The 57671-nt window shown below is 71.3% G+C and carries 51 protein-coding genes (1 of these 51 running past the window's edge); 16 read left to right on the top strand and 35 right to left on the bottom strand.

Translation table 11 applies throughout. From position 1 onward, the window contains the following. The 5 genes from purH to sucC form a co-directional block, all read right to left on the bottom strand. A protein-coding gene (gene purH / locus ACWIE7_RS10480) for a bifunctional phosphoribosylaminoimidazolecarboxamide formyltransferase/IMP cyclohydrolase (protein ID WP_454058371.1) crosses the window boundary here: on the bottom strand, nucleotides 1-1350 show its 5' portion. Its footprint begins 231 nt before the window's first position; only the first 1350 of its 1581 coding nucleotides appear in the window; its start codon is at nucleotides 1348-1350; its stop codon lies beyond the left edge, outside the window. After that, the gene (purN, locus tag ACWIE7_RS10475; protein ID WP_452098663.1) at nucleotides 1347-1997 is read right to left on the bottom strand and encodes a phosphoribosylglycinamide formyltransferase; all 651 of its coding nucleotides are present in this window, start codon (nucleotides 1995-1997) and stop codon (nucleotides 1347-1349) included. The genes purH and purN overlap by 4 nt, the downstream gene beginning before the upstream one ends. A 36-nt stretch (nucleotides 1998-2033) precedes the next feature. Next, on the bottom strand, nucleotides 2034-3806 hold the full coding sequence (locus tag ACWIE7_RS10470) for a cell division protein PerM (RefSeq protein ID WP_454069227.1): 1773 nt from the start codon (nucleotides 3804-3806) through the stop codon (nucleotides 2034-2036). Between the two features lie 143 nt (nucleotides 3807-3949). Next, nucleotides 3950-4852 carry a succinate--CoA ligase subunit alpha gene (sucD, locus tag ACWIE7_RS10465; RefSeq protein ID WP_344988217.1) on the bottom strand — a complete coding sequence of 301 codons (903 nt, stop codon included), beginning with the start codon at nucleotides 4850-4852 and terminating at the stop codon, nucleotides 3950-3952. 21 nt (nucleotides 4853-4873) lie between these two features. Beyond that, complete coding sequence (sucC, locus tag ACWIE7_RS10460; RefSeq protein ID WP_452098660.1) at nucleotides 4874-6040, bottom strand: ADP-forming succinate--CoA ligase subunit beta; 1167 nt, start codon at nucleotides 6038-6040, stop codon at nucleotides 4874-4876. Nucleotides 6041-6467: 427 nt separating this feature from the next. Between sucC and ACWIE7_RS10455 the strand changes: the two genes are divergently transcribed. Then, complete coding sequence (locus tag ACWIE7_RS10455) at nucleotides 6468-7244, top strand: M23 family metallopeptidase (RefSeq protein ID WP_454058374.1); 777 nt, start codon at nucleotides 6468-6470, stop codon at nucleotides 7242-7244. Nucleotides 7245-7309: 65 nt separating this feature from the next. Here the strand turns inward: ACWIE7_RS10455 and ACWIE7_RS10450 are convergent, their stop codons facing one another. Both ACWIE7_RS10450 and ACWIE7_RS10445 read right to left on the bottom strand, forming a co-directional pair. Next, nucleotides 7310-9802 (bottom strand): UvrD-helicase domain-containing protein, encoded by a 2493-nt coding sequence (locus ACWIE7_RS10450; protein WP_454069226.1) that lies wholly within the window; start codon nucleotides 9800-9802, stop codon nucleotides 7310-7312. Between the two features lie 71 nt (nucleotides 9803-9873). Continuing rightward, nucleotides 9874-11298: an alanine/glycine:cation symporter family protein gene (locus tag ACWIE7_RS10445; protein WP_452098656.1), complete on the bottom strand. Its 1425-nt coding sequence runs from the start codon at nucleotides 11296-11298 to the stop codon at nucleotides 9874-9876. Between the two features lie 57 nt (nucleotides 11299-11355). Here ACWIE7_RS10445 and ACWIE7_RS10440 point away from each other — a divergent pair, with 57 nt between their 5' ends. After that, entirely contained in the window at nucleotides 11356-11637 is a 282-nt protein-coding gene (locus ACWIE7_RS10440) for a chorismate mutase (RefSeq protein WP_230931434.1), read from the top strand. 34 nt (nucleotides 11638-11671) lie between these two features. Here the strand turns inward: ACWIE7_RS10440 and ACWIE7_RS10435 are convergent, their stop codons facing one another. After that, a complete protein-coding gene (locus tag ACWIE7_RS10435) occupies nucleotides 11672-12289 on the bottom strand; it encodes a DUF5701 family protein (protein WP_454069225.1) in 618 nt (205 codons plus the stop codon). 126 nt (nucleotides 12290-12415) lie between these two features. Between ACWIE7_RS10435 and pgi the strand changes: the two genes are divergently transcribed. Next, nucleotides 12416-14074, top strand: coding sequence for a glucose-6-phosphate isomerase (pgi, locus tag ACWIE7_RS10430; protein ID WP_452098654.1), 1659 nt, complete (start codon nucleotides 12416-12418; stop codon nucleotides 14072-14074). Between the two features lie 72 nt (nucleotides 14075-14146). Here pgi and ACWIE7_RS10425 read toward each other — a convergent pair whose 3' ends face one another. The 4 genes from ACWIE7_RS10425 to ACWIE7_RS10410 form a co-directional block, all read right to left on the bottom strand. Continuing rightward, nucleotides 14147-14902: an SDR family oxidoreductase gene (locus ACWIE7_RS10425; RefSeq protein WP_454069224.1), complete on the bottom strand. Its 756-nt coding sequence runs from the start codon at nucleotides 14900-14902 to the stop codon at nucleotides 14147-14149. Next, nucleotides 14899-15774 carry a DNA-formamidopyrimidine glycosylase family protein gene (locus tag ACWIE7_RS10420; RefSeq protein ID WP_454069223.1) on the bottom strand — a complete coding sequence of 292 codons (876 nt, stop codon included), beginning with the start codon at nucleotides 15772-15774 and terminating at the stop codon, nucleotides 14899-14901. Before ACWIE7_RS10420 ends, ACWIE7_RS10425 begins: the two co-directional genes overlap by 4 nt. Before the next feature lie 3 nt (nucleotides 15775-15777). Then, nucleotides 15778-16683, bottom strand: coding sequence for a cation diffusion facilitator family transporter (locus ACWIE7_RS10415; protein WP_454069222.1), 906 nt, complete (start codon nucleotides 16681-16683; stop codon nucleotides 15778-15780). A 92-nt stretch (nucleotides 16684-16775) separates the two neighbouring features. Further along, nucleotides 16776-21533, bottom strand: coding sequence for an ATP-dependent helicase (locus ACWIE7_RS10410; RefSeq protein ID WP_452098644.1), 4758 nt, complete (start codon nucleotides 21531-21533; stop codon nucleotides 16776-16778). A gap of 65 nt (nucleotides 21534-21598) precedes the next feature. On the opposite strand from ACWIE7_RS10410, the gene ACWIE7_RS10405 reads away from it, so the two are divergent. From ACWIE7_RS10405 to ACWIE7_RS10395, 3 genes are all read left to right on the top strand, one after another. Then, nucleotides 21599-22339, top strand: a complete 741-nt coding sequence (locus ACWIE7_RS10405) for a 3'(2'),5'-bisphosphate nucleotidase CysQ (protein ID WP_452098643.1) — start codon at nucleotides 21599-21601, stop codon at nucleotides 22337-22339. Nucleotides 22340-22400: 61 nt separating this feature from the next. Continuing rightward, complete coding sequence (locus tag ACWIE7_RS10400; RefSeq protein WP_454069221.1) at nucleotides 22401-23201, top strand: thymidylate synthase; 801 nt, start codon at nucleotides 22401-22403, stop codon at nucleotides 23199-23201. 28 nt (nucleotides 23202-23229) lie between these two features. Next, nucleotides 23230-23772 (top strand): dihydrofolate reductase, encoded by a 543-nt coding sequence (locus ACWIE7_RS10395; RefSeq protein ID WP_452098641.1) that lies wholly within the window; start codon nucleotides 23230-23232, stop codon nucleotides 23770-23772. 12 nt (nucleotides 23773-23784) lie between these two features. Here ACWIE7_RS10395 and ACWIE7_RS10390 read toward each other — a convergent pair whose 3' ends face one another. The 13 genes from ACWIE7_RS10390 to mftA form a co-directional block, all read right to left on the bottom strand. Then, nucleotides 23785-24429, bottom strand: coding sequence for a DUF1707 SHOCT-like domain-containing protein (locus tag ACWIE7_RS10390; protein ID WP_454069220.1), 645 nt, complete (start codon nucleotides 24427-24429; stop codon nucleotides 23785-23787). Between the two features lie 67 nt (nucleotides 24430-24496). Next, entirely contained in the window at nucleotides 24497-24763 is a 267-nt protein-coding gene (locus ACWIE7_RS10385; RefSeq protein WP_230931445.1) for a metal-sensitive transcriptional regulator, read from the bottom strand. 175 nt (nucleotides 24764-24938) lie between these two features. Next, the gene (locus ACWIE7_RS10380; protein ID WP_230931446.1) at nucleotides 24939-26060 is read right to left on the bottom strand and encodes an NDMA-dependent alcohol dehydrogenase; all 1122 of its coding nucleotides are present in this window, start codon (nucleotides 26058-26060) and stop codon (nucleotides 24939-24941) included. 170 nt (nucleotides 26061-26230) lie between these two features. Continuing rightward, nucleotides 26231-26614: a thioredoxin gene (trxA, locus tag ACWIE7_RS10375; RefSeq protein WP_230931447.1), complete on the bottom strand. Its 384-nt coding sequence runs from the start codon at nucleotides 26612-26614 to the stop codon at nucleotides 26231-26233. A gap of 123 nt (nucleotides 26615-26737) precedes the next feature. Then, nucleotides 26738-27637: an alpha/beta fold hydrolase gene (locus ACWIE7_RS10370; RefSeq protein ID WP_452098638.1), complete on the bottom strand. Its 900-nt coding sequence runs from the start codon at nucleotides 27635-27637 to the stop codon at nucleotides 26738-26740. A gap of 59 nt (nucleotides 27638-27696) precedes the next feature. Beyond that, nucleotides 27697-29040 (bottom strand): mycofactocin system GMC family oxidoreductase MftG, encoded by a 1344-nt coding sequence (gene mftG / locus ACWIE7_RS10365; RefSeq protein ID WP_452098637.1) that lies wholly within the window; start codon nucleotides 29038-29040, stop codon nucleotides 27697-27699. Beyond that, complete coding sequence (gene mftF / locus ACWIE7_RS10360) at nucleotides 29037-30593, bottom strand: mycofactocin biosynthesis glycosyltransferase MftF (protein WP_454069219.1); 1557 nt, start codon at nucleotides 30591-30593, stop codon at nucleotides 29037-29039. The genes mftG and mftF overlap by 4 nt, the downstream gene beginning before the upstream one ends. After that, nucleotides 30590-31333, bottom strand: a complete 744-nt coding sequence (mftE, locus tag ACWIE7_RS10355; RefSeq protein WP_454069218.1) for a mycofactocin biosynthesis peptidyl-dipeptidase MftE — start codon at nucleotides 31331-31333, stop codon at nucleotides 30590-30592. The genes mftF and mftE overlap by 4 nt, the downstream gene beginning before the upstream one ends. Before the next feature lie 6 nt (nucleotides 31334-31339). Then, nucleotides 31340-32155 carry a mycofactocin-coupled SDR family oxidoreductase gene (locus ACWIE7_RS10350; RefSeq protein ID WP_230928187.1) on the bottom strand — a complete coding sequence of 272 codons (816 nt, stop codon included), beginning with the start codon at nucleotides 32153-32155 and terminating at the stop codon, nucleotides 31340-31342. A gap of 57 nt (nucleotides 32156-32212) precedes the next feature. After that, entirely contained in the window at nucleotides 32213-33436 is a 1224-nt protein-coding gene (gene mftD, locus ACWIE7_RS10345) for a pre-mycofactocin synthase MftD (protein WP_454058390.1), read from the bottom strand. Between the two features lie 115 nt (nucleotides 33437-33551). After that, nucleotides 33552-34784, bottom strand: a complete 1233-nt coding sequence (mftC, locus tag ACWIE7_RS10340) for a mycofactocin radical SAM maturase (protein ID WP_452098633.1) — start codon at nucleotides 34782-34784, stop codon at nucleotides 33552-33554. Then, nucleotides 34781-35107 carry a mycofactocin biosynthesis chaperone MftB gene (gene mftB / locus ACWIE7_RS10335; protein ID WP_452098632.1) on the bottom strand — a complete coding sequence of 109 codons (327 nt, stop codon included), beginning with the start codon at nucleotides 35105-35107 and terminating at the stop codon, nucleotides 34781-34783. Before mftB ends, mftC begins: the two co-directional genes overlap by 4 nt. A gap of 1 nt (nucleotide 35108) precedes the next feature. Then, nucleotides 35109-35195, bottom strand: a complete 87-nt coding sequence (gene mftA, locus ACWIE7_RS10330; protein ID WP_067716580.1) for a mycofactocin precursor MftA — start codon at nucleotides 35193-35195, stop codon at nucleotides 35109-35111. A 109-nt stretch (nucleotides 35196-35304) separates the two neighbouring features. Between mftA and ACWIE7_RS10325 the strand changes: the two genes are divergently transcribed. The 4 genes from ACWIE7_RS10325 to ACWIE7_RS10310 all read left to right on the top strand — a co-directional run bounded on the left by ACWIE7_RS10325 (nucleotide 35305) and on the right by ACWIE7_RS10310 (nucleotide 37563). Next, nucleotides 35305-35901: an acyl-CoA-like ligand-binding transcription factor gene (locus ACWIE7_RS10325; protein WP_452098631.1), complete on the top strand. Its 597-nt coding sequence runs from the start codon at nucleotides 35305-35307 to the stop codon at nucleotides 35899-35901. Nucleotides 35902-36032: 131 nt separating this feature from the next. Further along, complete coding sequence (locus tag ACWIE7_RS10320) at nucleotides 36033-36551, top strand: hotdog fold domain-containing protein (RefSeq protein WP_454069217.1); 519 nt, start codon at nucleotides 36033-36035, stop codon at nucleotides 36549-36551. 185 nt (nucleotides 36552-36736) lie between these two features. Continuing rightward, on the top strand, nucleotides 36737-37240 hold the full coding sequence (locus tag ACWIE7_RS10315) for a hypothetical protein (protein ID WP_454058391.1): 504 nt from the start codon (nucleotides 36737-36739) through the stop codon (nucleotides 37238-37240). After that, on the top strand, nucleotides 37237-37563 hold the full coding sequence (locus ACWIE7_RS10310; RefSeq protein ID WP_454069216.1) for a transcriptional regulator: 327 nt from the start codon (nucleotides 37237-37239) through the stop codon (nucleotides 37561-37563). The genes ACWIE7_RS10315 and ACWIE7_RS10310 overlap by 4 nt, the downstream gene beginning before the upstream one ends. A gap of 65 nt (nucleotides 37564-37628) precedes the next feature. On the opposite strand, the gene ACWIE7_RS10305 is transcribed toward ACWIE7_RS10310, so the two are convergent. Then, nucleotides 37629-38492, bottom strand: coding sequence for an ABC transporter permease (locus tag ACWIE7_RS10305; protein ID WP_452098626.1), 864 nt, complete (start codon nucleotides 38490-38492; stop codon nucleotides 37629-37631). Then, a complete protein-coding gene (locus tag ACWIE7_RS10300; RefSeq protein WP_452098625.1) occupies nucleotides 38489-39529 on the bottom strand; it encodes an ATP-binding cassette domain-containing protein in 1041 nt (346 codons plus the stop codon). Before ACWIE7_RS10300 ends, ACWIE7_RS10305 begins: the two co-directional genes overlap by 4 nt. Before the next feature lie 165 nt (nucleotides 39530-39694). On the opposite strand from ACWIE7_RS10300, the gene ACWIE7_RS10295 reads away from it, so the two are divergent. Then, complete coding sequence (locus ACWIE7_RS10295; RefSeq protein WP_454058393.1) at nucleotides 39695-40090, top strand: VOC family protein; 396 nt, start codon at nucleotides 39695-39697, stop codon at nucleotides 40088-40090. A gap of 102 nt (nucleotides 40091-40192) precedes the next feature. Further along, nucleotides 40193-41014, top strand: coding sequence for an HpcH/HpaI aldolase/citrate lyase family protein (locus ACWIE7_RS10290; protein ID WP_454069235.1), 822 nt, complete (start codon nucleotides 40193-40195; stop codon nucleotides 41012-41014). Nucleotides 41015-41197: 183 nt separating this feature from the next. Here the strand turns inward: ACWIE7_RS10290 and ACWIE7_RS10285 are convergent, their stop codons facing one another. From ACWIE7_RS10285 to eccCa, 5 genes are all read right to left on the bottom strand, one after another. Then, nucleotides 41198-42067, bottom strand: a complete 870-nt coding sequence (locus tag ACWIE7_RS10285) for a sulfurtransferase (protein ID WP_454058394.1) — start codon at nucleotides 42065-42067, stop codon at nucleotides 41198-41200. Between the two features lie 194 nt (nucleotides 42068-42261). Further along, a complete protein-coding gene (locus tag ACWIE7_RS10280) occupies nucleotides 42262-42555 on the bottom strand; it encodes a WXG100 family type VII secretion target (protein ID WP_295651525.1) in 294 nt (97 codons plus the stop codon). A gap of 32 nt (nucleotides 42556-42587) precedes the next feature. Then, the gene (locus ACWIE7_RS10275) at nucleotides 42588-42908 is read right to left on the bottom strand and encodes a WXG100 family type VII secretion target (protein WP_452098622.1); all 321 of its coding nucleotides are present in this window, start codon (nucleotides 42906-42908) and stop codon (nucleotides 42588-42590) included. 109 nt (nucleotides 42909-43017) lie between these two features. Further along, complete coding sequence (locus tag ACWIE7_RS10270) at nucleotides 43018-43893, bottom strand: hypothetical protein (protein WP_454069215.1); 876 nt, start codon at nucleotides 43891-43893, stop codon at nucleotides 43018-43020. Next, on the bottom strand, nucleotides 43890-47915 hold the full coding sequence (gene eccCa / locus ACWIE7_RS10265; protein ID WP_454069214.1) for a type VII secretion protein EccCa: 4026 nt from the start codon (nucleotides 47913-47915) through the stop codon (nucleotides 43890-43892). The genes ACWIE7_RS10270 and eccCa overlap by 4 nt, the downstream gene beginning before the upstream one ends. Before the next feature lie 190 nt (nucleotides 47916-48105). On the opposite strand from eccCa, the gene eccD reads away from it, so the two are divergent. Then, nucleotides 48106-49638 (top strand): type VII secretion integral membrane protein EccD, encoded by a 1533-nt coding sequence (gene eccD, locus ACWIE7_RS10260; protein ID WP_452098619.1) that lies wholly within the window; start codon nucleotides 48106-48108, stop codon nucleotides 49636-49638. Then, on the top strand, nucleotides 49635-51059 hold the full coding sequence (mycP, locus tag ACWIE7_RS10255) for a type VII secretion-associated serine protease mycosin (RefSeq protein ID WP_454069213.1): 1425 nt from the start codon (nucleotides 49635-49637) through the stop codon (nucleotides 51057-51059). The genes eccD and mycP overlap by 4 nt, the downstream gene beginning before the upstream one ends. A gap of 16 nt (nucleotides 51060-51075) precedes the next feature. On the opposite strand, the gene eccB is transcribed toward mycP, so the two are convergent. Next, nucleotides 51076-52518, bottom strand: a complete 1443-nt coding sequence (gene eccB / locus ACWIE7_RS10250; RefSeq protein ID WP_454069212.1) for a type VII secretion protein EccB — start codon at nucleotides 52516-52518, stop codon at nucleotides 51076-51078. 120 nt (nucleotides 52519-52638) lie between these two features. Here eccB and ACWIE7_RS10245 point away from each other — a divergent pair, with 120 nt between their 5' ends. Further along, entirely contained in the window at nucleotides 52639-54285 is a 1647-nt protein-coding gene (locus ACWIE7_RS10245) for a type VII secretion protein EccE (RefSeq protein WP_454069211.1), read from the top strand. On the opposite strand, the gene ACWIE7_RS10240 is transcribed toward ACWIE7_RS10245, so the two are convergent. Both ACWIE7_RS10240 and truA read right to left on the bottom strand, forming a co-directional pair. Further along, a complete protein-coding gene (locus tag ACWIE7_RS10240) occupies nucleotides 54239-55324 on the bottom strand; it encodes a DUF695 domain-containing protein (protein WP_452098615.1) in 1086 nt (361 codons plus the stop codon). The genes ACWIE7_RS10245 and ACWIE7_RS10240 overlap by 47 nt on opposite strands. 220 nt (nucleotides 55325-55544) lie before the next feature. Beyond that, nucleotides 55545-56438, bottom strand: a complete 894-nt coding sequence (gene truA, locus ACWIE7_RS10235; RefSeq protein WP_454069210.1) for a tRNA pseudouridine(38-40) synthase TruA — start codon at nucleotides 56436-56438, stop codon at nucleotides 55545-55547. Between the two features lie 81 nt (nucleotides 56439-56519). Here truA and ACWIE7_RS10230 point away from each other — a divergent pair, with 81 nt between their 5' ends. Beyond that, entirely contained in the window at nucleotides 56520-57575 is a 1056-nt protein-coding gene (locus ACWIE7_RS10230; RefSeq protein WP_454058401.1) for an SGNH/GDSL hydrolase family protein, read from the top strand. The last annotated feature ends 96 nt before the right edge of the window (nucleotides 57576-57671 follow it).

The raw sequence follows: 57671 nt of genomic DNA, 5'->3' as shown, positions 1-57671 counted from the left end.
GCGGTTGACCTGCCCCATGCCTACGCCGACGGTCGCGCCGGACTGGGCGAGGAGGATGGCGTTGGACTTGACGGCCCGGCAGGCGCGCCACGCGAACAGCAGGTCGCGCAGGGTCTGCTCGTCGGCGTCCCCGCCGCAGGCCTTGGTCCAGCCGGACACCACGTCGCCCGGGGCGTCCAGGGAGTCGCGCTGCTGCACGAGCACGCCGCCGGAGATCTGCTTGCGCTCGACGTCGCCCTCGACCGGGGCCTGCGCCTCGAGGATGCGGATGTTCTTCTTGCGCTGCAGGATCTCCACGGCACCATCCGCGTAGGACGGCGCGATGATCACCTCGGTGAAGATCTCGGCCACCTGCTCGGCCATCTCCACACTGACCTCGCGATTCGCGGCGATCACGCCACCGAACGCGCTGACGGGGTCGCACTCGTGGGCGGCGCGGTGCGCGGCGGCGACGTCCGGGTCGATGGCGATTCCGCACGGGTTGGCGTGCTTGATGATCGCCACGCACGGCTCGGCGTGGTCGAAGGCCGAGCGCCACGCGGCATCGCCGTCGACGTAGTTGTTGTAGCTCATCTCCTTGCCGTGCAGCTGACGGGCCTGCGCGAGGCCCGGTGCGGCGGCGGCGTCGGTGTAGAGGGCGGCACTCTGGTGCGGGTTCTCGCCGTAGCGCAGCGTGGCGGCCAGATCGAGGCTCTGCCCCTGCCAGACCGGGTAGCCGGGATCGGCGTCGGCCCCGGCGTCGGAGGTCTGCTCGGTCATCCAGGTGGCCACCGCGACGTCGTAGGCGCCGGTGTGGCGGAACGCGGCCGCGGCGAGGCTACGACGCTGGGTGAGGCTGAAACCACCGGCGGCGACGGCCTCGAGGGCCTCGCCGTAGCCGGCCGGGTCGACGAGGACGGCCACCGACGGGTGGTTCTTGGCCGCCGCGCGCACCATCGAGGGCCCGCCGATGTCGATCTGCTCGACGCAGGCGTCGTAGTCCGCCCCGGAGGCGACCGTGTCGGTGAAGGGATAGAGGTTGACGACGACGAGCTCGAACGGCTTCACGTCCAAGTCCGCGATCTGCTCGAGATGCTCGGGCTTTCTCGTGTCCGCCAGGATGCCGGCATGGACCCGCGGGTGCAGGGTCTTGACCCGGCCTTCGAGGCACTCCGGGAACCCGGTCAGCGAGTCGACCGGGGTCACGTCGATGCCGGCCTCCGAGATCCGCTGGGCGGTGGACCCGGTGGAGACGATCTCGACGCCCGCGTCCGCCAGACCGCGGGCGAGCTCGGTGAGCCCGGTCTTGTCGTAGACGCTGATGAGGGCGCGGCGTACGGGCCTGCGGGAGTTGTCCGGCTGGGAGGTCACGATATGTACACCTTTCGACCTTCGATATGGAGGCGACCGCGGGCGGCGGCCGTGAGGACGTCGACGAGCATCTCGCGCTCGCGGACCTTGATGCGTTCGTGGAGGGTGGCTTCGGTGTCGTCCGGGCGGACGTCGACGGCGCGCTGGTCGATCACAGGACCGGTGTCCACGCCGGCATCGACCAGGTGAGCGGTGCATCCGGTGACGGACACGCCGTATGCGAGCGCGTCCCGCACCGCGTGGGCTCCGGGAAACGACGGCAGCAGCGCCGGATGGGTGTTGATCACCCGGCCGGGGAACTCGTCGAGGAACGCCTGTCCGAGGATGCGCATGAAGCCGGCAGAGACCACCCAGTCGGGCGCGAAGTCGCGCACGGCGTCCGCCAGTGCGCGATTCCAGGCGGCGCGGTCCTCATGGTCGCCAGGTCTGACGACCGCGGTCGCGAGCCCGGCGGTGGCGGCACGGGTCACCGCCTCGCAGTCGCGGTCGGAGACCAGCGCGGTCACCCGGTAGGGGCAGCTCGGGTCCGCGGCGGAGTCGATCACGCTCTGTGCGAGGGTCCCCGCGCCGGACGCCAACAGCACGACCTCCCCAGGTGGGACGGACTCGCCACTGTCCACGTTCTCCAGCTCCTGCCCGTCGATCACCCCGCCCGGGAGATCGCCCGGGCCACCCGTCGGAGTCTAGTCGCCCGCCCTAGGGCCATCGTCAGGGAGATCGGCAGATCCTGCATCGGGGGCGTCGACAGTCCGCTCGTCGGCGGTGTCGGCGCTGCCCGCTGTCCCCGCGTCCTCCCTGCCCGCCTCGTCCGACGGGTCCGCATCGGCGTCCAGGGCGTCCACGGGGTCACCGGGGTCGTTGCCGGTGAGGCCACCGTCGGAGACGGCGTCGTCGTCACTCACGGGGTCGTCGTCGCCCACGGGGTCGTCGTCACCCACGGGGTCGTCGTCACTTATAGCGGCGTCATCGCCTGGGCCATCGTCGTCGTTCGGGACATCGTCGCGCGCGACGTCGTCGTCCCCCGAGGCATAGTCCTCAGCGCCAGCGTCGGCGTCGGCGTCGGCGTCGGCGTCGGCGTCGACGGCATGGTCGGCCGCTTCATCGTCGGCCGCCTCGTCGTCGGCCGCCTCGTCGTCGGCTGCCGCGTCGTCGGCTACGGGGTCCTCGTCCACAGGACCGCCGGCGGTTGCGCCTTCCAGATCATCAGCGAGATCGTCACCGAACTCGTCCGTGGTGACGCCGCCCGCCGCGCCCACCCGGCGTCGCCGACGTGCCAACTCGCTCTCCGCACGCTCGCGGCGCCGGGTCAGACCGGCCAGAGACAACGCGATGGTCGTCGACCCGATGATCCCGAACAGCAGCAGCGTCATGCCGGCCGCGATCAGGGAACCCGTGCCCACCGAGCCCAACACGCCGAGTTCCCCGCCCGCCACGACCGGAGTCAGCGCGGTCACCACCGCGGCGATCGCCGCCGCCAGCCACGTCGCCTTGACCGCATCGGCCGTCGTCCGGAACCAGTGCGCCACCGACCGCGCCAGCAGCGCGGCCGTGAGGACCGTCACCAGCAGCAGCCCCTGCACGATCCAGTGCGGATTCGTGGTGGGCAGCGCCGCCGCCAAGGGCACCTCCGGCATCGGTCCCCGGGACACCGCGAACACGCTGTACGAGGCCTCCCCCAGATGCGCCTCACCGCCGACCAGCAGCGCGGCTCCGGCCATCACGACGTTCGGCAGGTACGCGGCCGAGATCCCCGTGAGCGCTGCCGTACCGGCCAGCCCCTTGCCGATCCCCATGCTCGCCTCAACCGGCTCCCACGCGAAGAGGATGCCGACCAGCACTAGGAACGCCGAGATCGCCCACAGCGCCGCCACGAACGCTGCTCCCAGGTGGACACCCCCGCGCACCCACAGCGGCAGTTCCTCACGCAGATCACGCCGGAAGAACAGCCACACCCCGAGGCCGGAACCGAGGATGCCCACCACCGCGGTCCACGTCAGCGCCAGCGGCAGCGACAACTCCCGCACAGCGAAGTCGGACGCCGCCGACCCCACCAGCAACGAGGCCAGTCCGGTCAGAAGCAGGCCCGCCACCGTCGCACCGACGACCGCCGCACCGGCCTCCCGTGCGCCCGGCTGTTCGACATCCGCCAACACCGCCCGCGTCTGCCGCGCCAACACCACCGCATAGATCAATGGCGGCAGCAGCGGCAGGAAACCCAACTCCACGGCGTCGATCGTCAGCGGCACCCGATTGACCACCAGCCACTCCACGGCGACCACCGCGAACAGCGAATCGAACCCCGTGGCGCTGAACAGCAGCACCCCCAACGTGAGCACCACCAGGATGAGGACGGTGACGACCACGGGCAGTGCCGCGGCCGCAGCAGTCCACAGCAGCGACCCGGCCCCTGCCGGGGACCGTCGCACTGCGGGGCGGATGACACGTTGAGGACTCACGCCGTCAACCGTAGATACCCGCCTGCGACAGGACGCCCCCGGCACGCCGCGACCCCCGCCATCCTCTCGGATGACGGGGGTCGTGGTGAGCGCGGAACGCCCTACAACTGCAGGTAATCCACCACCGCGTGTGACCTATCCGATCACAGCGAGTCGAGGAGCTCCTTGGCGAGAGCAGCGGTCTCGGACGGCGTCTTGCCGACCTTCACGCCCGCGGCCTCGAGGGCCTCCTTCTTGGCCTGCGCGGTGCCCGAGGAGCCGGAGACGATGGCGCCGGCGTGGCCCATGGTCTTGCCCTCGGGGGCCGTGAAGCCGGCGACGTAGCCGACGACCGGCTTGGTCACGTTGGCCTTGATGTACTCGGCGGCACGCTCCTCGGCGTCGCCACCGATCTCGCCGATCATCACGATGACCTTGGTCTCCGGGTCGTTCTCGAAGGCCTCGATGCAGTCGATGTGCGTGGTGCCGATGATCGGGTCGCCGCCGATACCGATGGCGGTCGAGAAGCCGTAGTCGGACAGCTCGTACATCATCTGGTAGGTCAGGGTGCCCGACTTCGACACGAGGCCGACCGGACCCTTACCGGTGATGTTGGCCGGGGTGATGCCGACCAGCGACTCGCCCGGCGTGATGATGCCCGGGCAGTTGGGGCCGAGGATCCGGGTCTTGGAGCCCTTGGACACGTTGTAGTTGTGTGCCTCTGCGGTGTCCAGAACCGGGGCGCCCTCGGTGATGACCACGGCGAGCGGGATCTCCGCGTCCACGGCCTCGATTATGGCGTCCTTGGTGAACGGCGGCGGCACGAAGAGGATCGTGACGTCGGCACCGGTGGCCTCCATGGCCTCCTTGACGGTGCCGAACACCGGGAGCTCGACGTCGTTACCGGAGGCGTCCTTGTGGGACACGGTGGTGCCGGCCTTGCGGGCGTTGACGCCGCCGACGACCTGGGTGCCGGCCGCGAGCATTCGGGCGGTGTGCTTGGAGCCCTCGCCGCCGGTGATGCCCTGGACGATGACCTTGCTGTCCTTGTTGAGGAAGATCGACATATCTTCTGGTTCCTTCTCTTCCTACTTGGAGGCGAGCTCGGCGGCCTTGTCGGCGCCGGAGTCCATGTTGTCGGCCAGGGTCACGAGCGGGTGGTTCGCCTCCGCGAGGATCTTGCGACCCTCCTCGACGTTGTTGCCGTCGAGACGCACGACGAGCGGCTTGTTGGCGTCGTCGCCCAGGATCTCCAGGGCCTTGACGATGCCGTTCGCGACCGCGTCACAGGCTGTGATGCCGCCGAAGACGTTCACGAACACGCTCTTGACCTGCTCGTCACCGAGGATGACGTCGAGACCGTTGGCCATGACCTCGGCCGAAGCGCCGCCACCGATGTCGAGGAAGTTGGCGGGCTTGACGCCCCCGTGGTTCTCACCGGCGTAGGCGACGACGTCCAGGGTCGACATGACCAGACCGGCACCGTTACCGATGATGCCGACCTCACCGTCGAGCTTGACGTAGTTGAGGTCGTTCTCGGCGGCCTTCTGCTCGAGCGGATCAGTGGTGCCCGCATCGGCGAAGTCGGCGAAGTTCTCCTTGTGACGGAACTCGGCGTTCGCGTCCAGGGTGACCTTGCCGTCGAGCGCGAGGATCTCGTCGCCCGGCGTGCGCACAAGCGGGTTGACCTCGACCAGCGACGCGTCTTCCTTGACGAAGACCTCGTACAGCTTGGCGATGGTCACCGCCGCGGCGTCCAGCACCTCCTCGGGGAGGTGGCCGGCCTTGGCGATCTCGCGGGCCTTGGCCACATCGACGCCGACCGTGGGGTCGATGTTGATCTTCGCGAGACGGTCCGGGGACTCCTCGGCGACCTGCTCGATCTCGACGCCGCCCTCGACCGAGCACATGGCCAGGTAGTTGCGGTTGGCGCGATCGACGAGGAAGGAGATGTAGTACTCCTCCGCGATGTCGCTGGCCTCGGCGACGAGGAGCTTCTTGACGATGTGGCCCTTGATGTCCAGGCCCAGGATGTCCTCGGCCCGGGCGCGGGCCTCCTTGGCATCCTCTGCCAGCTTCACGCCGCCGGCCTTGCCACGGCCACCGACCTTTACCTGTGCCTTGACGACGACAGGCTTGCCGATCTCGGCCGCAACCTTCTCGGCCTCCTCCGCGGTGTCTGCGACGCGCCCCGGGGTGGTGGGCACGTCATGCTTCGCGAAAAGAGCCTTTGCCTGGTATTCAAAGAGATCCATCAGCTCACCATCTTGACGTGTAGATTCGCCCGGCGCTGTTTTAAAGCCGAGTCATCCCTCATCCTAAGCGCCTGGTGTGTCGCCCGTCGCACCCCGGGGGTGACAGAGTGCGGTGGATCACAGGACCGGGTGCGCCATCGGCACCCACCGCCGGCCCTCCTTGCCCATAGACCCATCCGGACCCCAAGGGCACCGTGAGTCACACCTATGTGACCCACCCCTCATCCCCGGGTGCCGGACCACCTTGCGGCACCGTTGCCTATCCGTTACCTTGGACGACGTCTTAATCACGAAACGGTTACGGCGCGAGAACAGTCACGGCACGGCCTGAAGGGAATCAACAACGGTGAACGAGTCGCAACACGGAAAGCAAGCGACTCCTGTCGTCATTTCACCCGCAGGGGCCCACCGTCCCGGCCGCCACCGTGTGCCCGCTCCCCCGACCGCACTGCGCGGTCGGGCCGCCGTCCTCGCCGTCGCCGCAGGTGCCGCGGTCTCGGCCGCCTCCGCCGGCTCGGCGATGACCACCACCAACACGCACGCCACCGAGGCCGGGGACATCGCCCTCCTGGCCAACGGAGAGCAGGCGCCTGCGACGTCGAGCTCCTCTGCTCCGTCCTCCGCCGCAACGCCGACCCCGTCGGCCCCCGCGCCCGTGGTCGTCCCCGCCTCCGCGTCCACCGGCGGCACCGACAACATCCAGTCGGCCATGCTCTTCGCGGGCACCGAGAACAATGCCCAGCGCGAGATCGAAGAGGAAAAGGCCCGGCGCCCGAAGATAGTCATCCCGGCGATCGGCTCCTTCACCTCCCCGTTCGCGATGCGCTGGGGCAGCTTCCACTCGGGTATCGACATCGCCAACGCGGTCGGCACCCCGATCGTCGCCGCCACCGACGGCACCGTGATCGACTCCGGCCCCGCGCAGGGCTTCGGCAACTGGATCCGGATCATGTCCGACGACGGTGTCATGACCACCTACGGGCACATGGAGACCCTCGACGTCAGCAAGGGTGAACGCGTCGTTGCCGGCCAGAAGATCGCCGGCATGGGCTCCCTGGGATTCTCCACCGGCTCGCACCTGCACTTCGAGGTCGAGGTCGACGGCCAGAAGATCGATCCGGTGCTCTGGCTCGCCCAGCACGGTCTCGAACTCGCCGGTGCCGGCAGCTCCGAGATGTCGCTCGGTTCACTGGGCGGCAACTGAGCAGGCCACCCGCACGAACTCGCACACAGCGCGGGGCCGACCTTCCTGGTCGGCCCCGCGTTTATTTAGAGCTTCTGCATCGGAACGCCACCGATGAGCATCAGCCGGACCTTGCCGGACGCCCCGAAGTCGATCGTCGCCGTGGCCCGCGGGCCGCTCCCGTCGCACGAGAGGACCTTGCCGAGCCCGTACTTGTCGTGCGTCACCCGGTCACCCGGCGCGAGTTCGAGAGCAGGAGCCGAGGCGCGGGCCCGAGGAATACCGGATGCCCGGTCAGCGGACCGGCCGCTCCGCCCCCCGCCGGAGCCGTAGCTACCCGAGCCGTAGCCACCCGAGCCGTAGCCACCGGAACCAGCACCGCTGCCGAAGCGACGCCGCGACGCCGGCGAGTCGTCTTCCCCGAAGCCGCTACCGCCGGCGGGCTCCTCGCGTTGCCACTCGATCGCCTCGGAGGGGATCTCCTCGAGGAAGCGCGACCCCGGATTGGTCATGGGCTGCCCCCACGACGAGCGCATCATGGCGCGGGACAGGTACAGCTTCTTGCGTGCGCGGGTGATCCCCACGTAGGCCAGCCGCCGCTCCTCCGACAGCTCCGCCGGGTCGCCGAGCGCGCGCATGTGCGGGAACAGCCCGTCCTCCATGCCGATGAGGAACACCACCGGGAACTCGAGCCCCTTGGCCGTATGGAGCGTCATCAGCGTGACCTGGCCCTGCTCGTCGTCAGGGATCTCGTCGGCATCGGCCACCAACGACACCCGCTCGAGGAACGCCGCCAACGAACCGGGCGGGGCGAGCCCCTCGTCCAACTCGGCATCGACATCCGTGCCGGCGTCGGGACCGAAACCCTGCTCCCGCGCCGACAACTGCAACGCGGCCTCGGACGAGAACTCGCGGCCCACGCCCACCAGCTCGTTGAGGTTGTCCAGACGCGCGGCGTCCTGCGGGTCGTTGGAGGCCTCCAGCTCCGACCGGTAGCCGGTCTTCGCGAGGACCGTCTCGACGAGCTCTCCCACGTCCGGGACCGAGCCCTCTCCGCCTGCGTGGGCCTCACCATCCAGTCGGCCACGCAGCTCGTCGATCAGCGCGACGAAGCCGGCGATCGCCTTGACCGACCGCGTGGGCAGTAGCGACACCCTGCCCTCGGCCGCATCGCGGAGCGCCTCACCGAAGCCGATCCCCCGCTGCTCGGCGTGGACCACCACACAGGCCTCTGCACGGTCGCCGATCCCGCGGCGCGGGGTGTTGAGGATTCGCCGCAGCGCCACCGCATCGTCGGGGTTCGAGATCACCTTGAGGTAGGCGACGATGTCGCGCACCTCCTTGCGCTCGTAGAACCGGGTGCCGCCCACGACCTTGTAGGGCAGCCCCAGCCGTACGAACACGTCCTCGATGACGCGCGAGGAGTTGTTGGTCCGGTAGAAAACGGCCATGTCGGAGTACGAGGCGACGCCCGAATCCACCATCCGGTCGATCTCCCCGGCGATGAACCGGGCCTCGTCGTGCTCGTTGTCCGCGACGTAGCCCACCAGCAGATCGCCCGTGCCCTCATCGGTCCACAGGTTCTTCTCGCGGCGGCCCGGGTTTCGCGAGATCACCGCGTTGGCGGCCGACAGGATGGTCTGTGTGGACCGGTAGTTCTGCTCCAGCAGGATCGACCGCGCATCCGGATAGTCGTGCTCGAAGTCCTCGATGTTCCGGATGGTCGCCCCGCGGAACGCGTAGATCGACTGGTCCGCATCACCCACGACACAGAGCTCCGCCGGGGGGACACCCACCTCGTCCGCCTCATCCCCCGCCACTCCACCCACGAGGGTGCGCACCAGGACGTACTGCGCGTGGTTGGTGTCCTGGTACTCGTCCACCATGACGTGCCGGAACCGCCGCCGGTAGTACGCGGCCACCTCCGGGTGCGCGCGGAGCAGGGCGACGGTCTCACCGATCAGGTCGTCGAAATCGAACGCGTTGGCCGCCTGCAGTCGCGCCTGGTACTCGGTATAGACCGCCGCGACGGTCTGGCCTGTGCGGTCCGAATCCTCGAGCGCCCGGTCCATGGCCTCGGACGGATCACGCAGCTCGTTCTTGTGGCCCGAGATGACCGACGCCAACATCCGCGGCGTGAACTTCTTGACCTCGAGCTGCTGCTCCTTGGCGATCATCCCCAGCAGGCGGCGCGAATCATCCGAGTCGTAGATCGTGAAGTTGGAGTTGCGCGTACCAAGCAGCGCCGACTGGGCGCGCAGGATCCGCACACAGATCGAGTGGAACGTCGCCACCCACATGCGTTCCGCATGCGGACCGACCAGCGCGGAGACCCGCTCCCGCATCTCGGCTGCGGCCTTGTTGGTGAACGTGATCGCGAGGATCTGGCCGGGGTGCGCACCGCCCTCCGCGAGGAGATACGCGATGCGCCGGGTGAGCACACTGGTCTTGCCCGATCCGGCACCGGCCACGATCAGCAGCGGACCGCCGCGGTGGGTCACCGCGGCGGCCTGTGGCGGATTGAGGCCGGCCAGGAGGGTCGAGGTGTGCGGGGCGGGAGCAGGTGCGGTGTCGGTCATCGTGGGTCCAATCTACCCACCGGGTCCGACACCCGGCCCGCCCGACGGATCAGGCCCGGCTCAGCCGGCGATCACCGCTGACCGGCCCCCATGAACTCCTCCACCTGCGACGCCGTCGCGGTGAGCTTCGGGTCGTTGTCGAGGTAGTAGCGGGTCTCCCGCACGATGAGCCCCGACAGCACCAACAGTCCGATGAGGTTCGGGATCGCCATGAGGCCGTTCATCACGTCGGCGAAGTTCCACACCACCTCGAGCTCGGTGACCGCACCGATGAACACCACGCAGGTGAATACCAGGCGGTACGGGACCACGCCCCGCGCACCGACCAACCGTTCCATGCACCGCTCGCCGTAGTACGACCAGCCGAGGATGGTGGAGAAGGCGAAGAACGCGATGGACACCGCCACCAGCTTGTCGCCCTCCGGCATCGCCAGGGCGAAGGCGTCGGCGGTCATGGTGCCGGCGCGATCCCCGCCCTCACGCCACGTTCCCGAGGTGACCAGCACGAGGCCGGTGAAGGTGACGACGATGATCGTGTCGATGAACGTCTGCGTCATCGACACCAGTCCCTGCCTGGTGGGGTGGGAGGTCTTGGCCGCGGCGGCCGCGATCGCCGCCGAGCCCATGCCGGACTCGTTGGAGAAGATGCCGCGGGCCACACCCATCTGGATGGCGTACAGGATCGCCGAGCCGGCGAAGCCGCCGACGGCGGAGGTACCGGTGAAGGCGTCGGAGAAGATCTGCCCGAAGGCGCCGGGGATCTGTTCGGCGTTGACGACCAGCACGATCAGGCCGCCGACGATGTACAGCACGATCATCAGCGGCACGAACCCGGCGGTGACCCGGCCGATCGACTTGATTCCGCCGAGCAGAACCGCACCGGTGAGGACGAACAGGATGATGCCGGTAGTCACGTGCGGGACCCCGAACGAGTTCTCCATCTGGGTGGCCACGGCGTTGCCCTGCGTCATGTTGCCGATGCCGAAACTGGCCAGCACCGCGAACACGGCGAACACGATCGACATGACGAGCCCGATCCGGCCGCCGGTCCGTCCGAAGACTTCCTTGAATCCACGGTGCAGGTAGTACTGCGGGCCGCCGGACTGCTCGCCGCGCGCATCGGTGACGCGGTAGCGCACGCCGAGGAACGCCTCGGAATACTTGGAGGCCATGCCCAGCAGGGCGGTCACCCACATCCAGAACAGCGCGCCCGGCCCGCCGAGCGCGATGGCCGTGGCCACGCCCACGATGTTGCCCACGCCCACCGTCGCGGCGAGCGCGGTGGTGAGCGCCTGGTACTGGGAGATGTCGCCGGCGCCGCCGTCGTCCTTGCGTTTGATCAGGCCCAGCCGAAGCGCGGGTCCGAGCTCGCGGAACTGCAGCATCCGCAACCGGATCGTGAGGAACAGGCCCGTGCCGAGCAACAGCGGAATGAGGACGAAGGGGCCCCAGATCACCGATCCGATGTCGGCGAGGAGCGTACTGAAATTTTCCACGGGGGAACAGTAGACGCCCGCGCACCGGTTCCGGGGCGCAGTGGGATAATTCCTCCCATGAGCACCGACCCCGCCGGGACCGACGATCCCCTGTCCGAGGCCGAGATCCAGGAGCTACGCCTGGAGATCGATCGCCTGGACGCCCTGATCCTCGACTCGATCCAGCGTCGCAGTGAAATCTCCAGGCGCATCGGCCGCACCCGGATGCAGTCGGGCGGCACCAAGCTCGTCCACACGCGCGAACTCAAGGTCTACCAGCGCTTCTCCGCTCTCGGCCAGGAGGGCCAGACCCTCGCGGGGATGCTGCTGCGGCTGGGCCGCGGCCGGCTCGGCCAGTAGCCGGCACCGGCCCGCGGAACGGCCCGGCCCGCGATCAGGCCGGACCGCGCCGCCCGGACGTCGAGGCGAACCCGAGCCACGTGTGGTGGTTGCCCGCCCAGCACCAGCCGACTTTGGGCGCGCCCTTGTTCTCCCGCCCGTCGCGCCCGGTCCCGCCGCTGATCCACAGCGCGGGGGTCCGTGAGTCGAGGCCTCCGGCGGCCTTGCGCTTGCGGGAGCCGATGCACATGAAGCACGCGCCGGGCTCGAGTGTCTCGGGTTGCTGGAGCAGCCAGCTGACGCCCTCGGAGATGGTCAACGGCGTGCGGCCGCGCGCGGTCAGTTCGGGATGCGCGTCGGCGGGGGTCCACCCGAGCATGTCGTCGCCGCGGGTCACGTCGTCGACGAGGTAGAGCGGGGCGTCGGGCAGGGTGATGTCGTCCGTGGGGGTAAAGTCCGCCAGGTCCGACATGTCGACGACGACGAAGCCCGCCTTCCCCTCACGGCGCATGAGTTCGGCGAGCCGGGCGGTCGGAACGAGCGACGGATGGACGGCCAGCACCGTCCGCGCCGCCCGGACGTCCTGATCGGACCGGTCACGGGAGTCGAGCAGTCCCGCAGCGTGGGCCCGCAGTTGATCGTCGGAGAGCCCGGCCAGCGTCGGGACGCCCAACTCGATGAGTCTCTCGGTCTGGCCGGTGATCGTGAGAGGGGACGGGGAAACGACGGGATGAACTATAGGGGGCACGTCTGTGGAACGAGCGGTACGAGGGTGGCATTCCCGACTAGCCTCAGACGTATGATGGACATCAGCACGACCGATCAATGGACAGCTGTAGAGGAACTCGTCGCCCCCATCGGAGAGGTGTCACTGCGGGAGCTGTTCGCCGAGGACCCGGAGCGTGGCCGTCGGCTGTCGATCACTGCCGGTGACCTGCACATCGACCTGTCCAAGAACCTGGTCACCGACGAGATCCTCACCGCCCTGACGGAGTTGGCCGACATCGCACGGTTGCCGGCGCAACGAGCCGCGATGTTCCGGGGTGACCACATCAACACGACCGAGGACAGGGCGGTCCTGCATACCGCGCTCCGGCTCCCGGCCGGGGCCGACCTCGTCGTCGACGGCCAGGACGTGGTCTCGGACGTCCACGCGGTCCTCGACCGCATGGCCGCCTTCGCCGGACGCGTGCGCTCCGGAGACTGGCGCGGCCACACCGGCCAGCGCATCGACACGGTCATCAACATCGGCATCGGCGGGTCCGACCTGGGCCCGGTGATGGTCGACAAGGCGCTGCGGCACCTCCAGACCGACGGCATCCGCGCCCACTACGTCTCGAACGTCGACCCGGCCGACCTGTCGGCGACCCTCGCCGTAGTGGACCCCGCCACCACCATGGTCGTGGTGGCCTCCAAGACCTTCACCACCCAGGAGACCATGGCCAACGCGCACGCCGCGCGGCGGCACTTCGTCGAGGCGCTGGGGTCGGAGGACGCGATCGCCTCGCACTTCGTCGCCGTCTCGACCGCCGCCGACGAGGTCGCGGCGTTCGGGATCGACGCGGGCCACATGTTCGAGTTCTGGGACTGGGTCGGCGGACGATACTCGGTGTCGTCGGCAATCGGGCTGTCGGTGATGCTCACGGCGGGGGCGCCGGCGTTCATCGAGCTCCTCGAGGGTTTCCACACCATGGACCTGCACTTCGCCACCGAGGCGCCCGAGCACAACGCGCCGGTCCTCATGGCGCTGCTCGGTATCTGGTACACGTGCTTCCTCGGCGCGCAGTCCAAGGCCGTCATCCCCTACGTGCAGGACCTGGCGCGGTTCCCGGCGTACCTCCAGCAGCTCACCATGGAGTCGCTGGGCAAGTCTGTCCGCCTCGACGGCTCGGACGTGTCGTACCCGACCGGCGAGGTCTACTGGGGCGAGGCGGGCACCAACGGGCAGCACGCCTTCTTCCAGCTGCTGCACCAGGGGACCCAGCTCGTGCCCGTGGACTTCATCGGGGTCGCGATTCCGGGCGAGGATCTGGACGCCTATCCGTCCGGCAGGTCGGGACCGGTCTCGATGCATGACCTGCTGATGGCCAACATGTTCGCGCAGGCGCGAGTCCTGGCCTTCGGTAAGACCGAGGAAGAGGCTCTCGCCGACGGCGTCGATCCCGCTCTGGCACCGCACAAGGTCATGCCCGGCAACCGGCCGAGTACCACGATCCTCGCGCCGTCGCTGTCCCCCGGCGTCGTGGGTCAGCTCATCGCCCTGTACGAGCACGTGGTGTTCTCGCAGGCGGCGATCCTGGGCATCAACGCGTTCGACCAGTGGGGCGTCGAGCTCGGCAAGGAGCAGGCCGGAACGCTGCTGACCTCGTTGACCGCCGAATCACACCCGGACCCGGCCTTCGACTCGTCCACGGACTCCCTGGTGGAGATCTACCGCGAGGCGCGCGGGCGACGCTGAGGCCGGCGGCCCTCCCCGGCGGCGCCCGGCGCCGGGGTACGCCGTTCTGACAGGCGGCGCGGCGCGGGCCGGTCAGACGAAGCGGCGGCTGATCTTCTCAGGAAGTGCCGTCAGGAGCGGGCCGAGTGCCTTCCACGGCTTGGCCGGCACGAATGCGCGGACCGGCTCGGCGTCGATGGTATTGACCAGAGCATCCACCCCCTCGTCGAACTCGGTCATGAGTGCGGTCTTGACCGAACGATTGATGTCGGTACGGATGTACCCGGGCAGGATGTCGGACACCGTGATGCGGCTTCCCGCGCTGTCGAGCTCGGCGTACAGCCCCTGCGCGAGCGACGACACGAAGGCCTTGGACGCCCCGTAGGTGTTCTGCGCCTTGGGCATCCCCCGGAGGGCGCTCACCGACGAGATGAACACCAGATGCCCCTCGCCGCGCTGCCGTAACAGCACCGTGGCCGCCTCGGCCTGGTTGAGCGTGCCGACCGCGTTGACCATGGCGGTTTCGCGGTTCGCGTGGGCCTTGCCTGTCCCGATGGACGCCCCTTTGCCCAGGCCGGCGTTGAGGACGAACCGGTCGATTCCACCCAACTCGTCGTCGAGCTCACCGAAGACGCGCTCGACGGCGTCGCCGTCGACCACGTCGAGCTCCCGCACCGCTACGCGGATCGCCGGGTTCGCCGCGACCAACTCGGCACGCAGCTCCTCCAGACGGTCCAGGCGACGAGCGCACAGAGCGAGGTTCTTGCCCCGGGCGGCCCACCGGCGGGCCATGCCCTCGCCGAGTCCGGAACTGGCTCCGGTGATCAGGATGGTGGTGCGATCGGTCACGTGTTCTCCTCTGTCGGGTCCGCGCCCAGTGTGGCACGGCGGGGCTGGCATGACGGGCAGCTGTAAGCGATGCGATCCAGCGAGTCGGAGGGCTCGGCGGGATCCGCGCGACCTCCCAGTCGGTACGTCTCCACGAGCGTCCCGCACCGCCTGCACGGCCGGCCGTCGCGCCCGTACACCCACAGCTCGCGGCCGCGCCTGGTGTCGCCGGTGGTGACTCGGACCACGCGATCGGCGTTGGCGACGAGCATCCGCCGCGCGAGGGTGACGACGGCGGGCAGATCCGGCACCGCCCCGACGGGGTCGCGTGGATCGATGCCGCGGAGGAAGCACAACTCGGCGCGATAGATCGTGCCGATGCCGGCGAGATTGTGCTGGTCGAGTATCGCCTCGCCGACGGTCCGCGTGGGCCGCTCCTCCAGCCGCCGCACGACCTCGGCGGTGCTCGCGCGCGGATCCCAGTCGTCGCCCAGGAGATCGGGGCCGAGGTGCGCGACGGCGTCGCCCGCCTCGCCGGGGGTCAACGCGCGGAGCAACCCGAGCTCGGTGCCGACCACCTCCACGTCCCCGGCGCGCAGGACGAGCCGGGCGGTGTGTGCGGGGAACCGCCACCGCTCGCCTGCGCGGAGCACGAGCACGCGCCCTTCCATCTTGAGGTGGATGTGGAGGGTCACGGGGTCACGGCCAGACCGGTCGGGGCCGACGACGACGAAGAGGTGCTTACCCCGGGACCGGACCCCCTGCACGGTGCGGCCGGCCAGATCCATCGCCGCGAATCGCGGCACCCGGAGCTCGGCCCGATCCAGGGTGTGGCCGGCCAGCACCCGGTGGGCCCGTGCGGCCGCCCGGTGGACGGTGTCGCCTTCAGGCACCGCTCACCAACCCGGCCGACCGCAGGCCACGGCGCCCCGGGCCTCGACCTGAACCGTCACATGCGCGAGACCGTGCCTGTCACGAAGAATCTCCTGAGCCGACTCGAGCACCCCGGCATGGTCAGCGCCCACGTCCGCGACGAGGTGCACGGTGGCGACGTCCATGCCGGAGGTCAGGGTCCACAGGTGGAGGTCGTGGACCTCGACGACGCCGTCGAGGTGACGGAGGTCGGCATCCACCGCCGCGGGGTTCACGCCGTCCGGGGCGTGTTGCGCCAGCACCGCCAGGACCTGCCGACCGAGTGCCACCGCCCGGACGACGATGAACACGGCGATCGCGACCGCCACGACCAGATCCCAGACCGGCGACCCGGTGATCCGGATGAGGATCGCCGCGGCGATCACCCCGACGGACCCCGCCGCATCCGCCAGCACCTCGAGGTAGGCGCCGCGCACGGCCAGGCTCTCGGACTGGCCGCTGCGCAGGAGGAAGAGCGAGATGAGATTGACGACCAGCCCCAGCACGCCGACGAGCAGCATGGTGCCCGTCGCGACGGTGGCTTCCGAGCCGATCCTTCCGACGGCCTCGACCAGCACGTACACGCCCATCCCCAGCATGATGAGCACCGCCAGCCCGGACGCGAAGATCTCGACACGGTAATGGCCGAAGGTGCGCCGACCCGTCGAGTCGGGGCGCGCCGCGATGACCGTGGCCACGAGTGCGGCACCCAACGCCACCACGTCGGCACCCATGTGTCCGGCGTCGGAGAGCAGGGCCAACGACCCGGAAACCAGACCCGCGACCAACTCGACCACGAAGAACGTGGCGGTCAGGAGGAACGCCAGTCCCAAACGCGCCCGGTGGCGGGCCCCGGCATGTCCGGTTCCGTGTGCATGTCCTGCGCCCATGTCGGCCACCTCCTCAGTCCTGGAAACCGTGGGACATATGCATCAATGCGCATACTCTAACGCATGTGGCGGGCGGCCCGCCATGGCGGAGGTCACCGCCGGATGCGCAGCCCCTTGGGGGTGATGCCGAATCCGGCCGACTGGAAGGCCGCCGCATAGGGCGAGACGTGCACCGTGTCACCGCCGAGGGTCGTGATGGTCAGCTGGCCCACGGCCCCCGAACCGACCGAGGCGGCCAGCGCTGTAGCCGCGAGGGGGACCGCGTCGTCGCGGTCGTCGAACACGAGTACCGTTCGACCGCCGCGCTCGACGAACAACACGCACAGTCCGTCGACCAGCACCACGAGCGCACCCGCCTTCCGGCCCGGCCTGTGACGGGCGGCGGTGGCGGTCCCGGGGTCGGCCCCGGCGGTCGCGCTCACAACGGCAGGCCACGGCAGCGCGGCCCCGTAGGGATTCGCGGGGTCCGTCGCGGCCAGCACCCGGACGGCCGGGGCGTCGGTTCCCGAGGGCCAGGTGGTGTCATCGGCGGTGTCGTCGAGTGTGCGCAGTCGGTCGACGGTGTTGCCGGCGGCGAACTGGGCGGCGCCGAGCCCCTCGACGAAGTACCCGCGCCGACACCGGCCGGCGTCCTCCATCTGCGCGAGCACCTTGTAGACGGCCGCGAACCCGCCCGGGATCTCCTCCGCTTCGACCGCGCCACGGGTCACCACGCCGTGCCGTGCCAGAAGTGTCTCGGCCCACGCGTGGGCCCGCAGGGTGGCGTCGGTGACCGGCTCGGGGACGAGTGACCATCGCCCGGCCAGCGCGGGCGGGGTGCGCATGCCCGCGGACATCCCTCCGGACAGCTGTGCCATCGAGGTCCGGCCCAGCCGCGCCCGACGTGGCCGGGCCGCCGATCGTGACGCACGGTGCGCGGTGCCCGTCCCCGACGGTCCACCGCCGGCCAGCACCGCACGCAGCGGCGCGAGGGTGTCGTTGGTGACCACGCCGTCCCACACCAGGTCCCACAGCGCATCGCGGACGGCACCCTCGGTCACGGCGACGTCTGTCGCCGCGCCATCGATCGCCGGCCCCTCGGTCACCGCCGCCCCGCTCTCCTCGTTCGGAGCTCCGGCGGGCGGTGCCGCCGGGTTCTTGACCGCGGCGACGACATCCCGGAAGAAGAGCGCCCCGCCCTGCAGTGCATCGACGACCGCCAGGTGTACCGCCCCTTCCGGCTGCGGCCGGTCCAGGGGCAGAGTGACGCCGGCGGTGTCCGTCGGATGCAGTGAGACCCAGCCGTCGCGGGTGCCCGCCCGACCGCGCCCGCACCAGATGATCTCGCCTCCGGCCAGGAGCTGGTCGAGCATCGCCGGAGAATAGTCGCGCACCCGGCGGGCCAGGATCAACGGCTCCAGCGCTGATGCGGGAACGGCCACGCCCTCGAGCTGTTCGATCACCGCGAGTACGCCGTCGACCCCCGACTCGCTGCCCGAGTCGACGTCCGCACCTGCGTCGACTCCGCCCGCGCCCATCCCCTGCCAGCCGGGCAGGAACCGGCCCAGCGTCGAGTGGGAGACCGGCTCGATCTGACTCCGCAGCGCTGCCAGGGAGCGGCGGCGAACGTGGCGGAGTACCTCGGTGTCACACCACTCGGGCCCCGATGCACCCGGCCGGAACTCGCCGGCGAGCAGATCGCCGGAGGCCGTCAGGCGATCGAGCACCCCGCGGGCCACGGCCACGCCCAGGCCGAAACGCCCGGCCACCGCATCGGCCGTGAACGGGCCGTGGGTGCGCGCATAGCGGCGCACGAGTTCGCCGAGCGGATCCTCGACGTCACCGAGGAATGCCGAGAGGACCCCGGGCGGCGGGGGTACACCGAGGCCGTCGCGGAGGCGGGCCACGTCCTCCACCCCCGCCCACCACGTGCGCCCCGCATGCTCGACGGTCACAGCGCGCCCGGCGGAGGCCAGCGTGTCGATCCAGCCGGGCACGGCGCCCGCGTCCGTCGACCGCGCGGCGATCTCGTCGACGGTGAGAGGGCCGAGCAACCTCAGCAGATCCGCCACCGCCTCGGCGTCCCGCGCGGCCCGCTCGGGCTCGAGATGCTGCAATCTGCGTTCGACCGCGTCCAGGACCTCCTCGTCGAGCAGTTCCCGCAACTCGACGCGACCGAGCAGCTGGCCGAGCAGTGTGGGATCGATACTCAGCGCAGCGGCCCGCTTCTCGGCCAGCGGCGAGTCACCCTCGTAGACGAACGCCCCGACGTAGTCGAAGAGAAGGGACTGCGCGAACGGCGACGCCGACGGGGTGTCCACCTCGACGATCCGGACGGTCCGAGACGCGATCTCACCGAGCAGCTGCTCCAGCGCCGGCACATCGTAGACGTCCTGCAGGCACTCTCGGACCGCCTCGAGGATCATCGGGAAATCCGGGAACCGGCGGGCCACGTCGAGCAGCTGCGCCGACTTCTGACGCTGCTGCCACAGCGGCGCCCGCCGCCCCGGGTCCAGCCTCGGGAACAGCAGCGCGCGGGCCGAGCATTCGCGGAACCGCGAGGCGAACAGCGCCGATCCCCCGACATGCCGCGTCACGAGATCGACCGCCTCCTCGGCGTCAATCGCGAACGTCTCCGCTCCGGGGCGGGCGCCCACCTCGTCGTCGTCACCCATGTCCGGGACCCGCAGGATGATGCCGTCGTCGGACACCACCGGTACGGCGTCGAACCCGTGCGCAGCGGACAGGCGCGCGCGTACCGCCTCCGCCCACGGCCAGTGCACCCGAGCGCCGAACGGCGAGTGCAGCACCACGCGCCAGTCCCCCACCTCGTCGCGGAAGCGCTCGACCACCAGGGTCGTGTCACTCGGGACGTGCCCGGTGGACTCCCGCTGCTCGGCGAGGTAGCGGCGCAGGTTGGTGGCGGCGTTGACGTCCAGCCCCGCGGCGGACAGTCGATCGGTGACCGCGGAGTCGTCACCACCGGCGACCTCCCGCAGGAACCCACCCAACGCGCGCCCGAGCTCGGCGGGGCGCCCCTGGTCGTCCCCGAGCCAGAACGGCAGCCGGCCGGTCCCGCCCGGCGCCGGCGAGACCAGCACGCGGTCGTGGGTGATCTCCTCGACCCGCCAGCTGGAGGCGCCGAGCGCGAACACATCTCCCACCCGCGACTCGTAGACCATCTCCTCGTCGAGCTCGCCGACGCGGGCGGCCTTCTCCCCCACCATGAACACGCCGAACAGACCGCGATCCGGGATGGTCCCGCCGGAGGTGACCGCCAGGCGCTGGGCGCCGGGCCGCCCGGTGAGCGTCCCCGCGTCGCGGTCCCAGACCAACCGCGGCCGCAGCTCGGCGAAGTCCGCGGACGGGTACTTGCCGGCCAGCATGTCCAGGGTCGCCTCGAACGCCGACCGCGGCAGGCCCGCGAACGGTGCGGTCCGGCGCACGGCGGAGAACCACTCCTCGACGTCTATCGACTCGAGGGCGCACGCGGCCACGGTCTGCTGCGCCAGCACGTCCAGCGGATTGGCGATGACCGACAGTTCCTCGATGGCGCCGGCCAGCATCCGCTCGACCGTCACCGCGCTGTGGACCAGGTCCGCGCGGTGCTTGGGGAACACGGCGGCGCGGGAGACCTCACCCACCTGGTGGCCCGCGCGCCCGATGCGCTGCAGCCCCGACGCCACCGACGGCGGCGACTCGACCTGCACCACCAGGTCCACCGCGCCCATGTCGATACCCAGTTCCAGCGAGGACGTGGCCACCACCGCGCGGAGCCGTCCCGACTTGAGGGCGTCCTCGATCATCGCGCGGCGCTCCTTGGACACCGACCCGTGGTGCGCCATGGCCAGTTCCGGCGGCGCACCGCGCGTGACCTCGGACGGCACCATGATCTGCGCCGGCGGCCGCGCGGGCGGTTCCGGCAGCGACCCCGGGTCCGTGTCCTCGGCGTGGATCTCGTTGAGCCGCGCCGTGAGCCGCTCCGCCAGGCGCCGGGAGTTGACGAACACGATCGTCGAACGGTGCGCGGTGACCAGATCCACCACCTGCCGCTCGACATGCGGCCAGATCGACCCCTGACCCGCGGTGCCGGGTGGGGCGGCGACCTCCGGCGCGGCCGCGGACAGGTCCGTCATGTCCTCGACCGGCACTCGCACGGTGAGCTCGAAGCGCTTGTCCGACCTCGGCGCGACAACGGTCACCGGCCGCTCTCCGGCGAGGAAGCGCGCGACCTCCTCGTGTGGGCGCACCGTGGCGGACAGCCCCACCCGCTGCGCGGGCGTCTCCAGCAGCTCGTCGAGCCGCTCCAGGCTCAGCGCGAGATGGGCGCCGCGCTTGGTCCCGGCCACCGCGTGGATCTCGTCGATGATCACCGTGTCGACCCCTGTCAGGGTCTCGCGGGCGGCCGAGGTGAGCAGCAGGAACAGTGATTCCGGCGTGGTGACCAGCACGTGCGGCGGCCGGGTGCGCTGGCGGCGACGCTCCTCGGGCGGGGTGTCCCCGGTCCGGATCCCGACGGTGATCCCGGCGGTCTCGACGCCCTGTGCGGCGGCCTCGCGGGCGATCCCCGCGAGCGGGGCGCGGAGGTTGCGCTCCACGTCCACCGCGAGGGCCTTCAGCGGCGAGATGTACAGGACGCGCGTGCCGGGCGGGCGCTCGTCCCCCGCCGCGCCCGCACCGAGCAACAACCGGTCCAGCGCGGCGAGGAACGCCGAGAGGGTCTTCCCGGAACCGGTGGGCGCGACGACGAGCGTGTGCGAACCACCGCCGAGCGCGGACCACGCCCCCTCCTGCGCGGGGGTGGGCGCGCCGAACACGCCCCGGAACCACGAGGCGGTGGCCGGGTGGAACCGGTCCAGTACGTCGGACATGAACTCATGATGGCGTACGACTACGACACGGACCTGTCGGCCGCCCGGCTCCGTAGAGTGTGGGCATGCGCGATCTGGACGACAACGACCTCGCCTACTACCTCGCCACCGGTATCGGGGACATCGTCCGGGGAACCCGCGCCGGCGGCCTGTTGCACGGTCGGTCGCTCGCGCGGGTCGCCAACGAGGTCGCCCAGTGCTGGACCGACGAGGTGCTGTCCGTTCACCGACCGGACGACGGCACGCTCTCCGAGGGCGTATCCGATGATCGGTCCCGCCTCGACAAGTCCCGCGTGTGGATCATCGACGTGGTCGACGGGACCAAGGAGTTCTCCACCGGCCGCGCCGACTGGTCGGTGCACGTCGCGCTGGTCGTGGACGGCCGACCGACCCTCGGTTCCGTGGGCCTGCCCGACGGCCGCCGTGTGTTCCGCTCCGACGTGGTCGACCACGTCGAGGGCCCCCGGTCCGGAACCATGGTGATCAGCCGGAACAACCCGCCGGCGGGTGTCACCGCGGTCGCCGACTCCCTGGGTCTGACGGTGCGGCCGATGGGGTCGGCCGGCGCTAAGATGTTGTCCGTCCTCCTGGGCGACGCGGACGTCTACCTGCATGCCGGGGGTCAGAACGAGTGGGATCAGGCGGCGCCGGTCGCCGTCGCCCTCGCCTCGGGGCTGCACGCATCCCGCCTCGACGGCACCCCGATCCGGTTCAACAAACCCGACACCTACTCGCCCGACATCCTCGTGTGCCGCCCGGACATGACCGAGCAGGTTCTCGCGGCCGCCGCCTCGATGCAGCCCTGAACCGCCGCCCCGAGCAGGTCGCGACAGTGCAGGTCGTGGCCGGATCAGTAGACTGCCCCTCATGATCGTCCCCACCCCGTACGAGGATCTGCTGCGCCTGGTCCTGGAACAGGGAACCCCCAAGTCCGACCGCACGGGCACGGGTACCCGCAGCCTGTTCGGGCACCAGCTGCGCTACGACCTCACGCAGGGCTTCCCCCTCATCACCACCAAGCGCGTCCACTTCAAGTCGGTCGCGTATGAACTCCTGTGGTTCCTGCGTGGTGACTCCAACGTCGGCTTTCTGCGGGACAACGGCGTGAGCATCTGGGACGAGTGGGCGGACGCCGAGGGCGATCTCGGCCCGGTCTACGGCGTGCAGTGGCGCTCCTGGCCCACCCCGGACGGGAAACACATCGACCAGATCGCCTCGGCCGTCGACCTCCTGCGCACGGACCCGGACTCGCGGCGCAACATCGTGTCGGCGTGGAACGTCAGCGAGCTCGAGAACATGGCGTTGCCGCCGTGCCACCTGCTGTTCCAGTTCTATGTGGCCGACGGCAGGTTGAGCTGCCAGCTCTACCAGCGCAGCGCCGACCTGTTCCTCGGCGTGCCGTTCAACATCGCGTCCTACTCACTGCTGACCCACATGGTCGCGCAGCAGGTGGGTCTCGAGGTCGGCGAGTTCATCTGGACCGGCGGCGACTGTCACATCTATGACAATCACGTCGAGCAGGTCCGCACGCAGCTCTCGCGCGACCCGCTGCCCTACCCGCAGCTCGTCCTGCGCAAGGCGGACTCGATCTTCGACTACCGCTTCGAGGACTTCGAAGTGGTGGGCTACGAGCACCATCCGGGCATCAAGGCCCCGGTCGCGGTCTGACCGCGGCCGCAGCGGGGAGCGACGCGACATGACGGTGCGGATGGTGTGGGCGCAGGCCCGCGGCGGGGTGATCGGCGACGGCCGCGATATGCCGTGGCACATCCCCGAGGACCTGGCCTTCTTCAAGCAGGCCACGCTCGGTCGGCCGGTGGTGATGGGTCGCGCCACGTGGGATTCGCTGCCGGAACGCTTCCGTCCACTGCCCGGCCGCCGGAACATCGTGTGCACGCGGGACCGCGCGTGGTCGGCCGAGGGGGCCGAGCGGGCGGGGTCTGTGTCCGAGGCGCTGGAGATGGCCGGTCCCGACGCCGCCGTGATGGGCGGCGGCCAGGTCTACGCCGCCGCGCTCGGTTCGGCCGACGAGTGCCTGGTCACCGAGATCGATGCCGACGCCCCCGGCTCCGTGCTCGCGCCCGACCTGGCCGGCGCGCAGGGCCACAGCGCGTGGGAGCAGGTCGAGGTGGGCGAGTGGATCACCGATCCGCGTAACCGCGTCGACGGGTACGACGACGACAACGCCGAGAACCCGATCCGGCATCGCCATACGGTGTGGCGCCGCCGGCGGTCCTGACCCGGCCGTGCGCTAGAACCACTTCCACGCCTTGGGGATCTTCTCGCCCGCGGCGAGGATCTTGATCTTCACCCCTGCCATGAAGCCGTTGATCTCGAAATCGAGATGCGGCCCGCCGTGGATCTCGTATTTGCCGTCGTCGATCTTGAGCTCCGACCAGGTGCGGTTACCGGTGATCGAGACCGACACCCCCGGCGGGAGCAGGATCTTCGCGTTGGCACCCCACAGATCCAGTTGGACGTGGGTGCGCGGCCGATCCACGACCGCCTCGCGGGCGTCGAGGTAGATCTCCCCCATCCATGAGGTGAGCCGGTAGTCGTCAGGCAGGAGCCACCGCCCCTCACGCTTGAGGGTGTCGAACACCGAGGTCTTCTTCTTGCTCTCGTCGACGGTGATCGCCGAACCCGGCCGCGTCGCCGGGGGCTGTGCGGACGCGGTGCGCGCCGGAGGCTGCAGGCCGTCGGGGTAACCCGGCTCGGCGGGCAGGCCGCTGAGCGCGACGTCGAGTTCCGCGGGACAGGTCGCGGCCCAGATCTTGGCCGCGCGGTCCGAGAATTCCGAGAGCGAGAGTTCCCCGCGTCCCACCATCGCCTCGAGGCGGCGCTGCGCCACCGTCCGCGGATCATGAAAGGAGTCGTCGTGCGCGCGTGAGGTCATGCCCCGACAATAGTGGTGCGATCCGATACCGCGCGCGCGGACACAGGTCAGCCGGTCGGCCGGACCGTCAGGCGAGGGAGAGGAAGAGTTTCTCCAGCTCGTCGAGGGTGACGCCGTTCTCGTCCGGCTCGCCCTCACGGATGACGCACTCCTGGATGTTCTCGCTGATGATCTTGAATCCAGCACGGTCGAGCGCCTTGGACACCGCGGCGAGCTGGGTGACGATGTCCTTGCAGGACTTCTCCTGTTCCACCATGTCGATCACGGCGTTGAGCTGGCCGCGTGCACGCCGCAGTCTGTTGAGTACCTGCTGTCGGGGATCGAGCGTCGCCATCAATGCACCTCTTCAGAAATTCCGGGCGGCACGGGATCGCCGCCGGTCTCGGGTCGGAGCCGGCGGAGACGCGAGACCCCCGTGGGCCCACCGGCAGGACCAGTGTACCCACGGGGGTATATCTGCGCGACCAGCGCGAGAGGTATCGCCCGGCCCGGACGGGCCGCTCGCCAGGTCAGTCGTCGTGGACGATGATGCCGCGGACCATCCCGTCGCCGCCGGCCTCCATCATCTCGTAGCCCTCGTTGACCTGGTCGAGGGTGAAGCGGTGGGTGACGAGCTCGTCCAGCTTGATCTGCTTCTCGTCCCAGAGCCTCAGGAGGTTGGGGATGTCGTAGAACGCGTTGGCGGAGCCGAACAGCGAGCCCTTGATGACCTTCTCGTACTGGGAGACGAACAGGCCGGTCAGGTTGATGGACTGGTTGTCGAGTCCGCCCATCGACGTGAGGACCACGACGCCACGCTTGCCCACCATGTCGACGGCGTCGGAGGTGACCTTGGCATCGGCGACGCCGATCGTGATGATGGCCTTCTCCGCCATGAGGCCCCACGTCAGGCCGGGAAGCTCGGCCTTGGCCTCGTCCGCGTCGGTGTAGAAGTGAGTGGCCCCGAACTCCATCGCCTTGGCCCGCTTCGACTCGTCGGTGTCGATGGCGATGATGAAGCGCGCTCCGGCGTGCTTGGCGCCCTGCACGGCATTGATACCGATGCCGCCGATCCCGAACACGACGACCGTGTCGCCGGCCTTGACCTCGGCCGAGTAGACGGACGAACCCCAGCCCGTGGTGACGCCGCAGCCGACCAGGGCGGCCACCTCGAAGGGGATCCAGTCCTGGATCTTGACCACCGAGTTCATGTTGGCCACGGTGTACTGCGAGAACGTGCCGAGGGTACACATGGCACCGGCGGTCTCACCGTTGTCGAGTGCGAACGGGTAGCGACCGTCGGCCATCACGCCGAAGGTGCCGTTGAGGCCGCCGTCGCACAGGTTGGACATGCCGCGCGCGCAGGCGGGGCACTTGCCACAGGCGGGGATGAAAGACCCCACGACATGGTCGCCGGGCTGGACGTGGGTGACACCCTCGCCCACGGCCTCGACCACGCCGGCGCCCTCATGGCCCACGACGATCGGGAGCCGGCCGGGCAGGTCACCGGTACGCATGTGCAGGTCGGAGTGGCACAGGCCGGCGACCTTCCACTTGACGAGCACCTCGCCGTAGTGGGGGCCGTCGAGTTCGGCCTCGACGATCTCGAACGGCTTGCCCAGCTCGCGGGCGATGACAGCCTTGGTCTTCATGCGGCTCCCTTTCGGACCTGCCGGATATCCCCCCGGCACTGAAACGTGTTCTCGTCACGATAACCCCTAATCGGCACGGGGTGTCATGCTTCCTAGAACACGTTCCAGCGCTCGGGAGGACCGCCGCGGTCAGACCTCGGCGAGCCCCTCGCGAGTGGTCGGCGGCCGGATCAGGGCTGCGCGTCGCCCTGCTGGGCCTGGGCCTCTTCGACGGCCGTGCGGACCTCGTCCATATCCAGACCCTTGATCTGGGCGACGAGATCGTCGAGCGCCTGCTCCGGGATGGCGCCGGAGTGGCGGAACACGGCGATGCCCTCACGGAACGCCATGAGCGTGGGGATCGACTGGATCTGCAGCATCGCGCCGAGCTGCTGCTCGGCGTCGGTGTCGACCTTGGCGAAGGTGATCTCGGGGTTCTTGCCCGACACCTTCTCGTACACCGGCCCGAACGCCTTGCACGGGCCGCACCACTCTGCCCAGAAGTCCACCAGGACGATGTCGTTCTCGGTGACGGTCTGCTCGAACTCGGCGGTCGTGATGTCGACGGTGGTCATGGGAATGCCTCCTTGCGGGACGGGGCGACTCTCGTCCCGTCATGCCGTGGCCGCCAGCCTACGGACAGGCCGCGTCCGCGACGACCTTCCGGCGCTGACAGTCCCAACACCGCCCGTTCGGGGTTATTCCCCGGGCGTACCCACGATCTCGGTGAGGAACCACTCGAGCTGGTCGAGGAACACCGCGTTGTCGTCTCCGGCCACCATGTGGCCCGCCTCGGGGACCTCCATCGTGTAGGCGTGCGGGAGCAACTCGAGCAGGTGCCGGACCGTGTCGTCGCTGACGATGTCGGAGGCGGAGCCGCGGATGAGAAGGGTCGGCTGCTGGATCTTCGGCACGAGGGTCTCGAAGAAGGCGTTGCCGATCTCGGCGTTGTCCGCGGAGGCGTTGCCGGCAAACCGCGGGTCCCAGTGCCAGTGCCACCGCCCGTCCTCGCGGAGCCGGAGGTTCTTGCGCAGGCCGTCGGTGTTGGACGGGCGCTTGCGGTGCGGTTGGTACGCGGCGATCGCATCGGCCGCCTCGTCGAGGCTGGCGAAGCCGTCGAAGCCGGAGCGCATGAACTCCCCGATCCGCTGGACGCCGGCCGCCTCGATCCTCGGGGTGACGTCGACGAGCACCAGGGCCCTCGCGACGTCGGCGCCGGAACCGAGCGACAGCATGGCCGTCATCCCACCGAGCGAGGCCCCGACGATGACCGGTCGCCGTGCGACGAACCGATCGGCGATGATCGCCTCGAGGTCCTCGGCCATGCGGTGGATGTCGTAGTCGCCCTCGGGGTCCCAGTCACTGTCGCCGTGACCGCGCGCGTCCATCGCGGTGACCCGGTATCCCTCCCCGACCAGCCGCCGGGCCGCCCGGGACCAGGCGTGGCGGGTCTGCGCGCCGCCGTGGAGCATGAGGATGTCGTCGACCGCGGCGCCGTCGGGCCCGGCCGGCTCCCAGACCTCGCCGACCAGCGTCACCCCGGCGTCTCGCGCGACGGTGAATCGCCGTGGTTCGACCGCCGTGTCGGTACCTGTCATGCGCACGCCTCCCGGTCCGCTGCCCACCCCGTCGATGGAACGTGTTCCACTGAAGAGTTCTACCACGGCCGCTCGGCTGTCAGCCCGGCGGCGAGGACCTCGGCAACCGCCAGGACCGTGTAGTACGGCCCGCATCGCGGGAGGGTCGGCAGCACCGACGCGTCGGCGACGTAGAGCCCGTCGACGCCCAGAACGCGACCGGTGTGATCGACGACCTCACCGATCCGGGCCGACCCGGAGAGGTGCTGGGACGTCGACGGCACCTGCTCCGCCTCCCCCAGCCCGAGCCGGTCCGAGACGATCGCGGCCGCGGCGGACAGCGCAGCGATGTCCCGCGGATCATCCGGTAGCCACACCGTGCCGTCCGCATCGATCCGGCCGTATCCGAGGGGGTTCATGAGAGCGACCCCCACGCGCAGGGGCATCGGATCGACTCCCGGGATGACATCGTGCAGCGGGACGGCGTACGGCCGCACCTCGATCTCGGGCGCGGCGGACCCGGTCGGCCCGGGAGTCCCCTCGAGTCCGAGGCGGATGACGTGGGAGAGCAGTGGCACGAGGGCGGCGTCGCCGGGTGCAACGCTTCTGTAGGCGGTGACCCCGTGAGAAGAGAACCGGCCCGCCGCGATCCCGGCCGGCAGATCCAGCAGGACCTCCGGATGCTCCTGGACGCGCTCTCCCACCGGGTGCCCCGTCGACTCCCCCAGCCCCGAGTTCCGGAGGAGGGCGGCTGAACCGATCGTCCCGGCGCACAGGATCACCAGGTCGGTGGTGACCACCTCGCCGGCGGCGTTGTCGTCGTCGCCTCCCCCGGCGCTGCCGCTCGCAGCGGCGAGGACGACGCCGTCGCACCTCCCGCCCACCGCGCCGCCGGCCCAGCTCAGCCGCGCCACGCGCGCCCCGGCCCGCACGCTCACCCCCGCGCCGGGCGGATCCCAGGCGTCGAACGCCGTCACGCGCCGTTCACCCCGACGCGCCTGGGCGACGGCCGACACCCGCCCCGGGAACGCGGCGGCGACCCGGGCGGCGACCGGGTCCATCGGCGCCAGCGTCGGGCGGAGTCGCTCGGCAGCGCGCGCCAGTCCGACCGCATACCGTCGCGGCCAGTCCGGCCCCCACGCCACGAGGTCGGACGGGCGCGCCGCGACACAGTATCCGCCGTTCACGGCGCCGGACCCGCCGAGGGTTCGGCCACGCGGGAGGTCGAGAACCGTGTCCCCGAGCCGGGCGCGATGCCGGGTGACCACGGGCGAGTCCGGCCCCACGTCGAGCAGCCCCGCGCGCGGCGAGGCGACGTGGTCGCCGGCCTCGAGCAGGACCACGTCCGCACCGGCCTCGACCAGCCGGCGTGCCATCACGCACCCGGCCGGGCCGGCCCCCACCACCACGACGTCGGCTCTCACCGCCTGAACTCCGGACGGAGGGCGCCGAGCGAGCGGGCGTCCCACGCCGAACGCCACACGCCGACCCCGTAGGCGATGTCGTCGAGGCGGCGCAGCACCACGTGGCCGAGGGGCTCGTCGACCGGCAGCGACCCCGGCTCGCGCGCCGACCACCAGTGCCACAGTCCGTCCACCACCGCGGCCGCCAGCAGCCGGCGACGCAGGCCCTTCGCTACGCGGGAGCCGGACGGGGCTGCGGCGAGGAGCACCGCGGCCGTGACCGGCCAGTACGGGCGTAGAAGAGCCTCGGGCAACTGCCGGACCGAGGCGGCTGACCCGCGCGCGATGAGCCGGGCGGCGGCGCGACCGTCACCGGTGAGGCCGCGTGTGCGCCACCAGGCCCGGCCCGCCGCGCCGGCCGCGAGCACCAGTCCCGCCGGCGTCGCGCTCCACACCCCGAGAGCCAGGGTGAGCGACCACGACGAGGCCACCGCGGGTGCCACCGCGGGGCCGTGTCGGTCCTCGAGCAGCGCCGCGCCGCGGCCGTAATAGGCGCGCCGGGCCAGCAGTGGGGCGAGCGTCGTGCGGTGGCGGTGGGCGACGCGGGCCGCCGGCTCGTACCGCACGCGCCCACCCGCGGCGCTGGTGCGCCAACACAGATCCACGTCCTCGGCCACGTGCAGCCGCTCGTCGAACGGCCCCTGACCTCCCCCGCCCGGTGGCGGCGGGAGCCTGTCGGGGCGCACCGCGAGCGCCGCACTGGGCACGTACGGCACCCGCGTGCGCGGCCGGACCCGCGCCGGGTCGGTGCCCATGTCCAGCGCCGACCGCGCGGTCTCGTAACCACGCACCCAGAACCGGCCGGGTTCGGCCGCGATAATGCGCGGAGCGACCGCGGCGACCAGCGGATCGTCGAGGTGCGCGAGCAGGATGTCGAGCCAACCGGGCCGGGGCAGGACGTCGGCGTCGAGATAGACCACGACCCGCGCGCCGGCCTCCACCGCGGCGGCCGTCCCGGCGTTGCGGGCGGCGGCGGGCCCCCGCGAGCAGTCGTGGCGCAGGACCACCGGCGCGGGTCCGGGCGGGCACGCCGGTGCGGTCAGTGGGACGGCGGAGCCGTCGTCGACGACGACGAGACGCATCCCCCGGGCCAGTTCCGGACCGAGAGCTTCCGCGAGGGCGGCGACCCCGGCGGCGTCGTCGCGGACCGGCACCACCACAGTCACGTCGTCCAGGGCGCGGGCCGTGGCGGTGCGGCCGGACTGAGCAGCGCCGCGCTCAGCAGCGCCGCACTGTACAGCGCCGTTCACAGCCGAGCCGTCGACCAGAGGGTGGGCCATCCCCCGATCCGTCAGGGCCCTGGCCAGCGCGGCTCCGGCCGGGGTGCCGGTATCGATCACCCGCCGGCGATCCAGGAGCGCGGCGGCCGTCGGCGAGGGCGTGACCAGGGTGACCGGGTCCCCGCCCAGGATCCGAACGGCCTGCCCACGGCGCAGGACGCTGGTCCGACTGTCGAGCCAGACCGGGGCGGGGCCGGGGTACGCGGGGCTCGCGGACCCGGCGGGCCGGGTCATCGCAGCATCCCATCCGCCTGTCCGGGCTGCCAGGCGTCGAGTCTGCGGCGGGCGTCGGCCACGAGTAGGCCCCACAGGCGACGCCCCTCTACGTCCGTTGCCCCGGTGGGATCGCCGAGGACCCCGTTGCTGCTCACCGCGGCCACCCCGCCGTCGCGCATCGCCGGGAGGATCTGTGGCAGCGGATCGGTGCAGCCGGGCTCGGCGAGCTCGCCACGGACGAGGCCCGGGTGGAGATGCAGCATGAGTGAGGTCTCCGCGTGGCCGGCGTGGGTGTCCGCGGGATCCTCGGAGGTGCGGCAGGACAGCCAGGCCGCGTCGCGCCCCTCGTATCGCAGGCGGGTGACCGCCCGGCGCAGTGCCTCGACGTTTCCGCCGTGACCGTTGACCACGAGCAGCCGATCCGCCCAGGTGGACACCGACCGACCGAGCTCCAGCACCGCCTCGGCGAGCGCGTCGGTCCCGAGTGACACGGTCCCCGGAAAGGACTGGTGCTCCCCGCTCGCCCCGTAGGCGAGGGCGGGGAGCACCATGACCTCGACGTCGGTACCGACACCGAATCCGGCGCCGGCATCCGCGCCACGGCCCGCGGACTCTCCGAGCACCCGGGCGGCCGCGGTCGCCAGCAGGGTGTCGGTCTCGGGCGGCAGATGTGGTCCGTGCTGCTCAGTGGCGCCGACAGGGAGGATGGCGAGCACCTGTCGGCCGGCCGACGCGGCGGCACCGGACGCACCCGTCATGTCGGCTCAGACCTTGATCGCGCCCATGTCGACGGTGAAGGTCGAGGCGGTGATGGTGCGCGAGGCGTCCGAGGCGAGGAACATGACCGAGTCCGAGATGTCGTCGGTCGTCGCCATTCCCATGCCGAGGATCGGCGTGAAATGCGGCAGGAACTGGGGCTGATCATTGAACACCGCGTGCGCGTCCGGGTCGTCGGCCCCCATCGGGGTGAGCACGCCGTACGGGTGGATCGTGTTGACCCTGATGTTGTGCTCCCCGAGCTCCTTGGCGGCGGTCTGCGCCAGTCCCACCACGCCGTGCTTGGAGGCCGAGTAGGGCGACTGCACCGGCATCGCCTTGAGGCCGGCGACCGAGCTGACCAGGACGATCGACCCGCCATTACCGGCCTCGAGCATGTGCGGGATCGACGCCTTGAGGGTCTTCCAGTACCCCGTCAGGTTGATGTCGATCGTGTCGTTCCACTGCTGCTCGTCGATCTCCCAGACCTTGCCCCAGTTGCAGATTCCGGCGTTGGCGATCACGACGTCCAGGCGGCCGCCGAAGCGCTCGACGCCCCGGGTGACGAGATCCTGCTGGAACGCCAGGTCACGGACGTCGCCGATCTCCGTGAAGATCTCGCCACCCTCCGCCTCGACCCGCTCGATGGTCGTGGCGAGGTCGTCCTTGTTCGCCGTGGGGTACTTGACGTACTCCGACGGTACGTCGCACAGGTCCATGCCGATGATCTTGGCGCCCTCGCGGGCGAAGCGGATGGCGTGCTTGCGGCCCTGGCCGCGAGCGACACCGGTGATGTAGACGACCTTGCCGTCGAAGTCTCCCATTGAGGGGTTGTCCTTTTCTCTACAGTTGTTGCGAACAGGGGTGGCGGAATGCCGCCATCAGGCGCCGAGGCGCCGCACGAAGTCGTCCGGAATGTGGTAGTCGTCGCGATTCAGCTCCGAGATGGACGACTTGCTCAGCCCGATGAGGCTGGAGTCCAGGCCCGACCGCATGATGTCGAGCACGTTCTCGACACCCGCCTGGCCGTTGGCACCCAGGCCCCAGAGGTAGGCGCGGCCGATCATCACCGCGCGAGCACCGAGGGCGAGAGCCTTTGCCACATCGGAGCCGCGGCGGATGCCGCCGTCGAGCAGGACCTCAACATGGTCGCCGACCTCGTCGACGATCGGCGCGAGGCAGCGGATCGACGCCGGGGTGGCGTCGAGATTGTTGCCGCCGTGGTTCGAGACCGAGATCGCCTTCACGCCGGCGTCGACAGCGCGCTTGGCATCGTCGATGCGGGTGATGCCCTTGAGCATGACCGGGCCGTCGTAGTTGTCCACGACCCAGGCGATGTCGTCCCACGTCGCGGGCGGGGTGCCCATCCACTCGCCGTAGGCGCCGAAGAAGGTCGGCCCCATCTCGCCCTGGTTGACCAGGTTCGGGGTGGTCAGGTCCGGGAACCGCTTGTTGGTGATCACGTCGCGCGCCCACTCCATGGCCCACCGCGGGCTCACGGCGATCTCGGGCGCCATGGTGAGCATGGCCTTGGCGTCGAGCTTCTCGGGGATCGCCGGGCTGCCCCAGTCACGGCCCATCGAGAACGACCAGTCGGTGGTGAGGATGACGCCCGCGGCGCCTGCCGCCTTCGCACGCTCGAGGCGCTCGAGGACCCTCTCCTTGCCGCCGAGCCAGTACACCTGGAAGAAGGTCTGCGGGTTCGCCGCGATGACCTCCTCGATGGGCTTGGAGGCGAACGAGCTCAGGCCCATCGCGGTGCCGCGGGCGGCCGCGGCACGGGCGACGTCGACCTCTCCGTCGGGGGTCACGGCCTGGACACCGGTCGGCGAGATCATCACCGGCAGGCTGATCGGCTGCCCCATGACGGTGGTCGCCAAGTCCCGGTCCTGCTTCGCGCCGATCACGTGCGGTTTGGGCTCCAGCTCGCTGAACGCATCCATGTTGTCGCGCAGCGTCACTCCGGCCTCACTGCCGCCGACGAGCGCCATGTACACGCTCTTGGGGAGCTTCTTCTTGGCGCGCTGCTGGGCCACGGCCACGGATTCGAACCAGGGGTTCTGCCGCCAGGGGTTGGCCTCGGCGATCTTGGACAGGCGGGACACGGGCGTGCCTCCTTCTCTGGGGTTGTCGAAAGTTCAGGGGGCCGGCACGCCCCGGGTCGCCCCACCGCCGCCGGGCGAGGCCCGGGGCGGCGGGGCGCGTCAGTACCGGTGCGGCCTAGATCGGGGACTCGTCACACAGGCTGGTGGGCCTGCGCGGCGGCGTGGTGACCAGGGTCAACGGGATCGGGCCCGTGGGCTGCTTCCGTGCCGCGAGACCCATCGGCCGGGTGTGGTCCTGGGACGGCGCGGGGATGTTGCGCTCGGCGGCGAGTAGTCCCTCGCCGTAGCCCTGGACGCACTCCGGGTCGGGCCCGTCCATGGGCAGTCCGGTGAAGAACTTGGCGGCCATGCAGCCGCCGCGGCAGCTGTCGTAGAAGTCGCAGGCCGAGCAGGCCCCGGCGGACTGTGGCTCGCGCAGCTCCCGGAACAGCTCGGAGGTCTGCCACACGGTCTCGAAGCCGCCGTCCGACACCACGTTGCCGGCGAGGAACTGCTCATGGATGGCGAACGGGCACGCGTACACGTCACCGATCGGGTCGATGAGGCAGACCACGCGGCCGGCGCCGCACAGGTTGAGGCCGGGCAGCGAGCCCTGGCCGTCGCCGAACGCCGACAGGTGGAAGAAGCTGTCGCCGGTGAGGACGTTCTCGCCGTGGGCGACGAGCCAGTCGTACAGCTCGCGTTGCTGTTCCGGAAGCGGGTGCAGGTCGTCCCACACGTCGGCGCCACGGCCGGACGGACGCAACCGGGTGATCCGCAGGGTCGCGTCGTACTTGTCGGCCAGCGCCTTGAACTCGTCGAGCTGGGAGACGTTCTCGCGGGTCACCACGACCGAGATCTTGGAGTCGCGGAAGCCCGCGTCCTTGAGGTTCTGCAGTGCGCGGCAGGCCATGTCGAACGAGCCCGGCCCACGGACGGCGTCGTTGACCTCGGCGGTCGCACCGTCGATCGAGATCTGCACGTCGACGTAGTCGCTCGCGGCCAGGCGGCGGGCCACCTCCTCGTCGATGCGCACACCGTTGGTGGAGAACTTGACGCCCACCTGGTGGCTGGTCGCGTAGTCGACGAGCTCCCAGAAGTCGGGGCGGACGGTCGGCTCACCGCCACCGATATTGACGTAGAAGACCTGCATTTTCTGCAGCTCGTCGATGATCGCCTTGCACTGCTCCGTGCTCAGTTCGCGCGGGTCGCGGCGACCGGACGAGCTGAGGCAGTGCACGCAGGCGAGGTTGCAGGCGTAGGTGAGTTCCCAGGTGAGGCAGATGGGGGCGTCGAGTCCACGCTCGAACTGGTCGACCAGGCGGCCGACGGGAGCTGGACTTGCGGGACGGTCGAGCATGCTGGTCATGAGGTCTCCTCGATCATGCGCGAGGCGGCGAGCTGGCCGAGCGCGTGCAGATACAGCCGCGCGGTACCCGGATCATCGATCTGCACCCCGGCGGCAGCGCAGGCCGCGCGCGCGGAGGGGTGATCGGCAAGGGTGCGGACCACCTCGACGATGGTCGGCGACTTGAGAAAGCTGAGCTTGCGGGTGTGGAAGTGGTAGAGCAATGCCCCGAACGGCTCGGGCCGAAGCGCCACCCCGGGGTGCAGGCGCCAGCCGGCGTCGAGATCGAACGCCGCCGGGGCGGCTTCCTGTTCGGCGCCGGCCGGCGCTGCTGCGGAGGTCATCTCAGTAGACCCCGCACATGCCGTCGATGGAGACCTCCTCGATGAGGGCCTCCTCCAGCACGACCTCGGTGTTCTGCGTGTTCTCCATTGCGTGTCCTCTCGTCTGCGCATGGGGATGTCTCACCACGAACTGGTGAGATCTGCATCATATTGGCACTTGGTGCCACTTGCAACGGTTTCTGATTTAAACTCCTCCCATGGAGCCGCAGGAGAGGGTCGAGGGGCGCACCCCGGGCCGCCGCCCGTCGACCACGCGCGCCTCGATCGTCGAGGTCGCGCTCGCGCTCTTCGCCCGCTGCGGGTACGAGTCCACGAGCGTCGACCAGATCGCAGAGGCCGCGCACATCTCGCGACGGACACTGTTCCGCTACTTCCCGGGCAAGGCGGCGATCGCCTGGGGCGAGTTCGGTGAGCAGATCCACCTGATGCTCGACTACCTCGACGCGGTGCCCGAGTCCACTCCCCTGCGCGACGCGCTCGCTGACGCCCTCGTCGCGTTCAACACGTTCCCCGACTCGCAGACCGAGGTGCACCGCGTCCGCATGCGTCTCCTGCTCACCGTCGACGAGCTCCGGGCGCATTCGACGCTTGTCTACGCGGACTGGCGGCGGGCGGTCGCAGGCTTCGTGGCCGACCGCCGCGGCGAGTCGGTCGACGACCTGATCCCTGCCGCCACCGCCCACGCCGCTCTGGGGATCGCCCTGTCGGCGTATCGACTGTGGATCGACGAACCGGGCGCGGACCAGGACCACCTGCACGATCTGCTGCGCGCGGGCACCCAGATCCTGGGCTGACGCGGCCCGGTCCGAACTCACGCCCGCGTCGGCACCTCGCCGGGCATGTCGACCACTGGCCGGGCCGACGCGCAAGTCAGGACGGGGCTTCGGTCTAGGCACAGAACTTACTGGCGGGTAACCTCGTCGTCGTGACCAACAGCTCCCCCACCTCCGCCGTCAGCGCCGCCGCGAGCACCGCCACCTACAGGCTGTGGCAGCAGGCCAACCGTCTCCCCTTCGGCTCCCGCCTGTTCACGGCCGCGGTGAGCCTCAAGGCGCCCTACTTCCGCACCGCCCTACCGCACGTCACCGAGATGCGCCCCGGGCGCTGCGTCGTACGCGGGCCGGGCTGGTGGGGCAACCGCAACCACATCGGCACCTTCCACGTGATCGCGGCGTGCAACCTCGCCGAGTTCGCCATGGGCATGCTCGCCGAGGCCACCGTGCCCACCACGCACCGCTGGATCCCCGTGGGCATGAACGTGCGCTACCCCGCCAAGTCGACAGGCGGCATGACAGTGACCGCCGAGTGGGAGCAGATCCCCGACTTCGGGTCGATCACCTCCGGCGAGGAGATCGAGGTGCCGCTGACGTTCGTCGACGATGCCGGCGTGGAGCCCGTGGTCGGCAGCATCACGATCCGCGTATCCCCCACGAAGAAGCGCTGATCGGCGCAGCCTCACCACCGCCGGCCGGTGTCCGCATAGCGGGCGCCGGCCGTTGTCGTCGTCGGCGCAGTCGTGGGCGCAGTCGTGGGCGCAGTCGTCCGCGCGGTAGCCGTGGCCGGCCCGGCCGTCGCCTCGACATTTACTTTCCGTTGCGGAAACGGAAATGAACCCCTACTGTTTCCATCATGGAAAGAGACAACGGTCCCCGCCCCGACTATGACCCCCGCGACGCCCTGGCCGACGTGGCAGCGACCCGCAGCTCCGTCGCCGACCGGCTGATCACCCCGTGGTGGTACCACCCGGCACTCGGCACGATCCTCGCCGCGCTCGTGCTGGTGGGGGCGCTCGACCTGCACAATGCCGTCCGGATCCCCGTCGCCGTGGCGTGCGCCGCGGCGATCGGCCTGCTGGTCTCCGCCTACCAACGCGTGACGGGGCTGTGGGTGGACATCCGGAACCTCGGCCCCGTCTCCTTGCGCTGGTGGTTCGCTTACCTGGTGATGGTCGTCGCGGTGGTCGGGATCTCGCTGGTGCCGTCCTTCACCGACCGCGGCCTGCCCGGGTGGACGACCGCGCTGCTCGTCGTGGTGATCCTCGTCGGGACAATCGTGCTGGGCCGCGGGATGGACGCGGCGATGCGCGCCGAGATCCGCTCCGGCGCGGCCACCGCCCCCGAGGCGCGCCGGTGAGGGACCGCCGGCCGACACCGCGATTCGACGAGACCATTCACGCCCCGCACCGACTGCGGATCTGCGCGTTGCTCGCGCCCGTGGAATCGATTGAGTTCGGGACGGTGCGTGACGAGCTGGGCGTGGCCGACTCGGTGCTGTCCAAGCAGTTCAAGGCCCTGACCGACGCCGGGTTCGCCACCACGTCCAAGGCCAGGGGCGACACCGGGCGTCAGCGGACGTGGCTGTCGTTGACCCGAGACGGCCGGCGCGCTTTCGCCGGTCATCTCGAGGCGCTGCGTGAGCTGGCCGCGGCCGCGGAGGGCCTGCCTGACGGCGAGTAGTCGCCCGCCGCAGCGGGGACCCGCGCGGAACTCGGCCGTGGCAGAAATCAGCGGTGGCGGCGAGATCAGTCGCGAGTGCGGGCGTCGAAGGCCTTGATGGCGATCGGGGCGATGATCACCGTGAGGCCGACGATCCAGATCAGGGACGCCGCGAGCGGGTACTGCAGCGGGAGCGCCGCGTCCGGCCCGACGGCCGGGGCGTTACCCCACAGCTGGCGCATCGCCTGCACCACCGACGACAGCGGGTTCCACTCCGCGAACGCGCGGAGCCACGTCGGCATCGACTCCGGCGGCGCGAACGTGTTGGCCAGGAACGTGATGGGGAACGTCGTGGTGAACATGACGCCGTTGACCGCCTCGATCGTCTTAAGCCGCGAGCCCACCACGATGCCGATCCAGATCATCACGAAGCCGAAGCCCACCAGCACGAGGTAGCCCAGCAACGCGTCGATAATCCCCGTGTGGATCCGCCACCCCACGAGCAGGCCGGTCAACGACATGACCACCACGCCGATCGACGAGTGGATGAGGCTGGAGGCACTGCGCGCGATGAGGATCGAGGAACGCTGGATCGGCAACGTGCGGAAGCGGTCGATGATCCCCTTGTTCAGGTCGTTGCACAGGCCCGAGGCCACGATGAACGACGAGAACGCCATGGTCTGCGCCATGATCCCGGGCAGCAACCACTCGCGGTAGTCGCCGCTCGAGACCGCGATCGCACCGCCGAAAACGAACGCGAACAGCAGCACGAACATCACCGGCTGGATGGTGACGTCCGCCAGGTTCTCCGGCTGCCGACGGATATGGAAGAGGTTGCGGCGCACCAGCGCCGATACCTGGCGCCCGAACGAGGGCCCGTCCGGCCGGGCCGGGACGCTGAACGCCCTGGAGGCGGACGCGTCCGCGGTGGGGTCTACTACGGTGCTCATGCCCGCTGCTCCTGTTCGGTGGTCTCGTCCCGGCCGTCTCCGACGTTCGACGCGTCAGCCTCGGGCTCCTCGGCCCTGCGGCCGGTCAGGGAGAGGAAGACGTCGTCGAGGCTCGGGCGCTGCAGTCCGATGTCGTCGAGTTCAATGCCGGCCTCGGAGAACGCGGAGGCGATGCCCGCCAGTGCCGACACACCCTCCGACGGCGCGGTGATCCGGCGCGAGTCATGGTCGACGTGATACTCCTCGATTCGTCCGGCGAGCACCCGTGCCGCGCCGTCCACGTCCTCGGGCCGGGACACGGTGATCACCAGGCTCGCGGCACCTGACCGGTCCTTGAGCTGCAGTGGCGTCCCCTCCGCGATGACCTTGCCGTGGTCGATCACGATCACGTTGTCCGCCAACTGGTCGGCCTCGTCGAGGTACTGCGTGGTGAGCAGCAGCGTCGTGCCGTCCCGCACGAGACCCCGGAGGACGTCCCACAGCTCGTTGCGCGACCGCGGATCGAGACCGGTGGTCGGCTCGTCGAGGAACAGCACCGGCGGCGCCGCCACGAGGCTGGCCGCGAGGTCGAGCCGGCGGCGCATCCCGCCGGAGTAGCTCTTGGCCACCCTGGTGGCGGCGTCCGTGAGTGAGAACTTGTCGAGCAGCTCGTCCGCGCGGGCCTTGACCGACTTCTTCGGCAGTCCGTACAGGTCCCCGATGAGACGGAGATTCTCTCGCCCGGTCAACAACTCGTCGACGGTCGCGGCCTGCGCCGTGAGCCCCATGGCCTTGCGGACCTCGGCGGGCCGGCGGAGGACGTCGTACCCGGCCACGCGGGCGGTTCCGGACGTGGGCGGGCTCAGCGTGGTCATCATGCGGATGGTCGTGGTCTTGCCGGACCCGTTCGGACCGAGCAGACCCAGCACCGATCCGGTGGGGACGGAGAAGGAGATGCCGTCGACCGCGGTGAAATCGCCGAATCTCTTCACGAGGTTCTCGGCTTCGATAGCGGGCGCTGACGGGGTCGCGCTGGCGGCGGGCGCTGGGGTGGTCACCAGAAAAGAGTGGACCCCGACCGTCGCGCAGTCAATAACTCCCCAGGTTGATGAGGACACGTTCTGTCACCAGCCTGACGCCGCGGGGCACGCCGCCACCGACGCGCCGGTGCGCCTCGCGAAGAACGACCCGGTGCCTGCCAGGACGGCTCTAGGCTCGGGTACATGCCCCGCATCACCATGACCTCCGTCCACGTCGACGACCAGGGACGCGCACTGCGCTTTTACACGGACGTGCTCGGGTTCGCCGTCAAGTACGACATCCCGGCCGGCGAGTACCGCTGGCTGACCGTCGTGGACCCCGGCGCACCGGACGGCACGCAGCTACTCCTCGAGCCCGACCAGCATCCCGCGGCGAGCGCCTACACCTCCGCGCTCCACGCCGACGGCATCCCCGCCGCGCAGTTCGAGGTCGACGACATCGAGCGGGTGCACACCGAACTGAAGGAGCGCGGCGCCCGGATCGTGCAGCCACCGACCGAGACGGGGCCGGTGTGGACGATGATCGTCGACGACACCTGCGGCAATCTCATCCAGTTGGCTACCGCTCCCGACATGTAGGAACCTGTTCCCGTTTGTGGTGGTGGAGCACGCTCCGCGTATCGTGAAGTGTCCACCGAGCGACACCACTCGAGCAAAGGATGACCGGTACCGATGAGCCCCATGTCGACCATCCCGCCGACGATCGCCCGTTCCTGGCTGCTCCTGCCGGCCGACAAGTCCGAACGCTTCGACGCCGCCGTACAGTCCGAGATGGACGTCGTGGTCCTGGACGTGGAGGACGGCTGCCGCCAGTCGGAGAAGGGGCGCGCCCGTCGCGAGGTCCGCCAGTGGCTCGAGGCCGGCAACCACGCCTGGATCCGGATCAACGACGTCCGCTCCCCCGAGTGGGAGAAGGACCTCATGGCGCTGGGCCACTGCCCCGGGCTGGACGGCGTGATGCTGGCCAAGACCGAGAACCCCGAGCACGTCGCTCTCACGGCCGCCCGGCTGGCGCCGGACACCCCGATCGTGGCCCTGGTCGAATCGGCGGACGGCCTTGCCCAGGCTGCGGAGATCGCGGCGTCCGAGCAGGTCGTCCGGCTGGCGTTCGGGGTGGGCGACTTCCGCCGCGACACCGGCATCGGCTCGTCGCAGATCGCGCTGGCCTACACCCGTTCGCAGTTCGTGGTGGCCAGCCGGATCGCACGCGTGGCCCCGCCGATCGACGGTCCGACCATCTCCAATGACACGCGGGTTCTCATGGACGCCGCCGAGCACGCCGTCGAGATGGGCATGACCGGCAAGTTGTGCCTGCGGGTGGACCAGGCCCCCTACATCAACGAGGTGCTGGCGCCGTCGGCCGCCGATGTCTCGTGGGCCGAGTCCGTGATCGACGAGCTGGGCCCCGGCGGCGAGCGCTGCCGCGACGGCTCGGACCTGCCGCGGCTGGCCCGGGCGCAGAAGATCTCGCGCCTGGCCCAGGCGTTCGCCGGCAGCCGCTGAGTCCCTCATCCGCCGACCCGATCACCCGCCGCCCAGGGCGGTCGCGCCCGTGCATCGACGGATCGGTCGCGATTCGTAATATCGTCGTCGTGATCGGAGAGATCCCGTCGCGATCCGGCAGGTAGCCTCTCGGCCGATGCCTGCCAGATCGCGACCGATCCCGATCCGGCGGACGCTCCGCCGTCAGCGAGGGCTCTCGCCGGTGACCAGCGGCAGTTCCGGGTTCCCGGCCCATGCGGTCATCGAGCCGTCGTAGATCGCGACATCATCGCGGCCCGCGAGCGCGAGCGCGTGGGCTACGCCCGTCGCCGCGATGCCGCCACCGCAGTAGGTGACGACGCGCATGTCTGTGTCGAGCAGTCCGGCGCTCTCGAACTCCGCCCGCAGCTCCTCGACCGGCCGCAGGGCGCCGGATGCCGGATCACGCAGGGTGAACACGGGAAGATTGATGCTGCCGGGGATGTGCCCCCGGCGCGCGTAGGTGTCGACCTCGCCGCGGTAGGTGGCCTCGTCGAGGACGTTGACCAGGACGGTCCCTTCGTCGTCGAGGTTCGCGGCGACCTCGTCGGTCGACCGGATTAACCCGGGTCGTCGCGTCCCGGTGAAGGTGCGCGGCGTCGGCTCGGGGACCACGTCGGTGACCTCGAAGCCCGCGGCCTTCCACGCCGGGAGCCCGCCGTCCAGGACGGTCACCTGATCGAAGCCCTCGTAGCGCAGGTGCCACCAGAAACGGGTGGCCCAGAAGCCGTCGTGCTGGTCGTAGACGACGACCGTGGCACCGTCGCCGATCCCGAGGGCACCGGCCGCCGCGGCGAACCGCTCGTGGTCGGGTGCTGTCCAGGGCTCGGCGGCAGCAGGATCCGCGAAGTCGCCCAACAGGTCGGCGAAGAGCGCGCCGGGGATGTGCTCGGCGCGGTAGGTCTGCGCGCCGGACTCGGGGACGTAGGGGCCGTCGGTGGGGACGGGGAGATGGTTGGTGGCGTCGACGACGACGAGGTTCTCGTCGTTCAGATGGTCATGCAGCCACCGGGGGCTCACACTGAGCGGAGTCATCGGATGTCCTTTCTCGAGGGGATGACCCCACCATAGACAGATCTGTCTGTTTTCGGCATCCGTGCAGGCCCTCTCAGGGGCGGCGCGTGGGCCCGTGCCGTCCGCTCGATGTCGGCAGCACAACGAGGACGAGGCCCCTCACGCCGACACACTGGGCACCGGCGTGAGGGGCCCCTCGCAGGGCGTGCGCCGGCTCAGCCCCAGCCCCGCGCGGCGAGACGGTCGGCGTCCGCCATCCCCTGGTTGCCCTGATTCGCCGCCTGCGAGATCTCGGCGAGCATCGCCTGCAGCGCGGCCGCCGCCTGGTCCCAGTCCTTCTGGTGCATCTGATAGGCCACCGCGGCGTCGCCCTCCCACTCGGCGACGAGCGGAGCGAGGTACTGCTTGAGGTCGTCCAGGGTGCCACGCAGCTGGACGGAGGCCTGCGATACCTGCCCCACCAGCGCGTCGATCGAGCCGTGGTTGTAGGTGATCTGTCCTGAGGTCATGTCGGTTCTCCCCGTTCGAAGGTGTGGGTGGATCAGAACTTCAGCGGGCCGTCGGCGCCGGCCCTGGAGATCAGCTGAGCGGACTCCTGGTCCGCGGCGTCGAATGACGAGCTGTTGACCCGCATCGTCTCCGAGATGCCCTCGAGGGCCCGGTTGAGCTTGGCGCTCTGCTGCTGCCACTCGGACATAATCTGGGTGAACCGGGCCTGGGCAGCGCCTCGCCAGACACCGCCGCCCAGCTGGGACACGGAATCCCGGACGTTGCCGAGCAGCCGGTTGATCTCCATGTTGACCTCATCGACCCTCTTGGCCGCGGTGTCCATGGTCCCGATATGCGTATTGAAACCGGTCATGTCTGCCTCCCCTGTAGTCGTGCGGATGCCTCTTGGGTCCGTCACAGTGTTCGACGCACCCGTGTGCCCGGTCGGTTCCACCTATTCGAAGAAACCTGGCCCGGTCTGGTCACCAGGCCGCGTAGAGCCGCGAGGCCGCGTCCGCCGGGGCGATCGGGGGCACCACGAACGACAGCAACCTCGCCCGGTCACAGGCGTCGACGACCCGCTCGGCGAGCCGGCCGCGGGCCAACACCTCGGTGGACCCGGTCCCGGCCTCGCGACGCCTCCGCCGCACCTCGGCGATCGCGTCGAGGATCCGCCGCACCTCGTCGTCGACGAGGCCGTCCCTGGCGGGGTCCCGGCGATGAACCACCGCCCGGTCGACGAGGGTGAGCCCGGCGCGGGTGCGCTCGACCAGTCCCACCGTCGTGCGGGTCCGGCAGGTCTCCACACAGACGGCCCAGCGGGAGGACGACGACGACAAGGCCTCCGCCGTGGCCAGCGCCGACCTGACCACGCGCGCCTCGACTCCCAGATCGCGGACAGCGGCCGTGAGCCGGCTCGTCCGGCTGACCCCCCAGTCACTGGGCGCCAGGAGCACGACGTCCTCCCCCGCGTCGCCCGACCACCGCAACGCCCGGGCGACGGGGGCGGCCAGCAGCTCCGCCACGGGGACGGACAGGCCGGCCACGTCGACCCGACTCCGGTGCACTGTCCGGGCCGGGTCGGCGAGACAGCGATCCGGGAACCGCGCGGCCGCCGCCTCCGACCTCTCCGAGCATTCGAGGCGATCACCGCCCGGTGGCAACGAGGAACCGTCCATCGCGGCCAGGACGGACACCGGTGCGACGACCGGGTCCAACACCACCGACGCCGTAGCCGAGGCGACCGCCAGTCCGGAGCAGGAGAGGTCCACCGCGAGCACCGCACCGTCGCTCCGGCCCGCCCCGGCCACCGGGCCGGTCGCGGTGGCCGCCGCGGTTCCCGGCGCCGAGCCGGTCATGCGGTCGGCCCCGGCTTCGCCAGTGCGGTCTGCACGAGGCGCGCACCGCCGTCGCGGGTGACGAACCTTCCGCGTCCGGCGGGTAGCGGGCCCGGGCGGACGCCGCCCAGCAGCGGTCCCTCCTCACGGCTGCCCGACATGATGAGCCCGGCGCCGCCGAGGTCTCGGATCCTGCTGACGAACGGGTCGTACATCGCGCGCGAGGCACCCGCGCTCCGACGCGCGAGCACCACCGATAGTCCGATGTCCCGTGCGTGCGGAAGGAATCGGGCCAGCGGTTGCAACGGGTTGCCGGCACCGGTGATCACCAGATCGAGATCGTCGACGAGCAGGGTGATGCGCGGGCCGCTCCACCAGGACCTCGACCGCAGCTCATCCGGCGTCACATCCGGACCCGGCATGCGCTCGTCGAGGATGCGCTCGAGATGCTCGACCATCGGCACGAACGCGCCCTCGGTCGCGGCGTAGCCCGCCAGGTATGTGTCGTCGAACTCCCCCAGCATGGAACGCCGGTAGTCCGCCACGATGAGCTTGGCGTGGGCGGGATCGTTCCCGGCGACGAGCCCCCGGGCCAGCGACCGGAGCACAGAGGTCTTGCCGCATTCGGAATCGCCGAACACCAGCATCAGCGGATCGGCTTCGAGGTCGGCGTAGGCCACCGTGAGGTCGGACTCGTCGAGCCCGAGCGGCAGTCGGGTGCGGCCACCGTCCGGCCCGGGGCGGGCCAGGCTCGCCACCTGCTCGTAGGGCAGGACCTCGGGAAGCATGCGCACCGGCGCCGCGCCCACGTCCCCGACCCGCGCGCGCCATCGCGCCGCCAGGTGCCGCGCGGCGTCAGCGGTGGCGTCGGCGATGCCGCCGGGGTCGACGCGGCCGTCCAGTCTGGGCTGGTAGACCAGCATGTGCTCGCGGTCGCGGGTCAACCCCCGGCCCGGTGCCACCGGCACGCCCATCGCCGCCCGCCGGTCGATCATCGAATCGGTGGGGTCACCCAGCCGCAACTCGACCCGGGTACCGAGGGCGTCGCGCAGTGCCGGCCGCAGATCGGCCCAGCGTGCGGCGGACAGGACGACGTGGATCCCGTACGACAGTCCGTCCGCGGCCAGGCCGAGCACCACCTGCTCGAGGTCCTCGTACTCGGTGCGCAGCGCCTGCCACCCGTCGACGACGAGCAGGACGTCCGGGAACTCCGCGACCGGCCGTCCGTCCCGATCGACCGTGCGACGACGAGCCTGCTCGACCGAGGTGATGCCCGACTCGCGGAACGCGGTCTCCCGGCGGCGCCGCTCGGCGTCGACCTCGGCGACCGTGCGACGGATCCGTTCCTCGTCACCTCGCTGGGCCACGCCGCCGACGTGCGGCAGCGAGGCGACCGACCGGAGAAGCCCGCCGCCCAGGTCCACGATGTAGACAGATAGGCGGTCGGGCTCGGACGTGGCCGCGGCGGACAGCACGAGGGTGCACAGGGTCGTCGACTTCCCGGCGCGCGTCCCGCCCACCACGGCCACGTTGCCGTCCGCACCCGACAGGTCCACCGTCCAGGTGGCGCGACGTTGCTCGAACGGCAGATCCACCACGGCGAGCGGGAACCGCAGCGCCGCCGGCCCGCCCCCCGGGCCCGCCTGTCCGGCGCCCGTGGGCTCGGCGGCCACCGCCGCGTCGAGTGGCGCACCCTCGGCCAGCGGGGGCAGCCACACCTCGTGGGCCGGTCGGCCATGCCCGGTGAGCCTTCCGACCAGCACGTCGAGCAGGCTCGCCGAGTCGTCGTCTGTCGGCGTGGGCGGGGCGAGGGCGGCGTCGTCGACCGGCGGCAGTGCCGGCGCCGGCACCGGCATGTACCACGAGGTGAAGGGCCGCACGGTCGCCCGGGCGGCCGGGGTCGCGACGGACGAACCGTCCAGTCGCCGGTCCTGCCGGTACGGTCCGGAGACGTAGGCGGCGTCGAACCGTACGGGGTCGCCGGCGTCCACCTTGAGGTAGCCGGCACCCGGGGTCGCGGGCAGGTGATAGGCGTCGGTCACCCCCAGCACGGTGCGTGACTCGGTGGCCGAGAACGTCTTGAGGGCGATGCGATACGAGAGGTGACTGTCGAGCCCGCGCAACCGCCCCTCCTCGAGCCGCTGCGAGGCCAGCAGCAGGTGGATGTGCAGGCTTCGACCCAGTCGGCCGATCGTCAGGAAGAGTTCGGCGAACTCCGGCTTCGAGGAGAGCAACTCGGTGAACTCGTCCACGACGATCACCAGGGCGGGCAGCGGGTCGAGCGAGGCCCCCCTGGCGCGGGCGGCCTCGTACTCGCCGACGTTCGCGTAGTTCCCCGCCGCGCGCAGCATCTCCTGGCGCCGGGTGAGCTCGCCCTCGAGGGCGTCGCGCATCCGGTCGACCATCGTGATCTCGGCCTGCAGATTGGTGATCACCGCGGCCACGTGGGCCAGCGGCTCCAGTCCCAGGAACGTGGCGCCGCCCTTGAAGTCCACCAGGACGAGGTTGAGCGCGTCCGGGTCGTGCGTCGCCACCAGCCCCAGGACGAGCGTGCGCAGGAACTCGGATTTCCCGGATCCGGTGGCACCGATACACAGCCCGTGCGGCCCCATGCCACCGTGCGCGGCCTCCTTGAGGTCGAGTTCGACCGGCGCCCCGTCGGGGCTGACCCCCACCGGGACGCGCAGGCGGTCGCGCTCACCGCGACGTCGCCAGGCGACCGCCGGGTCGACCTGTGTGGCCACCCCGATCCCGAGCAGGTCCGGCAGGCCGGGTGCGCGCCGGGTGGTGGTGGAGCCGTCGGCATGGGTGACCGTGTCCGCGGGGCGGTAGCGGGACAGCGCCATGGCGAGCCGTTCCGCCTCCGGAGGGCTCATCGCGTCGACCCGGGCGATGTCCTCGTCGCCGCTGTCGGTGCGGATGCGGGCGACGCCGTCGTCGTCAACCCGCAGACACAGGCCGCGGCGCAGGGCGAGGTCGCGCAGCTGCCCCGCGCGGCTGCCGGAGACCTCGATGACGGTGACGCCGTCGAGTCCGTCCTCTGCGAGGATCCGCTCGGCGCCGGTCACCCCGACGCCGTCGACGACGAGCACGAGGTGTGCCCGTCCCGGTACCTGCGCCGCACTCGGCGAGAACGTCGGACGCTCGGCGATCTCGGAGCCGAGCATGGACTCCACCCCGGCCAACGAGAACTCGGTGAGACGGACCCGCCCGCCGCCGTCGGTGTAGACCGGATGCTCATGGTGGGGAAGCCATTTGAGCCATTCCCACGCCCGCCGGGCCTCCCCCTCGCTCGCGGCCACCGCGACCCGCACCCTGCCCGGGCCGTGGGACAGGACCAACCCCGCGAGCATCGCGCGGACCGCCGAACGCACGGTGGCCACCTCTCCGTCCAGCGACAGTGCCGCGAACGCCCGCAACTCGAGTGCGACCGGCAGGTCATCGACCACCGAGTGCACCCGGACGAAGCGCCGCATGCTCACCACGGAGACCGGCTCCAGGTCGTCGACCGGACCGGTGTCGGGCACCCTGAGCGGGGTGGCGAGCGACTGCCGCCCGGGGCCGACGCGGAGCGTGAGGTCGTCGGGGTCGTCGTCGTTCCTCTCCCACATGCGGGCGGTTCCGACCATCGCCGGCAGCTCGACCGGATCCGGGTGGCGCCACAGGGCGGCCGCCCGCTGCGCCGCGGCCGTCCCGCGCACCGTGTCCCGGGTCTGGCCCAGGTAGCGCAGATAGTCCTTGCGCAGCTCGTCGGTCTCGACGGTCTTGCCGCCGCCGCCGAGGCTGCCGGCGAGCATGCCCACCGCCGAGACCGCCATCATCACCGGGAACAGCAGGAACATGGGATTACGCATCATCCCGGTGCGCATCATCACCACGACCATGCCCACCACGGCCACCACCAGGACGATGGGCAACACTATCTGAATGAGCGGGCGCGGGGTGGGGCGCGGCAGGTCCGGCGGCGCCTGCAGCGCCACCTCCCCCTGCGGCACCGGCGGCGCGGCGACTTTCCCGGCACGCGTGAACACCACGTCCCCCATGACCCGACCCCCTCGCGAGCTGCAGACCGGCGGGCGCCACGAGTTGACGCCCCCACGAACGACCCCGGACGCCGACAATGATCCGCGTATCGAACGGCGATGTTAGGGCAGTACACGTACTGACGGGTCACCTACCGGCGAGGTCGGGCACGGCTGACCAGGGTGGGTGCACCGAGTGGGAGGTCCGGCAGTGACACGACAGAGCGAGGTCCGTGAGGTCGCCGCGGGCGTCGAACCGCTGGATCAGCGGCGTGTGTCGATCGTGTGCCGGTCCACGCGCGTCGACGTGAGTCTGCCGGCCCACCTCGAGCTCGTCTCGGTGATCCCGGAGGTCGTGGACCTGGTCCGCGACCACGTCCGTGTCGCCGCGGGGCCGGGCTCCGGCGTGGACGCCGACGCGCGGATGGGTGGCGGCACCGGTGGGTCCTGGCAACTCTCCCGCCTGGCCGGGGGTCCGCTGGCCGTGTCCGAGACGCTTGCGCAACAGCGCGTGCACGACGGCGAGATCCTCGTGCTGGACCACCGCCCGGTGCCCACGCCGGCGCCGTTGTTCGACGACGTGCTGCAGGGACTGACCGAGCCCGACGTCGCGCGGTCCCCGGTCTGGGACCGCCGGGATGCGGTGTTGACCGCCACCGCGACGGCGGGGGTCGCCGCCGTGGCCGCCGCTCTCGCCCTCGGGATCCAGTGGTCGGCGCGCGGTGGGCTGCTCACGTCACTGATCTCGCTGGTGCTGGCATTGCTCGGCCTGGCCGCGGTGATCGCCCTGCGCCGTACCCCCGCGCCGGGCGCCGCGCACGCGGTCGCGGGGTCGGTCGTCGTGGGGTTCACGGTCCTCGCCGCCGGGACCACGGGGCCCCCGCCCGCCGGGCCCGGCACAATCCTGGGCGCGTGTACCGCCGGCGCGGTCGCGGCGACTGTTCTGCGCTGCACCGTGTTCCGTCCGACAACCGGGACATACGGGATGGCGGCCGGTTACCTCGCCGCGGCGATCGCACTGGGCGTCGGCGCGGTCGGGGCGCTGGTCGTCGCGGTGGCCGGTATCCCGGCCGGCTCCGTCGGGGCCGGGGCGGTGCTCGTCGGCCTCCTGCTGCTCACCGCCGCTCCGCGACTCGCCGTGTCCGCCGCACGCATCCCGATCCCGCCCGTGCCGGCACCCGGCGAGGAGGTCGCGAACGGCGACCTCGAGGAGATCGACCACGACCTCCACGCCCGGATGGCCGATGCCCGCCGGCCACAGGGGCAGCTCCCGACACCCGAGGCGCTGCGGCACCGGTTCCTCACCTCCCGCTCCTGGCTGACCGGACTGCTGCTCGCGGCCGTGACCGTGTGCACGTCCGGCGCGCTGACCGCCCTGTCCGGGGACGCGGCGAGCCGCTGGGCGGCGCCGCTCGCCCTGGTGCTCATCGTGGTCCTCGTCCTGCGCGGTCTCGGCTATTCCGACCGCGTCCACACCACGGTGCTGCTCGCGGCGGCGTTGGTGCTCGCCGCGGGGGTCCTGGTGGGCGCCGCGCTGTCCTTGGCGTCGCCGGTCGGGGTGGTGGTACCCGCCGCAGTCGCCGTCGCGGTCGCCGTCGTGGTTGCGGCCTCGGTCCTGCCCCACGTCGACCCCTCCCCTGCCACCCTTCGTGCGGTGGGGGTCGTCGAGGCGATCTCGATCTGCCTCGTGGTGCCGCTGGCGGTGGGCGCGATGGACGTCTACTCACTCGTGCGCCAACGATGAGACGCGCCCTGGCACCCGCCGCCGGGTTCTCCGCCGGCGCCCGGGTCGCGCTGGCGATTTTCGTCGCGCAGCTCGGCACACCCGCGTTCGCGTCGGCGGTGGAGCCGCCGACCGTCGACGGCCCGGTGCCCCGGGCGACCGGCCTCGCGTCGGGGCCGGTTCGCCAGGACGGGCCGTGTCGCACCACCGCGGCGGTGCTCTCTCCGTCGTCGCCGCCGGCCGCGGCCACCGCCGCCGAGCTACGCGACGCGTGGATCCACGGGCGTGGCGAGGGACAGGTCGTCGCCGTGATCGACACCGGCGTCAACCCGGGCCCGCGCCTGCCCAGGGTGCGCGGGGCCGGGGACGTGGTGCCCGGCCGGAACGGGACCGAGGACTGCGACGCCCACGGGACCCTGGTCGCGGGTGTCCTCGCCGCCGCCGAGGACGAGACGGGGCATTCGGGCATCGCGCCGGGCGTCGAGATCGTCTCGATCCGCCAGTCCAGCAGCGTCCTGCGCGCCGATTCGCGGGCGGCCGGACGGGCGGGCGACCCCGGCAGTGGCGACGGGGTCGGCATGGACGGGGCGCCCGTCGGCACCGGTGGCGGGGTGGGGACCCTGACGACGCTCGCGACGTCGATCCGGTTGGCGGTGGACGCGGGGGCCGACGTCATCAACATCTCCGAGGTCGCCTGTGTGCCCGCCGACACGGCGCTCGCGGACGACCCCCTCGGCGGCGCCATCCGCTACGCGGCGGTGGACCACGACGTGGTGGTGGTCGCGGCGGCCGGCAACGTCGGCGACACCTGTGGCGACCAGAACCCGGCCGGACCCGACGCGTCCGTCCCGGGCGACGAGGGCTGGTCCGGCGTCCGGACCATCGCCTCCCCCGCCTGGTACGACGACCACGTCCTGACGGTCGGCGGCGTGGACCCGGCCGGGCGTCCCACCGACTTCTCGCTGCGCGGACCGTGGGTCGACGTCGCCGCCCCGGCCGTGGACCTACGGTCAGTGGGCGCCGACGGCGCCGGGGTCTCCGACCTGGTCGTGGGCGGCGACGGTTCACGGGCGCCCATCAGCGGGACCAGCTTCGCCGCCCCCTTCGTCGCGGGCACCGCCGCACTGGTCCGGCAGGCCCACCCCGGGCTGACGGCCCGTCAGGTGATCGAGAGGATCGAGAACACCACCATCGCCGCGGCCGGCGGCCACGACCACGCCATCGGCCACGGTGTGGTGGATCCGGTGGCGGCCGTGACCGGAGTCCGCAGGCCCGGAACCAGACGCCCCGCCCCGGCGAGCACCACCCTGGCGGCGCCGTCCCCCGAGCCGGGCCCACCCGGAACCGGGAGCGGGGCCCTCGTGGCCGCGGGGGCGTTGGCACTGGGGGCGGCGGCGCTCGTGGTCGTGGTCCTGCTCCGACCCCGGGACGACTCGCGCTGACCCGTCGACCGCGGCGTCAGCCGGTCGGCTGCTCGTCTCCGGCCAGGGTCAGGTCCGAGCCGTCGCGGCTGACGAGCGCGGTGGCGCGGTCCAGCCGCGGTCCGGCCGGCAGCCGGTCGAGGATGCCGCCGTCCGTCGGCACGGCGACGCCGCCGAGTCCGAGAACCGCGGCGGTCTCGTCGTCCGGCACGTCGAATCGCACCCCCGTGTCGGCGACGATCGTCGTGACCGCGCCGCGCGTCGTGGTGCCACGCCCCGCCGCGGCCACCATCAGGCCGCCACCGGGGACGCCCACGGCGTCCACCGCGGGCCCCGCGCCGTCCGCACCCGCCACCGGACGTGCCTCGGTCGGACCCGGGGCGGGGGCGCCCGCGATGATCGCCATCCGCCGCACCGACGCGTCCCCGTCGGCGGCCTCGCGCACACACAGCACCGGGGAATCGGCCGCCGCCAACACCGAGGCCCGGGTGCGGGGAAACGCCTCGACGTCCAGCGCCACCGAGCGCGGCACCCCCATCCGATCCGGGGCGATGTCCACCACCGCGCCGACCGTGGAGGTCGACCGGATCACGTCGGCGAGCACCGGCCCCACCTCCTGGACCCCGTCGGCCAGGGCGACGTGGGCCCGCGGCCCGCTCGCGGTGTCCACGGTGAAGACCTGCCCGATGCGCAACCCGGCCAACCCGTAGTCGACCGGCTCGCCGATCATGTCGATCTCCGGCCGGGCGACCCGGTCGAGTTCCGGTAGCGGGTCGAGCAGAGCCGCCGTCACAGGGCGGGGGTCCACGCCGCCCAGCCCCAGGATCGACAGCAGGTCGGAGTCCTCGAGATCGATACGCGCCCGCGCCCCGTCGCGCAGCAGCCACCCCTCGCCACCGGTCTCGACCAGCACGATCTCGTCGGCATCCGTCTCCCGTCCCGGACCGGCCCCCTCCCGCGCGACGACGCTCGTGCCCACCACGCGCGGGCGGCCCCGGTCGGCGTCGGCGACCTCGTCACACACCGACCACGACACGGCCGCGGCCGCGTCAGCATCACGGTGACCGGGCAGCGCCGAGGGCGCCCCCGGAATACCCAGCAGTCCGCCGCGGGCGGTGCCCTCGATGTCCGAGTCGCGCACGGTCTCGGGTTCGGCCGGCTCGCCCACGACGAGCCGCGCCGAGGCCAGGTTGTGGACCGGGTGGACGCGGTCACCGGCACGGACATACATCTGACCGGAGTCGCGCCCCACCATGATCGCGGTGCGGTCGACGTCCGGCGCCGGGTCGAGCAGCGCCAGTACAGCCGCCCCGGCCACGCCCACGACCGCCGCGACCACCCCGACCGTCAGGCCTGTCGCCTGGCGCTTGAGGGGGTCGTGCAGCATCCGGACGTCACGCGAGACCACCGCGTGGCGGGCTCGCCGGGCGAGGAAGCGATGCCCGTCCACCTGCGCCTTGGTCGTGGGTCTGAGCGGCACGCCCCGCCTTTCGTTCGCCCGATGTTGACGCCCCTTGACCGGGGTCACCGGGGGTAGGCTACGCGACGATCCGGTCCTGATGGCCGGTCATCCCGGGCCGTCCGGCGCGACGACCGGCGGATGTCGGTGCGCGAGGAGGACGAGCTCATGTCGGCGGTCCCCACGCTGCTCGGACTGGCCGCGACGGTGGCGGCCACGGTGCTGCTCACGGTCCTCAGCCCGGCGTCGCTGCAGCCGTGGGTGCAACTGCTGGTCGCGTGTGGGATCGCCGCGGTCGTCGCCGCGCGACGTCGCGGACGCCCGCTGCTCGCGCGCGATCCGGCGCCGCGGAAGGTGCCGGTCGACGTGGTGGATCTGCGCGCACCGGACCGCTCCGTCGTGGGCTGTGTCGAAGGCGACAGCGTGGTCACGACCGCCGTCGAGATCTCCTCCGGCGCCTACGTCCCGACCGTGGTGGGGCGCGATGCCCCGGGCGATCACCGCGGCGGCCGCCTGCCGCTCGCCGCGATCGCGCGGCAGCTCGACCAGGGTGGGATCGTGATGGAGGGGATCGACGTCGTGGTGCGCGGCCGGCGTGCCGCACGAGGCGACGACGGCGAGGTGTACGCGCAGCTCGTCGGGCCGTTGGCCCTGATCTCACACCGGAGCGTCCACCTGCTGCTCCGCTTCGACCTGGCGCCGCTCGCGCTGCGCGGCTCCGCGGGGGCGGAGGCGCCGTTGGACCATGCCGTGGCGGTGGCGACCGAGCGGGTGCGCCGTGCTCTGGTCCACCACGGGATGCCGTGCCGGGTGCTCGACGCCACCGAACTCGCCGAGCTCTACGTGGAGGCCGAGGCGAGCCCGGGCGACGGGCGGGGGCTGGTCCTGCGCCCGGCCGCGGATCCGCGGGTGGTGAGCGACCGACTCGCCGCGGTCCGTGCCGCCGAGATCACCGAGGTCGTACGCCTTCGCCGGGTCCCGGGTCGCACCGATGTGGTGGACACGGTGACCACCGTCGGCCTCACCGGGATCTCCGACGGCGCCGTGGACGAGGTCACGTCCGGATGCCACCGTCTCTCGAACCCCGCCGTGCTCCCGGTGCCGGGCGAGCCGATGCCCGGGACCGTCTCGGGCTGTCTCGACCGGCGCCGCATCGACAGGCTCGACGAGGCAGCCCTGCCCGCCCATGGCGCCGGACAGATCCTCGGCGCCACTCGGGACGGCGGCGCTGCCGCTGTCCAGCTGGCCGGGCCGCACCTGCGGTCGGTGCTCCTCACGGCCAGGCCCCCGGTCTGTCGCCAGGTCGCGTTTCGCGCGGTGGCGGCCGGCTATCGGATCGCGGTGGTGACCGATGTGCCCGACCGGTGGCGGCCCCTGCTGCGGATCGGCGACGAGGCCCGGTACCGGATCGTCCACCCGGACGCCTCGGACGCGGGAGCTCCCGTCGACGCGGTGATGTGGGACGTCGACGGCCCGCTCAGCGAGGCCAGGATCGACGCCCTGGCCGGCCCGGGAGGACCCGACGTCACCCCGCCGACGGTCATCCGCGTGGACGCCGACTGGGAGCTTCGCGGCGGGCGCGGCCTCAGGTCCGCCGCGCCCCCGGATCTGGTGCTGGACGGCCGGATCGACGGCTGGATCTCGGTCGAGCCCCGCGCGGACGAGTCCGGCATGGGCGAGTCGGTGCGCGTCTCCGTGGTCGTGGGCCCCGGCGAGGAGGCGTTCGTGGGGCCGGCAGCCCTCACACCCGCAGGTGCTGCACCTTCCGCCAGCCCGGGTCATCCGTGATGGTGACGGTGACCTCGCCCTGATCCCAGCCGCACGCCGCGGCGCGTAGTTGCTCGTGTGCCGGGGTGGTGGAGTCCACATAGAAGTGCAGCAGCCGCGCGCCGTCGCAACTCTCCGCGCCCACGCACTCCCCGGTGCCCTCGAGCCGCTCCACCAGGTGATCCTCGAGATCCCGCAGGCCGGGCAGCGAGAGCGAGCCGGGCAGCCCCCCGTCCTCAACATCCGTATAGGGAACGTTCACGGCCACGTGACGGTCGAAATGCGGGGCGGACAGGGACACGAGCGGTACCCGCACCACCGCCACGAGCGGACCGCTGCACGTGTCGCCGTGGAGGATCTGCCAGGCCGGGTCACCCAGCTCATCGGTGTTGTCCACCGACAGCTCGCTGAGGATCCGGGGTAGCTCACCCAACGCCACCGCGTCGTCGCCCGGCGCGATCGCATTGGCGCGGATCACGCCCACCCAGGTCTCCACCTGCTCCTCGCCGCAGACCGCGTCCAACAGCAGGTACGCGGCGATGCTCGCGTCCGCCCCCACCAGACCCGCGAAGCCCGGGTGGTGCACGGTGATATCCGCCCGCGCCAGCCCCAGATCCACAACCACCTCCGCCTCATCGAATCCCAGGCGGCGATCGCGGAAGTACATCGCGCAGCCGCGGACCGGTTCACGGAGGTCGGCGTAGCTCCACGTCGCGTCCGCGGCCGGGGCCGAGGCGAGCCACCTGCGGGCCGCGCCCCGCAGCTCCGGGACCCCCGCGGCGGTGACGGTCAGCCTGTGCGGCTCCCCTTCGGCGGCAGGGATGAACTCCCACGACAACCCGGGGTCGATGGCCTCGACCAGCGAGGTGATCTCGGGGACCACACGGCGCCCGTCCCCCGAGTCCAGGGCCGCGGTCGCGCGCCCGCGACCGCCCTCGGCCCACCACCGCCAGAACGCGGTGACGGCCCGGTCGGACCGCAGGCGGGCGGTCTCGATGCGTACTCCGGAGAAGTCCAGCGACCGCGAGAGCTGCCGGGGTCGCGCCGCACCGATCGCCATCTGTTCTCCTTCCGCAGGTGCCAGGGGCCCGTGGGCCCAACCTGTCCCCAGTATCCGGATAACCGGCCACCTGTGCCCGCAGCGCCACACCCGGGCGGGTCGGCGGCAGGTCGGAGGCGGTGCCGACACCACGGGGCGTCGGCGCAGGGACGCTCGCACGAGACGGGAAGTGCGGACAGGGCGGGCGCCGCGGACGGGCGAACCGCACGGACCGCGGCTCCTACCCGCAGCAGGAACCGCCGGCCGGTCCCGGCGTCCCCGGAGCCTGCCGCACCTCGCGGGTGACGAGGTTGCGGGCGGCGAGCTCGTCGTCGTCGGGATAGTCGACCCGCACCAACGCCAGCCCGCGCGCGGGCGCCACCGGCACCGCCGACGACCGCTGCGTCTCCGACAACAGACCGGTGATCCAGTCGAGGCTGCGCCGCCCCTCCCCCACGGCCATCACGCCGCCCACCAGACTGCGCACCATCGACCAGCAGAACGCGTCGGCACTCACGCTCGCCGTCCACACCTCGGCGGCCCCGGGCGCATCCGTACCCCGCGGGTCCGGCTCCACGCGCCAGTCAAACCTCTGCAGCTCCCGCACCGTCGTGGCACCCTCACGGCGTCGACAGAACGCCGCGAAATCGTGCAGGCCCAGCAGCCGCTCGGAGGCCTTCCGCACCAGGTCGAGATCCGCCTGCCGCTGCCAGGCCGCGGTGTCGCGGGCCCGCGTCGGCTCGGCGCCCCACGGCGCGGTGGTGAGCCGGTACTCGTAATGGCGGCGCAGGGCCGAGAAGCGGGCGTCGAACTCGGCGGGGGCCCAGCGGGCGCCCATCACCGCGACGTCGTCCGGCAGCAGCCGCGCCAACCGCCGCACCAGCAGCTCGGGGCGCCCCTCGAGGGAGCGCTGGTCGAGCCAGACGGGGTCCACGTCGAGGTGGCAGACCTGGGCGTGCGCGTGGACGCCGGCGTCGGTCCGGCCGGCGACGGTCACCGTCACAGGCTCCCGCAGGACCTTCGCGAGTTCGGTTTCGAGGGTCCCGCACACGGTGCGCAGGCCGGGCTGGCGGGCCCACCCGGAGAAATCGGTGCCGTCGTAGGCGACGTCGAGGCGGATCCGGCGGGTGCTCACGGACTACAGACGCTAGACCACGCCCGCGCGCTGACGCCACACGCCCGGCCCGGTCCGCGCCGCCTGCGGCAGGATGGACAGATGTCGTCGTCCTCGCCCTGCCCTGACCGTGCGTCGCGCCACCCGGCACCGCGCGCGGCCCCACGGACGACGCCCCGCGCCGCGCTTCTCGCCGCGGGAGCGGCGGCCGCCCTGGCACTGGGAGCCTGCACCGCTGACGACGACAACGCCACCGCCGACCCCACGCCCACCGGCAGCGCCACGGCAGTCGAGGACGGCACCGGCGAAGGGGCGCGGTCCGGCTCCGGATCCGCCCCCGGCTCCGGTCCCGACACCGCGCCCGCGTACTCCCGGTACGTCGCGCTGGGCGACTCCTTCGCCGCGTTCGGCCCCGTCGACGCGCCCACCACCGGGCCGTCGCGGTGCTACCGCTCGACCCGCAACTACCCGGCGCTGGTCGCCGAGCGCCTCGGCGGCGGCCCCTCAGGCGATGTCTCCAGCGCACGCACCGGCGGGCCCGGCGCCGTCGAGTTCGTCGACGCGACGTGCGGCGGAGCCCGGACCCGCGACATGATCGGCGCGCAGCGACCGGACATCCCGGCCCAGTTCGCGGCGCTGACGGCCGACACGGACCTGGTCACGCTCTCGATCGGCGGCAACGACATCGGCTTCGGTGACATCGCCGGGTGCGTGACGAGCACCCGCGCCGACACCGGCGCCCCGTGCCGCGATCGGCTGGAGACGCTCGTCACGGACGCGCTCGGCGCCCTTCCCGACGCGCTCGACGCGGTGTACGCACGCATCGGTGAGCTCGCTCCCGAAGCGCGGGTCGTCACCACCGGCTACATGCCACTCGTACCGGCACACGGCGGCTGCGGGTTCGTGTCCGCCATGGCCCCCGGCGACGTGACGTGGACCCGCCAGGTGACCGAGCGGATCAACCTCCTCGTCGCGGACGCCGCCGAGCGGGCCGGCGCGGAACCGGTCATGCCCGTCGACGCCGCGGATCGTCACGCGTGCGCCCCGGCCGGCGAGCGGTACACGGACTTCACCGGCGCCGGGACGGGCTCGCACCCGATGCACCCGACCGCCGAGGGGCAGGCCGCCATGGCGGATGCGGTTACCGCGGTGCTGTGACCACCAGATCATGAGCAGGTCCGGGAGCCTGACAGCCCCGGGAAGACGACGGCCCCGGAAAGACGACGTAGGCCCCGTCTCCGCGGGAAGCGGAGA

It is taken from the genome of Dietzia sp. NPDC055343 (assembly GCF_053645265.1).
This window is presented reverse-complemented; position numbering and strand designations above follow the sequence as displayed.

Excerpts from the sequence above, each read along its gene's own strand:
- sucD (WP_344988217.1), bottom strand. The coding sequence starts at position 4,852 with ATGTCGATCTTCCTCAACAAGGACAGCAAGGTCATCGTCCAGGGCATC.
- sucC (WP_452098660.1), bottom strand. The coding sequence starts at position 6,040 with ATGGATCTCTTTGAATACCAGGCAAAGGCTCTTTTCGCGAAGCATGAC.
- ACWIE7_RS10450 (WP_454069226.1), bottom strand. The coding sequence starts at position 9,802 with ATGACCGACACCGCACCTGCTCCCGCCCCGCACACCTCGACCCTCCTG.
- ACWIE7_RS10440 (WP_230931434.1), top strand. The coding sequence starts at position 11,356 with ATGAGCACCGACCCCGCCGGGACCGACGATCCCCTGTCCGAGGCCGAG.
- pgi (WP_452098654.1), top strand. The coding sequence starts at position 12,416 with ATGATGGACATCAGCACGACCGATCAATGGACAGCTGTAGAGGAACTC.
- ACWIE7_RS10415 (WP_454069222.1), bottom strand. The coding sequence starts at position 16,683 with ATGGGCGCAGGACATGCACACGGAACCGGACATGCCGGGGCCCGCCAC.
- ACWIE7_RS10410 (WP_452098644.1), bottom strand. The coding sequence starts at position 21,533 with ATGTCCGACGTACTGGACCGGTTCCACCCGGCCACCGCCTCGTGGTTC.
- ACWIE7_RS10405 (WP_452098643.1), top strand. The coding sequence starts at position 21,599 with ATGCGCGATCTGGACGACAACGACCTCGCCTACTACCTCGCCACCGGT.
- ACWIE7_RS10400 (WP_454069221.1), top strand. The coding sequence starts at position 22,401 with ATGATCGTCCCCACCCCGTACGAGGATCTGCTGCGCCTGGTCCTGGAA.
- ACWIE7_RS10395 (WP_452098641.1), top strand. The coding sequence starts at position 23,230 with ATGACGGTGCGGATGGTGTGGGCGCAGGCCCGCGGCGGGGTGATCGGC.
- ACWIE7_RS10390 (WP_454069220.1), bottom strand. The coding sequence starts at position 24,429 with ATGACCTCACGCGCGCACGACGACTCCTTTCATGATCCGCGGACGGTG.
- ACWIE7_RS10385 (WP_230931445.1), bottom strand. The coding sequence starts at position 24,763 with ATGGCGACGCTCGATCCCCGACAGCAGGTACTCAACAGACTGCGGCGT.
- ACWIE7_RS10380 (WP_230931446.1), bottom strand. The coding sequence starts at position 26,060 with ATGAAGACCAAGGCTGTCATCGCCCGCGAGCTGGGCAAGCCGTTCGAG.
- trxA (WP_230931447.1), bottom strand. The coding sequence starts at position 26,614 with ATGACCACCGTCGACATCACGACCGCCGAGTTCGAGCAGACCGTCACC.
- ACWIE7_RS10370 (WP_452098638.1), bottom strand. The coding sequence starts at position 27,637 with ATGACAGGTACCGACACGGCGGTCGAACCACGGCGATTCACCGTCGCG.
- mftF (WP_454069219.1), bottom strand. The coding sequence starts at position 30,593 with ATGACCCGGCCCGCCGGGTCCGCGAGCCCCGCGTACCCCGGCCCCGCC.
- mftE (WP_454069218.1), bottom strand. The coding sequence starts at position 31,333 with ATGACGGGTGCGTCCGGTGCCGCCGCGTCGGCCGGCCGACAGGTGCTC.
- ACWIE7_RS10350 (WP_230928187.1), bottom strand. The coding sequence starts at position 32,155 with ATGGGAGACTTCGACGGCAAGGTCGTCTACATCACCGGTGTCGCTCGC.
- mftC (WP_452098633.1), bottom strand. The coding sequence starts at position 34,784 with ATGACCAGCATGCTCGACCGTCCCGCAAGTCCAGCTCCCGTCGGCCGC.
- mftB (WP_452098632.1), bottom strand. The coding sequence starts at position 35,107 with ATGACCTCCGCAGCAGCGCCGGCCGGCGCCGAACAGGAAGCCGCCCCG.
- mftA (WP_067716580.1), bottom strand. The coding sequence starts at position 35,195 with ATGGAGAACACGCAGAACACCGAGGTCGTGCTGGAGGAGGCCCTCATC.
- ACWIE7_RS10325 (WP_452098631.1), top strand. The coding sequence starts at position 35,305 with ATGGAGCCGCAGGAGAGGGTCGAGGGGCGCACCCCGGGCCGCCGCCCG.
- ACWIE7_RS10315 (WP_454058391.1), top strand. The coding sequence starts at position 36,737 with ATGGAAAGAGACAACGGTCCCCGCCCCGACTATGACCCCCGCGACGCC.
- ACWIE7_RS10305 (WP_452098626.1), bottom strand. The coding sequence starts at position 38,492 with ATGAGCACCGTAGTAGACCCCACCGCGGACGCGTCCGCCTCCAGGGCG.
- ACWIE7_RS10295 (WP_454058393.1), top strand. The coding sequence starts at position 39,695 with ATGCCCCGCATCACCATGACCTCCGTCCACGTCGACGACCAGGGACGC.
- ACWIE7_RS10290 (WP_454069235.1), top strand. The coding sequence starts at position 40,193 with ATGTCGACCATCCCGCCGACGATCGCCCGTTCCTGGCTGCTCCTGCCG.
- ACWIE7_RS10285 (WP_454058394.1), bottom strand. The coding sequence starts at position 42,067 with ATGACTCCGCTCAGTGTGAGCCCCCGGTGGCTGCATGACCATCTGAAC.
- ACWIE7_RS10280 (WP_295651525.1), bottom strand. The coding sequence starts at position 42,555 with ATGACCTCAGGACAGATCACCTACAACCACGGCTCGATCGACGCGCTG.
- ACWIE7_RS10275 (WP_452098622.1), bottom strand. The coding sequence starts at position 42,908 with ATGACCGGTTTCAATACGCATATCGGGACCATGGACACCGCGGCCAAG.
- ACWIE7_RS10270 (WP_454069215.1), bottom strand. The coding sequence starts at position 43,893 with ATGACCGGCTCGGCGCCGGGAACCGCGGCGGCCACCGCGACCGGCCCG.
- eccCa (WP_454069214.1), bottom strand. The coding sequence starts at position 47,915 with ATGGGGGACGTGGTGTTCACGCGTGCCGGGAAAGTCGCCGCGCCGCCG.
- mycP (WP_454069213.1), top strand. The coding sequence starts at position 49,635 with ATGAGACGCGCCCTGGCACCCGCCGCCGGGTTCTCCGCCGGCGCCCGG.
- ACWIE7_RS10245 (WP_454069211.1), top strand. The coding sequence starts at position 52,639 with ATGTCGGTGCGCGAGGAGGACGAGCTCATGTCGGCGGTCCCCACGCTG.
- ACWIE7_RS10240 (WP_452098615.1), bottom strand. The coding sequence starts at position 55,324 with ATGGCGATCGGTGCGGCGCGACCCCGGCAGCTCTCGCGGTCGCTGGAC.
- ACWIE7_RS10230 (WP_454058401.1), top strand. The coding sequence starts at position 56,520 with ATGTCGTCGTCCTCGCCCTGCCCTGACCGTGCGTCGCGCCACCCGGCA.